57 protein-coding genes and 1 other RNA gene are annotated in these 41,679 nt (G+C 60.6%); 52 read left to right on the top strand and 6 right to left on the bottom strand.

All coding sequences use genetic code 11. The features are described 5' to 3' along the window. Positions 1–34: 34 nt before the first annotated feature. Entirely contained in the window at positions 35–481 is a 447-nt protein-coding gene (locus tag OCV64_RS04295; RefSeq protein WP_262669409.1) for a helix-turn-helix domain-containing protein, read from the bottom strand. A 149-nt stretch (positions 482–630) separates the two neighbouring features. Here OCV64_RS04295 and OCV64_RS04290 point away from each other — a divergent pair, with 149 nt between their 5' ends. The 5 genes from OCV64_RS04290 to OCV64_RS04270 all read left to right on the top strand — a co-directional run bounded on the left by OCV64_RS04290 (position 631) and on the right by OCV64_RS04270 (position 2,599). Further along, a complete protein-coding gene (locus tag OCV64_RS04290) occupies positions 631–795 on the top strand; it encodes a DUF6906 family protein (protein ID WP_227108726.1) in 165 nt (54 codons plus the stop codon). Positions 796–821: 26 nt separating this feature from the next. Further along, complete coding sequence (locus OCV64_RS04285) at positions 822–1,049, top strand: hypothetical protein (protein ID WP_148336538.1); 228 nt, start codon at positions 822–824, stop codon at positions 1,047–1,049. Then, positions 1,048–1,116: hammerhead ribozyme type II (locus OCV64_RS04280), an RNA gene on the top strand. Before OCV64_RS04285 ends, OCV64_RS04280 begins: the two co-directional genes overlap by 2 nt. Before the next feature lie 23 nt (positions 1,117–1,139). Continuing rightward, positions 1,140–2,273, top strand: a complete 1,134-nt coding sequence (locus OCV64_RS04275; protein WP_262669408.1) for a hypothetical protein — start codon at positions 1,140–1,142, stop codon at positions 2,271–2,273. Beyond that, positions 2,270–2,599: a hypothetical protein gene (locus OCV64_RS04270; protein ID WP_100932358.1), complete on the top strand. Its 330-nt coding sequence runs from the start codon at positions 2,270–2,272 to the stop codon at positions 2,597–2,599. Before OCV64_RS04275 ends, OCV64_RS04270 begins: the two co-directional genes overlap by 4 nt. On the opposite strand, the gene OCV64_RS04265 is transcribed toward OCV64_RS04270, so the two are convergent. Next, positions 2,559–2,819, bottom strand: a complete 261-nt coding sequence (locus OCV64_RS04265; protein WP_148336542.1) for a hypothetical protein — start codon at positions 2,817–2,819, stop codon at positions 2,559–2,561. The genes OCV64_RS04270 and OCV64_RS04265 overlap by 41 nt on opposite strands. A gap of 83 nt (positions 2,820–2,902) precedes the next feature. On the opposite strand from OCV64_RS04265, the gene OCV64_RS04260 reads away from it, so the two are divergent. The 46 genes from OCV64_RS04260 (at position 2,903) to OCV64_RS04035 (ending at position 36,096) form a co-directional block, all read left to right on the top strand. Further along, a complete protein-coding gene (locus tag OCV64_RS04260; RefSeq protein ID WP_148336544.1) occupies positions 2,903–3,301 on the top strand; it encodes a hypothetical protein in 399 nt (132 codons plus the stop codon). A 34-nt stretch (positions 3,302–3,335) separates the two neighbouring features. Continuing rightward, positions 3,336–3,557, top strand: coding sequence for a Cro/Cl family transcriptional regulator (locus OCV64_RS04255; RefSeq protein WP_008982039.1), 222 nt, complete (start codon positions 3,336–3,338; stop codon positions 3,555–3,557). Between the two features lie 22 nt (positions 3,558–3,579). Then, on the top strand, positions 3,580–5,652 hold the full coding sequence (locus OCV64_RS04250) for a Mu transposase C-terminal domain-containing protein (protein ID WP_262669407.1): 2,073 nt from the start codon (positions 3,580–3,582) through the stop codon (positions 5,650–5,652). A gap of 10 nt (positions 5,653–5,662) precedes the next feature. After that, positions 5,663–6,637 (top strand): AAA family ATPase, encoded by a 975-nt coding sequence (locus OCV64_RS04245; RefSeq protein ID WP_148336546.1) that lies wholly within the window; start codon positions 5,663–5,665, stop codon positions 6,635–6,637. A gap of 288 nt (positions 6,638–6,925) precedes the next feature. Continuing rightward, positions 6,926–7,447 carry a host-nuclease inhibitor Gam family protein gene (locus OCV64_RS04240; RefSeq protein WP_148336548.1) on the top strand — a complete coding sequence of 174 codons (522 nt, stop codon included), beginning with the start codon at positions 6,926–6,928 and terminating at the stop codon, positions 7,445–7,447. Between the two features lie 26 nt (positions 7,448–7,473). Beyond that, the gene (locus tag OCV64_RS04235; RefSeq protein WP_033118640.1) at positions 7,474–7,944 is read left to right on the top strand and encodes a regulatory protein GemA; all 471 of its coding nucleotides are present in this window, start codon (positions 7,474–7,476) and stop codon (positions 7,942–7,944) included. Next, positions 7,925–8,338: a hypothetical protein gene (locus OCV64_RS04230; RefSeq protein ID WP_148336550.1), complete on the top strand. Its 414-nt coding sequence runs from the start codon at positions 7,925–7,927 to the stop codon at positions 8,336–8,338. Before OCV64_RS04235 ends, OCV64_RS04230 begins: the two co-directional genes overlap by 20 nt. Then, a complete protein-coding gene (locus OCV64_RS04225; RefSeq protein ID WP_148336552.1) occupies positions 8,325–8,702 on the top strand; it encodes a translation initiation factor IF-2 in 378 nt (125 codons plus the stop codon). The genes OCV64_RS04230 and OCV64_RS04225 overlap by 14 nt, the downstream gene beginning before the upstream one ends. Further along, positions 8,699–8,992: a hypothetical protein gene (locus OCV64_RS04220; RefSeq protein WP_262669405.1), complete on the top strand. Its 294-nt coding sequence runs from the start codon at positions 8,699–8,701 to the stop codon at positions 8,990–8,992. Before OCV64_RS04225 ends, OCV64_RS04220 begins: the two co-directional genes overlap by 4 nt. 10 nt (positions 8,993–9,002) lie before the next feature. Beyond that, complete coding sequence (locus tag OCV64_RS04215; RefSeq protein ID WP_148336556.1) at positions 9,003–9,386, top strand: addiction module toxin RelE; 384 nt, start codon at positions 9,003–9,005, stop codon at positions 9,384–9,386. Positions 9,387–9,404: 18 nt separating this feature from the next. Next, positions 9,405–10,754, top strand: a complete 1,350-nt coding sequence (locus tag OCV64_RS04210) for an N-acetylmuramoyl-L-alanine amidase (RefSeq protein WP_148336558.1) — start codon at positions 9,405–9,407, stop codon at positions 10,752–10,754. 21 nt (positions 10,755–10,775) lie between these two features. Continuing rightward, positions 10,776–11,117, top strand: a complete 342-nt coding sequence (locus OCV64_RS04205; protein WP_262669404.1) for a Mor transcription activator family protein — start codon at positions 10,776–10,778, stop codon at positions 11,115–11,117. Positions 11,118–11,228: 111 nt separating this feature from the next. Continuing rightward, positions 11,229–11,738, top strand: a complete 510-nt coding sequence (locus OCV64_RS04200) for a hypothetical protein (protein ID WP_227108719.1) — start codon at positions 11,229–11,231, stop codon at positions 11,736–11,738. 12 nt (positions 11,739–11,750) lie between these two features. Next, positions 11,751–12,047: a hypothetical protein gene (locus OCV64_RS04195; protein WP_008982026.1), complete on the top strand. Its 297-nt coding sequence runs from the start codon at positions 11,751–11,753 to the stop codon at positions 12,045–12,047. 6 nt (positions 12,048–12,053) lie between these two features. Beyond that, positions 12,054–12,377, top strand: coding sequence for a hypothetical protein (locus OCV64_RS04190; protein WP_008982025.1), 324 nt, complete (start codon positions 12,054–12,056; stop codon positions 12,375–12,377). Continuing rightward, positions 12,370–12,942 carry a DUF3486 family protein gene (locus tag OCV64_RS04185; RefSeq protein WP_148336562.1) on the top strand — a complete coding sequence of 191 codons (573 nt, stop codon included), beginning with the start codon at positions 12,370–12,372 and terminating at the stop codon, positions 12,940–12,942. The genes OCV64_RS04190 and OCV64_RS04185 overlap by 8 nt, the downstream gene beginning before the upstream one ends. Then, the gene (gene terL / locus OCV64_RS04180; protein WP_262669403.1) at positions 12,929–14,701 is read left to right on the top strand and encodes a phage terminase large subunit; all 1,773 of its coding nucleotides are present in this window, start codon (positions 12,929–12,931) and stop codon (positions 14,699–14,701) included. Before OCV64_RS04185 ends, terL begins: the two co-directional genes overlap by 14 nt. A gap of 92 nt (positions 14,702–14,793) precedes the next feature. Beyond that, the gene (locus tag OCV64_RS04175) at positions 14,794–15,375 is read left to right on the top strand and encodes a DNA-methyltransferase (protein WP_227108717.1); all 582 of its coding nucleotides are present in this window, start codon (positions 14,794–14,796) and stop codon (positions 15,373–15,375) included. Further along, a complete protein-coding gene (locus OCV64_RS04170) occupies positions 15,372–16,970 on the top strand; it encodes a DUF935 domain-containing protein (RefSeq protein WP_227108716.1) in 1,599 nt (532 codons plus the stop codon). The genes OCV64_RS04175 and OCV64_RS04170 overlap by 4 nt, the downstream gene beginning before the upstream one ends. Further along, complete coding sequence (locus OCV64_RS04165) at positions 16,957–17,667, top strand: phage head morphogenesis protein (protein ID WP_148336567.1); 711 nt, start codon at positions 16,957–16,959, stop codon at positions 17,665–17,667. The genes OCV64_RS04170 and OCV64_RS04165 overlap by 14 nt, the downstream gene beginning before the upstream one ends. Positions 17,668–17,803: 136 nt before the next feature. Beyond that, complete coding sequence (locus tag OCV64_RS04160) at positions 17,804–18,847, top strand: phage protease (RefSeq protein ID WP_148336569.1); 1,044 nt, start codon at positions 17,804–17,806, stop codon at positions 18,845–18,847. A 4-nt stretch (positions 18,848–18,851) separates the two neighbouring features. Then, positions 18,852–19,283 carry a hypothetical protein gene (locus OCV64_RS04155; protein WP_148336570.1) on the top strand — a complete coding sequence of 144 codons (432 nt, stop codon included), beginning with the start codon at positions 18,852–18,854 and terminating at the stop codon, positions 19,281–19,283. Between the two features lie 21 nt (positions 19,284–19,304). Next, positions 19,305–20,195: a Mu-like prophage major head subunit gpT family protein gene (locus OCV64_RS04150; protein WP_148336572.1), complete on the top strand. Its 891-nt coding sequence runs from the start codon at positions 19,305–19,307 to the stop codon at positions 20,193–20,195. 32 nt (positions 20,196–20,227) lie between these two features. Continuing rightward, positions 20,228–20,683, top strand: coding sequence for a gp436 family protein (locus OCV64_RS04145; RefSeq protein WP_008982017.1), 456 nt, complete (start codon positions 20,228–20,230; stop codon positions 20,681–20,683). Between the two features lie 3 nt (positions 20,684–20,686). Beyond that, positions 20,687–21,178 carry a phage virion morphogenesis protein gene (locus OCV64_RS04140; RefSeq protein ID WP_148336573.1) on the top strand — a complete coding sequence of 164 codons (492 nt, stop codon included), beginning with the start codon at positions 20,687–20,689 and terminating at the stop codon, positions 21,176–21,178. Continuing rightward, positions 21,178–21,699, top strand: a complete 522-nt coding sequence (locus OCV64_RS04135) for a hypothetical protein (protein WP_008982015.1) — start codon at positions 21,178–21,180, stop codon at positions 21,697–21,699. Before OCV64_RS04140 ends, OCV64_RS04135 begins: the two co-directional genes overlap by 1 nt. Beyond that, a complete protein-coding gene (locus OCV64_RS04130) occupies positions 21,689–21,952 on the top strand; it encodes a hypothetical protein (RefSeq protein WP_008982014.1) in 264 nt (87 codons plus the stop codon). Before OCV64_RS04135 ends, OCV64_RS04130 begins: the two co-directional genes overlap by 11 nt. Further along, entirely contained in the window at positions 21,952–23,421 is a 1,470-nt protein-coding gene (locus OCV64_RS04125) for a DUF2586 domain-containing protein (RefSeq protein WP_148336575.1), read from the top strand. Before OCV64_RS04130 ends, OCV64_RS04125 begins: the two co-directional genes overlap by 1 nt. Positions 23,422–23,441: 20 nt before the next feature. Beyond that, positions 23,442–23,882 carry a hypothetical protein gene (locus OCV64_RS04120; protein ID WP_008982012.1) on the top strand — a complete coding sequence of 147 codons (441 nt, stop codon included), beginning with the start codon at positions 23,442–23,444 and terminating at the stop codon, positions 23,880–23,882. Between the two features lie 43 nt (positions 23,883–23,925). Then, on the top strand, positions 23,926–24,279 hold the full coding sequence (locus OCV64_RS04115) for a DUF6848 family protein (protein ID WP_317246500.1): 354 nt from the start codon (positions 23,926–23,928) through the stop codon (positions 24,277–24,279). Positions 24,280–24,308: 29 nt separating this feature from the next. Continuing rightward, a complete protein-coding gene (locus OCV64_RS04110; RefSeq protein WP_227108713.1) occupies positions 24,309–24,491 on the top strand; it encodes a hypothetical protein in 183 nt (60 codons plus the stop codon). A gap of 75 nt (positions 24,492–24,566) precedes the next feature. Further along, positions 24,567–26,960, top strand: coding sequence for a phage tail tape measure protein (locus OCV64_RS04105; protein WP_148336577.1), 2,394 nt, complete (start codon positions 24,567–24,569; stop codon positions 26,958–26,960). Between the two features lie 19 nt (positions 26,961–26,979). Continuing rightward, positions 26,980–27,579: a transcriptional regulator gene (locus OCV64_RS04100; protein WP_101692999.1), complete on the top strand. Its 600-nt coding sequence runs from the start codon at positions 26,980–26,982 to the stop codon at positions 27,577–27,579. An 18-nt stretch (positions 27,580–27,597) separates the two neighbouring features. Beyond that, the gene (locus tag OCV64_RS04095; protein ID WP_148336579.1) at positions 27,598–28,353 is read left to right on the top strand and encodes a serine/arginine repetitive matrix protein 2; all 756 of its coding nucleotides are present in this window, start codon (positions 27,598–27,600) and stop codon (positions 28,351–28,353) included. A gap of 17 nt (positions 28,354–28,370) precedes the next feature. Continuing rightward, positions 28,371–28,730: a hypothetical protein gene (locus tag OCV64_RS04090; RefSeq protein ID WP_021920645.1), complete on the top strand. Its 360-nt coding sequence runs from the start codon at positions 28,371–28,373 to the stop codon at positions 28,728–28,730. Continuing rightward, positions 28,727–29,137: a DUF2634 domain-containing protein gene (locus OCV64_RS04085; protein ID WP_148336581.1), complete on the top strand. Its 411-nt coding sequence runs from the start codon at positions 28,727–28,729 to the stop codon at positions 29,135–29,137. The genes OCV64_RS04090 and OCV64_RS04085 overlap by 4 nt, the downstream gene beginning before the upstream one ends. Continuing rightward, positions 29,134–30,267, top strand: coding sequence for a baseplate J/gp47 family protein (locus tag OCV64_RS04080; RefSeq protein WP_148336583.1), 1,134 nt, complete (start codon positions 29,134–29,136; stop codon positions 30,265–30,267). Before OCV64_RS04085 ends, OCV64_RS04080 begins: the two co-directional genes overlap by 4 nt. 4 nt (positions 30,268–30,271) lie before the next feature. Then, on the top strand, positions 30,272–31,165 hold the full coding sequence (locus tag OCV64_RS04075; RefSeq protein WP_148336585.1) for a serine/arginine repetitive matrix protein 2: 894 nt from the start codon (positions 30,272–30,274) through the stop codon (positions 31,163–31,165). Beyond that, positions 31,134–31,469, top strand: a complete 336-nt coding sequence (locus tag OCV64_RS04070; protein ID WP_148336587.1) for a hypothetical protein — start codon at positions 31,134–31,136, stop codon at positions 31,467–31,469. The genes OCV64_RS04075 and OCV64_RS04070 overlap by 32 nt, the downstream gene beginning before the upstream one ends. Then, positions 31,456–31,767, top strand: coding sequence for an inorganic polyphosphate kinase (locus OCV64_RS04065; protein ID WP_148336589.1), 312 nt, complete (start codon positions 31,456–31,458; stop codon positions 31,765–31,767). The genes OCV64_RS04070 and OCV64_RS04065 overlap by 14 nt, the downstream gene beginning before the upstream one ends. A 109-nt stretch (positions 31,768–31,876) precedes the next feature. Beyond that, on the top strand, positions 31,877–32,083 hold the full coding sequence (locus OCV64_RS04060) for a fold protein (protein ID WP_262669402.1): 207 nt from the start codon (positions 31,877–31,879) through the stop codon (positions 32,081–32,083). After that, entirely contained in the window at positions 32,052–32,405 is a 354-nt protein-coding gene (locus OCV64_RS04055; RefSeq protein WP_148336593.1) for a four helix bundle protein, read from the top strand. The genes OCV64_RS04060 and OCV64_RS04055 overlap by 32 nt, the downstream gene beginning before the upstream one ends. A 353-nt stretch (positions 32,406–32,758) precedes the next feature. Beyond that, positions 32,759–33,985 carry a reverse transcriptase/maturase family protein gene (locus OCV64_RS04050; protein ID WP_262669401.1) on the top strand — a complete coding sequence of 409 codons (1,227 nt, stop codon included), beginning with the start codon at positions 32,759–32,761 and terminating at the stop codon, positions 33,983–33,985. Continuing rightward, positions 33,897–35,753, top strand: a complete 1,857-nt coding sequence (locus OCV64_RS04045) for a hypothetical protein (RefSeq protein WP_262669400.1) — start codon at positions 33,897–33,899, stop codon at positions 35,751–35,753. The genes OCV64_RS04050 and OCV64_RS04045 overlap by 89 nt, the downstream gene beginning before the upstream one ends. Beyond that, positions 35,750–35,950 (top strand): hypothetical protein, encoded by a 201-nt coding sequence (locus tag OCV64_RS04040; RefSeq protein WP_021920635.1) that lies wholly within the window; start codon positions 35,750–35,752, stop codon positions 35,948–35,950. Before OCV64_RS04045 ends, OCV64_RS04040 begins: the two co-directional genes overlap by 4 nt. Next, complete coding sequence (locus tag OCV64_RS04035) at positions 35,947–36,096, top strand: CD1375 family protein (RefSeq protein ID WP_021920634.1); 150 nt, start codon at positions 35,947–35,949, stop codon at positions 36,094–36,096. The genes OCV64_RS04040 and OCV64_RS04035 overlap by 4 nt, the downstream gene beginning before the upstream one ends. Here the strand turns inward: OCV64_RS04035 and OCV64_RS04030 are convergent. After that, the gene (locus OCV64_RS04030) at positions 36,035–37,141 is read right to left on the bottom strand and encodes a cation:dicarboxylate symporter family transporter (protein WP_262669399.1); all 1,107 of its coding nucleotides are present in this window, start codon (positions 37,139–37,141) and stop codon (positions 36,035–36,037) included. The two genes, OCV64_RS04035 and OCV64_RS04030, sit on opposite strands and share 62 nt — an antisense overlap. Positions 37,142–37,388: 247 nt before the next feature. On the opposite strand from OCV64_RS04030, the gene OCV64_RS04025 reads away from it, so the two are divergent. Further along, entirely contained in the window at positions 37,389–38,363 is a 975-nt protein-coding gene (locus OCV64_RS04025) for a LysR family transcriptional regulator (RefSeq protein ID WP_186852302.1), read from the top strand. 225 nt (positions 38,364–38,588) lie between these two features. Here OCV64_RS04025 and OCV64_RS04020 read toward each other — a convergent pair whose 3' ends face one another. The 3 genes from OCV64_RS04020 to OCV64_RS04010 all read right to left on the bottom strand — a co-directional run bounded on the left by OCV64_RS04020 (position 38,589) and on the right by OCV64_RS04010 (position 41,583). Continuing rightward, a complete protein-coding gene (locus OCV64_RS04020; RefSeq protein WP_186852303.1) occupies positions 38,589–39,581 on the bottom strand; it encodes a biotin--[acetyl-CoA-carboxylase] ligase in 993 nt (330 codons plus the stop codon). A gap of 132 nt (positions 39,582–39,713) precedes the next feature. Next, entirely contained in the window at positions 39,714–40,265 is a 552-nt protein-coding gene (gene hpf / locus OCV64_RS04015; protein WP_147572720.1) for a ribosome hibernation-promoting factor, HPF/YfiA family, read from the bottom strand. Positions 40,266–40,422: 157 nt separating this feature from the next. Further along, positions 40,423–41,583, bottom strand: coding sequence for an amidohydrolase (locus OCV64_RS04010; RefSeq protein ID WP_186852304.1), 1,161 nt, complete (start codon positions 41,581–41,583; stop codon positions 40,423–40,425). Between the last annotated feature and the right edge of the window lie 96 nt (positions 41,584–41,679).

Genomic DNA, 41,679 nt, shown 5'->3' with positions numbered 1-41,679 from the left:
TTGATTTATTTTTTAATCATAGCAGGGCAAAAAATCAGGCGGTTCCGTCGCGGGTCTTACGGCCTTCGGCGGGGCCGCTTTTACCGTCGTCGCTCCCGTCGTTCTCGTCGAAATATGTCCAGAAGATAGACTCTTTTTTCTGTTCGACAATCCGCTTGTACTTGAAGTGAACCAGGTCGAAGATCTCCTCTCTGGCGTCCGGGGGCAGGAGGCGGAACATGGCAAGAAAATCGGACTCAAGCTGGGACAAGGGGACGCCGTCACAAGTGGGCGGGCTTGAGGGTAGCGGAGGCAATTCTAAGAGACGCCCGGCATCAATCTCGAAATAACGAGCGAGAGCGACCAGGGCCTCATAGCCTGGCTTGCTCCTCCCCCGTTCCCAGTCTCCGACATTTCCATTAGAAACGCCGATAGCCTTTGCAAGTTCTACTTGCGTTACGCCCTTTTTCGAGCGTAATTCTCGTAAAAGTTCACTAAACATAAAAAGCACCTCTCGAAAATCCGTGAATTTTTCTCGTAAATGTATTGACATTCTCGTAAATACGCAATATAATACTCATAGATTAAAAAATTAAGCAAAACAAGCATACCACACCGACCACAAAAAGGAAAGCGTAAAGGAGGCCGAACATGAGAAACGGCAGAAAGCCGACCAGGAAACAGAAGATCAGGCTCGGGCAAGCGGGCCTCGCGCCGGAGAACTGGCTCGTCGTGCGGCAGAAGCCGGACGGGGAACTCATCATCCTCCACAAGCGCACGAACATGATCCGGGTCGTCCCTTCGCTGGGACAATGACCCACACAACAGGAAGGAGCAGCAGCATGAGCGAGAAAAGAGAACGCATTTGCCCGGTCTGCGGGCGCAGTTATACCGACCCTCCCGCGCTTTCACGGCGGGACAACAAGACGGACATCTGCCCGGAGTGCGGGATGCGGGAAGCCCTGGCAGCAATTCCTCGGCGCGAGACCCCCGCCGAACGGACGCGGCGGGCCGTCTACGCTACCGGGAACAAGTGGGCGATCGAGAACTTCGAGGCCACACACTCATAGCCGAAACGCCCCTCGGGGCGTCATCGAGGGGGAGAGCCCGCCCTCGGTCTGATGATGGCAGGGCACGGAACAACAGGAAGGAGCAGCAGTATGAGAAAGATGAAGAAGATCAACGGCTACCTCGTCGTCAAGTTCAACGACCGGGAGCTTCGGGAATGGGAGGGCACGGCCCTCGGCAAGTACGGCGTCATCGACGCGGAGCTCTACACGGGGACGCTCGAGGTCGACCGGGGCGCGATGGAGTACGACAACGCGGACAGCATTGAGGAGGCCGTGGAGCTGGCCCGTGGGCTTGAGTCGGAGCTCGACACCGAGGAGCCCGAGGTCAAGGTCACGCTCATCAAGGAGACGGACGAGGCCACCGAGGAGGAGGAAGTGGACGCGCAGAAGATGATCGCCGGATGGGAGAACACCCTCCGGGGACAGGTCGCGAGCCCCCACTACAAGGACGTGGACGAGCGCACGGCGGCACATGAGCTTTACGGCTACAAGGCCGCGCTCCGCGACCTGGGCCTTCTGGATCGGGAAGACTGCTACGTCCTCCCGGACACCTTCGGGGAGGCCCCGGGGCCGCTCCCCAAGAAGCCGGAGGAGCTCCTCTCCTATGTGTGCGACGAGCTTTGCCGCCACCACCTCCCGGAGATGACGCAAGAGCAGCTCGACGCGGTTTGTGCGCGGTGCTCCCTTGAGCGGCTGGCGGACGAAGCGGACGAGGCGGAGCTCCGCATCCGCACAAAGGCGCACCGGGAGCTCAACGGCCTCATCGCGGATCTCCGGGACGCCCGGCCCGGCGCGGAGGCCGGACGGCTTGAGCACGAGGCCCGGGCCTATCTCCGGGCGCTGGCGGCGACGGGGACGGTCACAGAGGGCGAGAGCGCAGCCCTCACCGCCGCGATCGAGGAGGCCCGCACCGCCCAGGCCCACACGCCGGAGCGGACGACCTTCGAGCACCTCCACCCGGAGCTCAAGCGCCACCGGGAGACGGCGCAGATCTACACCCTGGGGCTGGCGCTGGCGGCGGATTGCCCGGACAACGATTGCCGGGTCTACCTCAACATCTTCAACGGGGCCCGGGAGCTGGATGCCGCCCTGGACAACCTGGACGCGGAAGGCGCTCCGGCGCTCGCCTTGCGGAAGGCGCTCCGAGAACGGGTCGGAGAGCTGGCGGAGATGTTCGACGGGAACTTCGCCGTCAAGCAGTATCGGAAGGAGGCGAGATCATGAACGGGTTAGACCTCTTTAGATCCCCGAAGACGGCGGCGGACGAGATCGCCGACATCGTCTCGGCACAATGTCCGCCCGTTGTCCCTGAGAACTGCGACGCCTTCTCATGCCGGGAGTGCTGGCTTGCGTGGCTGACTACAGGCGAACCGCCAAAAGAAAAGGGGCCGTCCGACAAGCAGACAGCCCCGGGCAGAGACTCCGCTCCATACTACCCGCCCACAGAAGCAATCAGAAAAGCAGCAGAAAGACTTAAGGACGGAAACATGGAGTACACGGCTATAGCTCTTATTCGGGCTCATGATGGCGAAGAACTTCCGCAGCCTTAAACGCATACGCCCGAGCGATGATCGAAGCTGCATAGTATGTTTCACGGCATACCGCTATAATTGCTTCCTTTTGGGCGTCGCTAAGGTTGGCTCCGGCGTGTTCATCGGAGTCGAGGATGGTTTTGCGAAGGCGCTCCCCAAGAATAGACCAGTCGGCGTCACGACAGGCATCTACCTCGTCATGAACTCGCTCCACAGCGTTGAGAACATCGTCACACATTTAGATCACCTCCTTCCCGGGCCGGAAGCCCTACTTCGATTATACCAGCGCCGGGGAGGGGCACACAAGGAGGAAACAGCAGCATGAAAGCAGAACTCAAACGAGCCGCCGACCTCGTCGCCTTCCAGCGGCGGGAGGCCCTGGCGCGGAAGCGGCTCTCGGGCGATCCCCGGAACCCCTTCCGGCCCCGCTACGGGGCGGAGCTGACCTTCACGGCGGCGGCGCAGGAGGCGGAGACCCTGGGCTATATTCTCAAATTACTTGAGAAGGAAGCGGCCCGGGAGTGTGCGCGGCGGGTCATCCCCACGCTGGACGCGATCCTTGACTTTGTCATCGGGTTCGGGTTTCTGGCCCTGGCGATGCTGGGCGTCGCCGCCGCGTGTGTGGCAGCGGGAGCGCCGGACGGCATCACCCGGACGGCGGCGCTTTTGGGCGTGGGTTTCATCACAGCCCTCTCGCTGCACCGCCTGGGGCGGAAGTAATTCTAAGAACGACTACACAGGAAGGAGGACAGCGATGAAAAGCAACGGCAAACTTTGCCCCCTGGGGAAGCTCGTCGTCAAGGCGCTCGCCGACCAGGAGAAGACAAAGTCGCAGCTCGCCGCCGAGATCGGGACGTCGCCGCAGTATCTAAGCTACATTCTCTACGGCGTCCGCTCGGGCGAGAAGTACCTCCCGGCGCTCATCGCGGCCCTCAAGCTCGACCCCCGGAAGGTCGAGAAGGCAACGGCAGCATGACAGCAGGAAGGGAGGGACAGGAGTGCCGGACGTATTCATCACCATGAAGGAGGCGGCGGAGTTCGAGGGCGTGAAGTATGGGACATTCGCCCAACGCATCGCCCGCAACCCCAAGCAGTACAAGACCAAGACGCAGCCCCAGGAGGGCGGAGGCAAGGAGCAAGTTTTGATTGCGGTCTCCTCGCTCTCCCCAAAAGGCCGGAAGGCGTGGCGGGCGGCGCAGAAAGTGGACGGGAGGGATGTCGTCATAGAGAAGCGAGCAGAGTCCGCGCCCTGGTATGTGGGCGTCGACCTCAACCACTACACCGAGCAGCATAAGAAGGAGTTCTACGAAGCCGTCGAGCTGGCGGCACGGGTTCAAGACTTCATAGAGTACGACGGCCCGGAAAACCGCACGGCCTACGCGGAACGCTACGCGCTGGGGCTGGGCGTGAGCCCGCAAACCCTCTACCGCTACATGAGCAACGTCCTCAAGGCGAACGCCTGGGCGCTCAAGCTGGAGAAGGAGGACGGGCAGAACCGGGACTACTTCCGGGCGCTGGCCTTGTGCCGGAAGCCGAAGGAGAAGGCAACCTTCCCAAGCCTCACGGACGAGCAAAAGGCGCTCATTGAAAACATCTGGTTCGACCACCGCTTCGCCGCCAACCTGGGGACGATTGAGATGCTCTATGAGAAGTTTGAGGAAGTCGCCGAGGGCCGGGGCTGGGAGAGCTACCCCAGCATCAAGACGGTCGCCCGGTACATCAAGCACCTCATGGACAGCCGGGGCGCAGAGTCGGCCCGCTACCTCGCGGCCAACGGCTCCCGGGAGTGGAAGAACAAGAAGATGCTCAAGGGCAAGCGGGACGCGACGAGCCTCAAGGTCATGGAGTACGTGGTCGGCGACGAGCACACCTTCGACTTTTGGGTTCAGTGGGTTGCCCCGAACGGGAAAGTCAAGGCCGTCCGCCCGAAGCTCGTCGCATGGATGGACATGCGGAGCCGGGCGATCGTGGGCGACGTGGCTTGTGTAGACGCCAACAACCAGACCCTCAAGGAGAGCCTTGTGAAGATGCTCTACTCCCACCCGGGCGGCGTCCCCCACATCCTGCACGTGGACAACGGCAAGGACTACACGGCGAAGACCATGACGGGCCAGAGCCGGAAGAAGCGGAACATCGAGTTCGAGTTCGACGCGGAGACGGTGGGTTTCTACCAGAGCATCGGCATCGAGGAGGTGGGGCGGTCGCTCCCCTATCAGCCGTGGGACAAGCCGATCGAGCGTTTCTTCTCGACCGTGTGCTCCAAGTTCTCAAAATGGTTTGAGAGCTACACGGGCACCCTCACGGGTTCCAAGACCTACGCCAAGCGGCAGAAGGACGTCGACGGGATGCTCGAGCGTGGGGAGCTGCTCACGATGGAGGAGTTCTTCGAGGCGTGGACGGAGTGGAAGGAAACGAAGTACCACACCCGGGAGCACCGGGGACTCAAGGACGCGGGCGAGAAGTGGGTCACGCCGATCTCGCTCTTTGAGAACGGCGAACGCTATGAGAAGGCAGCGCCGCCCCGGGAGTATGCGGCGATGCTGCTCATGAAGGCGGACACCGCCCTCGTGCGGAACCAGGGGATCACCAAGTTCGGGACGCTCTACACGGACTACGAGCTTTGTCACTACGTCGGCAAGCACGTCGGCATCAAGTGGGACATCGACGACGTCACGAAGCTCTACGTCTTCGACGAGGAGGGCCGGAAGATATGCGAGGCCGTCTCCGCCGAGCTCCTGGCCTTCGGGCCCCACTGTTCACAGGCGGCGCTTGAGCGCCACCTCCGCGACCAGAAGCGGCAGGAGAAGGAAATGCGCGAGATCCTGGAAGACATGCGGAGGCCCTACGAGCTCCGCGTCCAGGAGGGCGGACGCCCCTCGAGCGCGGTCGGCATGATCGACCTCACCATCAAGGCGGAGCGGAGCCCGAAGGTCATCGCCCTCCCGAACGACAAGGAATACCGGGCGGAAGCGGCGGCAAGCCGGAAGGCCAGGAAGAAGACATCCGGGGACGAGTTCCTCACCAACAAGGCAGACGACGCCCTCGCCCGTTTGAGGGCTATGAACGAATAGGAGGTACAACATGGAAGTCACAGCAGCAGCGGCCCAGGCCGCAACCTATACCAACAGCAAGAGTCTCGCGGAGCAGATCAACGACTACCTCGCGGCGACGAAGACCAGCATCGCGACCCTGGCAAGCGAGATCCCGGGCTATTCCCGCCCGACGATCTCCCGCTACCTCTCGGGCAAGTACGAGGGGGACATCGCAGCCATTGAGAAGCTGCTCGCGGACTGGCTGGCCGGGCGCACCGGGGAGGACGTGGCCCTCCCGGAGCCGGGCCGGAAGACCGGGACGAAGCCCGCCTTCTTTGAGAGCCGGGACGCCCTCAAGGTGCTGGGCGTGTGTCAGAGCTGTCAAGAGTACATCGGGCTCGGCATCGTGGTCGCCCGCAGCGGCTACGGCAAGACCTACTCCCTCCGGCAGTACGCCAAGCTCCCCCGGGTCGCCTATATCGAGTGTGACGACACCATGAGCAGCCGGGATCTTGTGGAGGCGATCGAACGGGCCCTCGGCATCCCCAGCGGCTACGGGACGATCTGGCGCAGGGTCAACGGCATCCGGGACTATTTCAACACGAACAAGGGCTACCTCCTCATCATCGACGAGGCGGACAAGCTCGTCTCGAAGTACACCCAAAAGAAGATGGAGATCCTCCGGGCGATCTTCGACCAGTCGGACGTGGGGCTCGTCATCGCCGGGGAGCCGAAGCTCGAGGCGCAGATCAAGACCTACCTCGTCCGCATGGCGAACCGGGTCGACTTCTACGTCAGCCTCAAGGGGCTTGACCCCTCGGAGGTGGAGGGCTACCTCGCGGGCTTCGAGGTCGCGCCGGACGCGATGGTCGAGCTCAAGGCCCGGGCCTGCAACATGCAGACGGGATGCTTCCGCCTCCTCGACCGCACCCTCTCCAATGTGTCCCGCATCCTTGAGGAGAGGGGCGAGAGGGTCGTCACGGTCAAGATCATTGAGCAAGCCTCGAGCCTCATGATGCTTTGACGCGGAGGAGGCCGGGACAATGAAAATGAGAAAGCAGCGGCTCATGGGGCTCGCTATGCTGGCGATCACCGCCCTCATCCTGGTTATGGCCCGAGGCGGGAGGACGCCGGAGGACAGCGACGCGACCGCCGCCTTCCTCACCGGGCCCCTGGGCTTGTATATGCTCCTCTCGAAGACCTACATCCTATACGACGGCGAGGAGCAGGAGGCGGGCGGGCAGAAGGAAAGCGTCGGGGAGGCAGCTCCCCGGGCACATAACAAAACTACAAGAAAGGAAGTTGTCAACACATGGCAAGAAAGAGAGTGGTCGAGCCCTCGGGCGTCAAGACCTGGGAGGACGCAAACGACGCCCTCCGTCAGATTGCGGAAGCGCAGCTCGCCCTCGCGGACATTGAGGGTGAGATGAACAAGCAGATCCTCGGGGCGAAGAAGGCCGCAGAGGAGCAGAGCAAGCCGTACAAGGACAGGGTCGCCAAGCTCGAGCGCGAGCTCAAGGATTTTGTCACCGAGCACCGGGCAGACATGGGGAAGACGAAGACCCGGGCCCTCACCTTCGGCGAGGTAGGGTTCCGGCTCTCGACCTCCGTGTCGCTCCCCCGGGCGAAGGAGAAGATCGAGGAGATCATCCGCCGCCTCAAGACCCGGCAGATGATGGACTGCATCGTCGTCAAGGAGGACGTCTCGAAGGAGGCCCTCAAGAAGTACGGCGAGGACACCGTCAACGCGGTCGGCGCTACCTGGAAGCAGCAAGACGTCTTTGGCTATGAGCTGAACTTCTCGAAGCTGGAACAGGTCAAGGCCGGGCAATAAGAGGGCCGAGAAACGAGGTGTAAATCATGGCAGCAGCAACAACACGCAGCGGGCGGAAGCTCCCCTCCATCCGCACCCTATGGGCGATCGCCAAGTCGCCGGAGCTGGGGCTCACGGACGAAGACCTCCACGGGGTCGTGTACCGGGAGACGGGCAAGGGGAGCATGAAGCAGCTCACCCAGGGCGAGATCACCGCCGTCGCCCGCGTCCTGCAAAACATGAAGGACAGCGCAGCCCGGGGAAGCCGGAGCAAGCGCACGGATGAGGGAGGCAACCCCACGACCGAACGGCAGCGCCGGAAGATCTACGCGCTGACCGAGGCCCTCGGCTGGAACAGCGACAAGCGCCGGATTGAGGGGTTCGTGAAGCGGATGACGGGCATCGACCGCCTTGAATGGCTGGACGCGGGCCAGTGTGAGAAGGTCATCGAGGGGCTCAAGGCAATCCTCGCCCGGGAGCAGCGGAAGGAGGGCGCGGATGGACGTCGGGACAAGTAAAGGGCTTGAGAGCTTCCTCGCCTTCCTCCGGGAGACCACGGAACGGCACAGGATGGCGGAGGCCGACCGCGCTGAGGCGGAGGCCGCGACGCAAGACCTCCTCCACGCGCTCGAGCTGGGAGACGACAAGGCCCCGGGCCGGGCGCGGCTGGGGCTCAAGATCCGGGAAGTGCGGCGGCAGCGCCGGACGGCGAAGGACATCGCGGAGCAGACCCGGCCCGTGGTGGATTGGGTAGAGCAGAACCGCACCGTCATCAAGGGCCTTGAGCGGCTTTTAGGCGATGTCCGCAAGCAGGAGCGCCGGAGCGAGGGGCGCAGCTATGCGCCCCGTACCCACATATTAGAGGACATACGGCGCGACGGAGAGAAGGAGGGGCAGCATGAACAACTTTGACGAGCCCGTCAAGAAGGCGGAGACCGACGCGGAGATCCTGGACGCGCTGCAAGGGGTCAAGCTGACACAGGACGAGATCCGGCGCGGGGCGTGTGGCGGGATGGGGCTCGCCTTTTTCCGGGCCTACTATGAGAAGCTCCCGGAGGAAGTCGCCCGCCGCCTCACGGAGATCGACACCGAGGCCGTGGAGCACATCACCCGGGCGACGGGTCTCAACCTGTCCGGCTCGCTCCTGGATCGGTTCGGGGAGAAGCTGGCAAGCGACGCCGCCTTCGCCCAGGTCATCCGGGCGGCGAACGTGTACCGGGGGCGGCTGGGCTACGCTCCCCTCGGGCCGGACGGCTGGCCGGAGGTGGAGACATGAGCGAAAGAGCGCGGAAGGCGGGGCAGTTTGCCGGAGCGGTGGAGCGGCTGGCCGTGGAGCTGGCGATGGTCGAGATCATCCAGGCGCGGCGGTTCCTGGGCAAGCCCACCAGCAAGAAAGACCGCGAGGAGCTGCTCAAGCTCACGACCCCCGAGCTTGCCTCGGCAGCCCAGGCACTCGGAGCCGCCGTACACCTTCGGCAACAGATGGAGATAGCGGAGTTCACTCGGGGCCTCATAGAACAGCAGAAAGCCGCGCAGGAGCCCCAGGGCGGGCCGCTTCCGTGTTGAGGGGGGAGTTATGCCAACGAAGAAGAAGCGCCTCACACAGCGCGAGAAGGCCGAGAGAGCAGCGATGAAGAAGCAGCTCCAAGCGGAGGGAGTCCTCCCGCCCGACAAGCCCAGGCTCAACCGCAAGAAGTTCGCCCGGGAGACCTGGGCGGAGTGGGAGGAGTTCCTCAAGGGCGACCCGATCCGGGCGGAGGTCTCCCTTTCCCGGGCGGTGGAGTTCATAGCGGGCCCGGAGCTTCCGGCAGTCACGCCGGAACAGGTGGGCGTCTATAAGGCCCTCAAGCTGGCGGTGGAGTACAACAAATTCCTCCGCAAGCTGGAAGCCGAAGGGCGCAGCAAGTACACAATCGGGGAGCTGGCCGACGAGGTCGTCCTCCCCATCTGGAAATTATAAGGAGGCAAACAACACATCATGAAGTACAGCAAAAGCAACCCGCCCATGACGTGCATGATGACACAGAGCACGTGCTACAAGGGCACCAAGAAGATGACGGTCAAGGGCGTCTTGTGGCACAGCACCGGGGCGAACAACCCGACCCTCAAGCGATATGTTCAGCCGGACGACGGCGCACCCGACCGAGCCGAGCTCCTGTCCAAGCTGGGCACCAACGCGAACAAGAACGACTGGAACCACATCGACACACAAGCGGGCCTGAACGCCTGGATCGGGAAGCTCGCGGACGGGAGCGTCGCGGCGGTTCAGACGATGCCCTGGGACTTTAGGCCGTGGGGATGTGGGAGCGGCAGCAAGGGGTCATGCAACAGCGGATGGATTCAGTTTGAAATCTGTGAGGACGCCTTGACGGACGCCGACTACTTCGCCGCCGTGTATCAAGAGGCGTGTGAGCTGACGGCGTACCTCTGCACCCTCTACGGCATCGACCCCAAAGGAACCGCCGATTGCTCCGGCGTCACCGTCCCGACCATTTTGTGCCACGCGGACAGCCACAAACTAAAGCTCGGCAGCAATCACGCCGACGTGACACACTGGTTCCCCAAGTTCGGGAAGTCGATGGAGACCGCCCGGGACGATGTCGCGGCCCTGATGAGCGGCTCCACCGCGCCGGGCACGGAAGACAAGACGGCGATCATGGGCAAGGCCCAGGCCACCGCGTCACAGATGGCGGCGTTCTGCTTGAGCAAGAACGCCTCGCCGCAGCTCCCGAGCTGCACCGTGGAGGAGCTGGCCCGCATGTTCATCGAGGAGGGCGAGGCCGAGGGCGTCCGGGGCGACGTGGCCTTCGCGCAGAGCCTCCACGAAACGGGCTATTTCAAATACGGCGGCATCGTGACGCCGGAGATGAACAACTTCGCGGGCATCGGGGCCCTCAACGGCAACGCCACGGGACAGGCGGCGAGCTTCCCCGACCCGCGCACGGGCGTCCGGGCGCAGATCCAGCACCTCAAGGCATACGCATCCACCGAGGCCCTCGTGAACGCTTGCGTCGACCCCCGCTTCTCCCTGGTCGCCCGTGGCGTGGCCCCCTATGTGGAATGGCTGGGCGCGGCGGACAACCCGCAGGGGCGCGGCTGGGCGGTTCCCGGCGCGGGCTATGGGGCGAACATCGTGAAGCTGCTCGGCCAGATCCTCGCCTTCCAAGACCCGGGGGACGGCTACCCGGCCAATACCCCGGAATGGCAAAAGGCGGGCTTTGAGGCCCTGGTAGAGCGCGGCATCATCAACTCCCCGGACGTGTGGAAGGCGAAGTTCGACCAACCGATCAAGGTCGGGGAAATCCTGGCGATCATCGGCAGGATGTAACAGGAAGGGAGGGCGCAGGACATGGATAAACTCGCCGAGGGTTTGACGCTGGAAATGCTCCCCGAAGGGCTCTACCGCATGATCGCCGAGGCGATCGGGACGGATAACTTCTATAAGCTCGCCGAGGTCGTCGGGGGTACGACGGTTTACATCCCGAAGCCCGAGAGCGTCACCCGGCCCGTCCGCGACGCCCGCATCAAAGAGGAGTTCAACGGCTACAATCACCCGGAGCTCGCCCGGAAGTACGGCGTCACAGAGCGATGGGTTCGCCGGATTTGCGGCCCAGGGCAGACGGAGGGGCAGATCGACATCTTCGACTGTTTCAACGACCCGGGGCAGGAGGACGACGAGCTCCTCCCGTGAGCGGCAGCTCTTAGAACTGCTTCGTATATAAGTTTCCGGGAACGGGATTTAAGATAAGAGTACAAGCTATAGCTTGTACTCTTATTTTTTGTCCAAAGGAGGCAGACACACATGAACATGGAACTCATCCAAAGCGCAGCGAGCGACGCTCTTGTCAACGTCGTTCTCGCGGTCATCGCCCTGGCCGGGGCCTACGCGGTGTACTACATCCGCCTGGGCGCGGCCAAGCTCAAGGAGCAGACGGCGCAGATCAAGGACGAGGCGGGCCGGAAGGTGCTCGAGGACGCCCTTGATGACGTCGTCAACCTTGCGACGGTCTCGGTGGGGGCGATGGAGCAGACCACGGCGAAGGCGCTCCGGGACGCGGTCAAGAGCGGCAAGGCAAGCCGGGAGGAGCTGCTCGCCCTGGGGAAACAGGTCTTCGACGAGGTAAAGGCGGCGATCAGCCCCCAGGCGCAGAAGGTCATCACCGACAACCTGGGCAGCTTCGACAAGTACCTCACCGCCGTCATCGAGGACGCCGTCCTCAAGGTCAAGCAGGAAGACCCCTATCTCACACTCTCCGGGGAACTGATTAAGGACGCCGCGCCGGAAGACAAGGCCGGAGCCGCCGCGCAGTAAGGAGGGGCCGACATGGACGGAGCGACAATCGCGATGTTCGTCTTTCAGACGGTCATCACGGCGATCATCGGGGTCGCCGCGTGGGGAGTGAAGAACGCGATCGGCGAGATGAAGGCGGCGGTCTCGGAGCTCAAGGCAGCGGACAAGAAGAACGCCGAGGAGATCGCCGCCGTGCGCGGAGAGCTGGGCGACCTCAAGGCCGACCTCCCCCTCATCTACACGACCCGGGAGGACTTCATCCGGGTCTCGAACAACATCGACCAGAAGCTCGACAAGCTCCTATACAGGGGCGCAGCAAAGGAGGGATAAAAGCGTATGGCATACTTTGACGACATGACGGAGCAGGAGATCCGGCAGAACAAGGCGATCCGGGGCTACATCGTCCGGGCCCTGGCGAAAGGCAATCAGAACTCGCTGCTTGTGCGGCAGATCACGAACGCCCTCCTCGCCGACAACCTCATCACCGTCCCGGACATCTCGAAGCAGCTCTCCTATTTGGAGGACGGCGGCTACATCGAGTTCACGGACAAGCGGGCCACGGCCTACAACGCCTACCGCCGCGACGCCGTCATCCAGCTCACGAAGGCGGGCGTCGACCTTGTGGAAGGCACGAGGGACGACCCGGGCGTCGATGTCTAAGAAAGAGCGCCGGAGGACGCGGATCAGCTCGACGATCGACAAGCTCCCGGACGACATCAAGACGGAGCTCGACGTCCGGCTCGCGGACACGGCCAACACCTACGAGGAGCTCTCCGCGTGGCTCAAGGCGGAGGGCTACGAAATCAGCAAGAGCGCGATCGGGCGCTACGCGATCCGCAGCACCCAGGCGGCGCAGCGGGTCGCCGAGACCCTACAGCGCACCCAGGCGATCGCCCAGGCGGTAGAGGCGCACCCCGACCTCGACTACACGAAAGCGGCGTCGATGGTTCTCATGGACGGCCTCATGCAGCGCGTGAGCACGGCGGAGGGCGACTTCCAGGAGATGCCGCTTGACAAGGCGGGGCGGCTCATCGCAAGCCTCGCCCGGAACGCCACCTATGAGAAGCGCGTCCGGCAGGACATGAAGAAGAAGGCCGAGCTTGCCTTCGACCAGCTTGAGGCGGAGCTCATGGCGGCGATCAAGCAGCACCCGGAACTCGCCGGGGAGCTGCACGACGTCCTCTCAAGGGCGAGGGAGAAGGTGCTCGACGATGGCGAAGATTGACCTCAAGGACTACCTGGAACGGCTCGAGGAGCCGGAAGACCGGGAAGCGGTCGCGAGCCGGGAGTACCAGCGGGAACTATTTGAGCAGTATGTCCAGAAGGGGACGAACTTCCCCGAGCTCCGGGCGCAGCTCCTCGAGGAGTACCGGGCCGGGGCAGAGCTCACGGGCCCCCAGGGGCTACGCCGGAAGCTCGGGGCGGTTGACCTGGGCTACTTCGGGCGGGCCTACCTCCCCCACTACTTTGTGAGGCCGTCGCCCCCGTTTCACGAGGAGCTCGACCGCATCTTCCGCGAGGGCGTCATGAAGGGGCTGAACCCCGCCACCGACGCGAAGGAAATCAGCCGGGCGGACGGATGCCGGAGGGCGGTCGAGGCCCCGCGTGGACACGCCAAGAGCACGAACTTCACCTTCAAGGACTCCATCCACTCGGCGGTGTACGCCTACAAGCACTACGAGATCATCCTCTCGGACAGCTCGGAACAGGCCGAGGGCTTCCTCTCCGACATCAAAACGGAGCTTGAGGAGAACGCGGCGCTCCGGGAGGACTTCGGGGAGCTTGTGGGCCGCGTCTGGAAGGCGTCGGTCATCCTCCTCTCGAACGGGGTCAAGATCGAGGCGCTGGGCGCGGGCAAGAAGATCCGCGGACGGCGGCACAAACAATGGAGGCCCGACCTCATCTTGTGCGACGACCTCGAGAACGACGAGAACGTCAACACAGCCGAGCAAAGAAAGAAGCTCCGGGACTGGTTCTATAAGGCCGTGAGCAAGGCGGGCGACACCTACACGGACATCGTCTACATCGGAACGCTGCTCCACTACGACGCCCTCCTCGCCAATGTCGCCAAGAACCCCGAGTATGAGGCCGTCCGCTACAAGGGCGTCATCTCCTTCGCGGCAAACACGGCCTTGTGGGACGCCTGGGAGCGCATCTTCACCGACCTTGAGAACCCCAGGCACAAGGAAGACGCCGAGGACTTCTTCAAGGCGAACGAGGCCGCGATGCTGGAAGGAACCGCCGTCTTGTGGGAGGAGAAGCTCCCCTACTACGCCCTCATGGTTATGAGGGTATCGGAGGGCGAGGCGTCCTTCAGCAGCGAGATCCAGAACGAGCCCATCGACCCGGAGAGCTGCGCGTTTGCCGAGGAGTGGATCGACTACTACGACGACGGGCAGCTTCCCCCGGACTTCTCCGAGGCGCGGTTCCTGTTCGTCGCGGCGAACGACCCCTCCCTCGGCAAGAACCGCAAGAGCGACACCTCGGCGATCATCGCCGTGGCGAAGGACACCTCGACGGGCTACATGTACGTCGTGATTGCCGACATCGCCAAGCGCAAGCCGGACAAAATCATTGAGGACGCGATCGAGGCGTCCCGCCGTTTGAAGCGGGAGTACAAGAAGCCCCTCTACAAGTTCGGCGTCGAGACGGTTCAGTTTCAATACTACTTTGCCGAGATCATGCGGCAGAAGTCCGCCGAAATCGGCGAGTACCTCCCCATCGAGGAGATCAACAGCGTCCAGAACAAGGACGCCCGCATCCAGTCCTTGCAGCCCTTCGTGAAGAACGGCTACCTCAAGTTCTCCAAGCGGCACAAGGCCCTCCTCGACCAGATGCTCAAGTACCCTATGGGGAAGAACGACGACGGGCCGGACGCGCTGCAAATGGCCGTCTCCCTGGCCCTCTCGGTCAAGGTGGGGCAGCACACGGATTATAAATCAGTTTTGGGCCGCGCTATCAAGTTTCGGCGCGGGGCCTACTAAGGAGGTGAGGCATTATTAGTACAGTTATTCATGAGAACACAATCATTCACGGAGATAGCCTCACTGTGCTCCGGCAAATGCCGGACGAGAGTGTGAACGCAATTATCACCGATCCGCCCTATGGCATCAACTACGTCTCACAGACCGGGGCAAGGATTAAAAACGACAAAGCCCCATTCATCTGGTTCCTTTATGACGCTTTCCGCGTACTCAAGTCGGGAGGAACGCTCCTATGCTTCACGCGCTGGGATGTAGAGCAGACCTTCATCGACGCGATTGAACTGGCCGGCTTCCGGGTCAAAAGTGAGGTTATTTGGGACAAGGTCTATCACGGTATGGGGGACACGAAAGCAGCCTTTGCCCCGGCGCATGAGAACATCGTCTTCGCGATTAAGGGGAAGTACAGCTTCCCCGGGGGCAGGCCGAAAGATCTCGTCACCTTCAGCAAGCTCGGCAGCGCCCAGATGATCCACCCGACAGAGAAGCCAGTGGGCTTGATTGCAAACCTTATTACGGCAGTTACAAAGCCAGACGACCTCATCCTTGACCCGTTTGCCGGAAGCGGCTCTACTCTTGTCGCCGCAAAGAAGTCGGGGCGGCGGTTCATCGGCGTGGAGCTTGACGACGAGTATTATGAAAAAGCACGGCGGCGCATTGAGGAGGTGGTCGAGTGAGCAGCAAGGGAAAGCGGTGGAGCCTTAGAGGTTTGTTCCAGCGCCGCCCCGAGACGCGGGAGGTCGCAGCCGCCCAGGTAACAGACAAGTACAGCGAGTACCCCTCGGACGGGCTCACCCCCGTCCGGCTGGCGGAGATCTTCAAGGAGGCGGACGCCGGGGACGTGCTCCGGCAAGCCGAGCTCTTTGAGGAGATGGAGGAGAAAGACCCGCACCTCTTTTCCCAGCTCCAAACGAGGAAGAACGCGGTCACGGGCCTCGACTATGAGATCATCCCCTTTGACAGCGACGACCCCAGGGACAAGGAGATCGCCGAGTTTGTGGAAGCGCAGCTCGGCGGCATCGAGGGCTTTGAGGACATCATGCTCGACCTCCTGGACGCGATCGGGAAGGGCTTCGCGGTCTCGGAAATCATGTGGAGCTACGACGAGGGGCACGTTGTCGTCGGCGACATCCGTTCCCGTCATCAAAAGCGGTTCTTTTGGGACAGCGTCGACGACTCCTTCAAGGTGAGAACCCAGGAGGCCCCGGAGGGCATCGAGCTCCCGAAGAACAAGTTCATCGTACACAAATACAAGGCCCGCAGCGGCCACCCCTCCCGGGCTGGCGTTTTGCGCGTGGTCGCCTGGATGTACCTCTTTAAGAACTACACCCTCAAGGATTGGGTCGCGTTTTGCGAGGTCTTCGGGATGCCGCTCCGCCTGGGGAAGTATCAGCCAGGCGCAAGCGAGGACGACAAGCGGGCGCTCATGCAAGCCCTCGTCGCAATCGGGGCGGACGCGGCGGGCATCTTCCCGGACGGCACGGCGATCGAGTTCGTGAACACCGAGAAGACCAGCTCGACCGACCTCTATGAACGGCTGGCCCGCTATTGCGACGAACAGGTCTCGAAGGCAATCCTCGGGCAGACCTTGACCTCGGACTCGGGCGGCGGCAGCTACGCACAGAGCAAGACGCACAACGACGTCCGCCACGACCTCACCGTCGCGGACTGCAAGGCAATCGCGGCCACCCTCCGGCGCGACCTCATCCGCCCCCTGGTGCTCTACAACTTTGGGGAGGACAAGCGCATCCCGTACCTCCGCTTCGACGCGGAGGAGTCGGAGGATCTCACGCAGACGGCGACCGTCATCGGGACGCTCATCCGGGAGGCGGGGCTCAAGGTTCCGACAAGCTACATCTACAAGAAGTTCTCCATCCCGAAGCCCGAGGGCGACGAGGAGGTCGCCACCCCGCCCGGGCAGACGGCGCAGGGGGCGGGGTTCGGCCCCTTCTCCTTCAAGGCGCAGCCCGGCGAGCCGATCGCGCTCAAGGCCGGGGACGGAGCGGGGCACGGGACGCAAGAGCGCGTCGACCGTCTGGCGGCAGCGGCCACCCGGAAAAGCGCCGGGGCCTTCAAGAAAGCGTTCGGCCCGGTTCTCAAAAAGATTGAGAACGCGGAGAGCCTTGAGGAGCTCCGGGACATGATGGAGGACGAGAAGGCCGTCGCCGAGCTGTTCGGCGAGATGGATGTCTCGGAGGTGGAGGAGCTGCTTCAAAAGGTCATGCTCTACGCCAACCTCGAAGGGAGGGCGGCGGAAGATGGACGACATTGAGGCCGTATTCAACCGAAAGGACATGACCTTCGAGGAGGCCGTCCAGTATTTCAAGGAGCGCGTCCCGGTCACGGCGTCGGTCTTCTACGGTATCGCGGAGAAGTACCGGGGGCTCGCCTTCACAGTGGGCGGCTACACGAAGGCGCAGATCCTCAAGCGGTTCTATGAGGAGATCCTCGCGGCGCTGGAACAGGGGAACCCCCTCTCGGAGTTCCGGCGCAATATGAACGAGTTCCTCGAGGCCGAGGGCTATGAGGGGCTCGACCCGCTGCAAGCCGACCTCATCTTCCGCACCAACATCCAAACGGCCTACAATGTGGGCCACTATGAGCAGATGACAGACCCGGGCGTCATGAAGCTCCGCCCCTACTGGCAGTATGACGCCGTCAACGACGCCCACACCCGCCCGAGTCACCTCGCGATGGACGGGCGGGTCTTCCCAGCAGACAGCGAGGTATGGAATACATGGTTCCCGCCGAACGGGTTCCGATGCCGCTGCACGGTCAAGACGCTCTCAAAGAGACAGGTCGAGGCCCGGGGGCTCAAGGTGGAACAGACAGCGCCGGAGGGCCTCATGCCCGACCCGCACTTCTCGACCAACCCGGCAAAGGTACGCTTCGAGCCCGACCTCAAGGACTACCCCGCGCCGCTTGTGAAGGCGTACCAAAACCGGGAAAAAGAGAACCCGGGCAAATAAGGCCCACAGAGGCCCCAGGAAGGGCCGAGGGGCCGGGGAGTGTAATTCCCGGGGCGCGGCAGGTTCACCCTGTTATAACGCGGAATAACGGCGTTTCCGGGGGCTTCAAGCACCAAGCAAAGGAGACAGGCAGAAAATGAGCGATTTTCTCACCCTAAAGGGGGGCGAAGTGGATGTCGGAGGAGCGCCGGAGGTCATCTCCGTTTTGCCCTTCGGCCATGTCGTGAGCCAGAAGGGAGAGTTCGACGTCGACGAGGAAAGCCTCGCCGCGATGAAGGCGCAGATCGCCGAGCGCGGCGTCGACCTTGTCGTCGACTACGAGCACCAGACCCTAACAGGAGACCGGGCCCCCGCCGCCGGATGGGTCAAGGAGCTGTTCGCCGAGGACGGGCACATCAAGGCCCGGGTCGAGTGGACGCTCCCGGCGAAGCAGTACCTTGAGAACAAGGAATACCGCTACCTCTCCCCGGTCATCACCGTCCGCAAGTCGGACAACAAGGCGACGGGCCTCCACTCCCTCGCCCTCACCAACACCCCAGCGATCGCGGGCATGACCCCGATTGTAAATTCATCCACATTTGAAGGAGGCAAAACCAACATGAACGAACTCATCAAGAAGCTCGCGGCGGCGCTCGGCCTGGGCGAAGACGCGGGCGAGGAGCAGATCCTCGAGGCGCTCTCCGCTTGCATCGAGGAGAACAAAGCCCTCAAGGAAGCCGCCGAGGGCAAGAAGCCCGGGGACGGCAAGCAGCCGCCCGAGGAGGACACCGTCGTCGCGAACAAGGCCGTCTGTGAGCTCCTGGGGCTCAAGGCCGGGGCTCCCGCCGCCGAGGTCGCCGCCGTCATCATGTCCCTCAAGGGCGGCATCGACGGACGCGTCAAGGCCCTTGAGGAGCAGCTCGCCGACCGGGATGCCGAGGAAGCCGTTGAGCTGGCGCTCAAGAGCGGCAAGATCACCCCGGCACAGAAGGAATGGGCCAAGGGCTACGCCCTCAAGAGCCCGGACGGGTTCAAGTCGTTCCTTGAGAAAGCGCCCCAGGTCGTCCCCATGAGCGAGGTCGCGGGCGGCGAGACCCTGGCACTCAAGGGCAAAAAGCCCGACGAGGCGACGATGCTCATTTGCAAGCAGCTCGGCGTGAGCGCCGAGGATCTGGAAAAGTACGGCACGAAGGAGGAGTAACATCATGGCAGCATTGACCAATGTGAGAGACACGTCCGAGCTCGGCGGGAAGTACATCGCCCTCCCTGTCAAGGGCGCGACCACCATCTATCAGGGGGCGATCGTGGCGGTTGACGCCAACGGCTACGCGATCCCCGGCAAGAAGGCCGCAGACCTCAAGGCAGCGGGCCGGGCCGAGGAGACCGTCGAGAACAAGGGCGGGGACGGCGACGCCGTCATCCGCGTCAGCCGGGGAACCTTCGTTTTTGAGAACTCCACCAGCGGCAAGATCACCGCCGCCGACGTGCTGGGCCTCTGCTACATGGAGGACGACCAGACCGTCACCAAGACCGGGACGGGCGCGTCCGTGGCGGGCCTCGTCATCCGCGTGGACGATGAAGGCGTCGCCGTGGAGATGGGCTTCGGCCTCACCGCCCCCGCAGCCGCCGCAAAGTAAAACAGAAGGAGGACAAAGAACATGATTGTAAACCAGCAGACTTTGAGGGGGATTTACGTCGGCTTCAACACCTTGTTCAACAAGGCGCTTGAGGGCGTGACCCCGCTCTACACCGAGATCGCCACCGTCACCCCCTCGACCACGGAGTCCGAGACCTACGCATGGCTCGGCGACATCCCGGGGATGAGGGAATGGATCGGCGACCGCGAGATCCAGAACATCAGCGCGAGCGACTACACCATCAAGAACAAGGACTTCGAGCTGACGATCGGCATTGACCGCAACGCGATCGAGGATGACAAGATCGGCCTCTATAACCCGTCTGTCCAGATGCTCGGCCAGTCCGCAGCAGCCCACCCCGACGATCTCATCTTCAAGCTGCTCGCGGAGGGCTTCTCCGAAAAGTGCTACGACGGGCAGCCCTTTTTCTCCGACGCCCACAAGGTCGGCAAGAAGGCCGTCTCCAACAAGACCACGGCCAAGCTCTCGATGGAGTCCTACATCGCCGCCCGCGCCGCTATGATGAGCCTCACCAACTCGAAGGGCCGGGCGCTGAACCTCATCCCGAATGTGCTCGCCGTCCCGCCCGCCCTGGAAGCGACCGCCCGGGACATCCTGGTCGCCGACTACATCAACGGCACCAAGAACACCATGCAGGGTACCGCGAAGCCCCTCGTCATCCCGCAGCTCGCCGGGCATGACTCCAAGTGGTTCTTGCTTTGCACCTCCCGGCCCATCAAGCCCCTCATCTGGCAGCAGCGCAAGAAGCCGAAGTTCGTCTCCAAGACCCAGGAGACCGACGACAACGTCTTCATGAAGAAGACCTTCCTCTATGGCGTCGACTCCCGAGGGAACGCGGGCTTCGGGTTCTGGCAGATGGCATACGCCGGAGACGGCACCGCCGAAGCCTAAGCCCGGCCAAGCAGACGAAGGGAGGGAACGGCGTGAGCTACAGCACGAAAGAGGAAGTCCGGGAGATGCTCAAGGACGACGCCCTCAACGCGATCATCGGGGACACCTTCATCGAAGACCCCGTCGAGCGTGAGGAGCTCGTCGCGCCGATTATTGAAGGCGCGATCGCCGACGCCGACGCGGAGATCGACGGCTACCTCGCCAAGAGGTACGCCGTCCCGCTCTCCCCGGCCCCGAAGGTTATCAACAAGTTTTCAAAGGACATCGCGGTCTATAACCTGTTTTCCCGGATCGGCATCGACGAGAGCACCGACCAAAAGACCTACCTCAACCGCTACAACGCGGCGATCAAGTTCTTTGAGCTTGTGGCCGACGGGAAGGTCTCCATCGGCACGGAAGCCGACGACCCGGCAAGCGCAGCCGCGACCGGGTTCTCGGCGAAGTCAAACACCCGGCTTTTCACCCGGGGCAGCATGAGGGGGATGTAGGGCGTGTATAGCATCCGACTGCAAGGAGACACCGCCGCCCTCCTCCGAAAAATGCGGCGTTATTCGGAGCTTGACAGGAAGGGCCTCAACATCGCCCTCGCCGAAGGCGTCCGGGAGTCTACCCTCGAACGGTTCAAGCAAGGCCGGGGGCCGGACGGCAAGCGGTGGAAGACCTCCATCCGGGCGGCAGAGACCGGGGGCAAGACCCTCATCGACTCCTCCCAGCTCCGCAACTCCATCAAGACGACGGCGGACGCCTCCGGGTTTGCGGTCGGCACAAATGTCAAGCACGCGGCAACCCACCAATTCGGCGACAAGGGCCGCACCATCCGGGCAAAGCGGGCGAAGAACCTCCGCTTCCAGGTGGGCGGACAATGGATCAGCAAGAAGAAGGTCAAGGTCAACATCCCCGCCCGGCCCTTCCTCGGCCTCTCGGACGAGGACATGCAGGAGATCAAGGCCACGACCGAGGAGTTCATCGGGAGGGATGACTAATGCTCTACAAGGAAAGCAAGGAATACCTCCTCGACAAGCTCAAGGCGGCGGGCCTCAAGTCCAAGCCGTACACGACGCAAAAGGCCCTCGAAAAGAGTCAAGAGAGTCACATCGGCGCGGTGCTTTTTGAGTCGGAGACCCTCCTCCGAAACGGCTCCAAAACACGATATAGAGACCAAGAGGGAGCGCAGAAAAAGAGGAGGAAGGTCTTCGACCGGGCCCTCGCCTTTACCGTGATAATCGGCGACTATACCGACGAGGCGGTCGAGAGCATGTTCGGGGCGTTCCTCTCAAGCCTCGACCGGGGCATCTACGTCAACGGGGACTTTGTTCCGATCGAGGTCGAGGGGGCGGACTGGGTCGACAAGGACGACTCTATTCTAAAGGCACAGGTCGCCGTGCAAATCAAGATAAGGTTTGACGGCGGGGTTTACAGGGACACAGACTTCGCGAAGGTCTCCGACGTCGCGGTTGAGTCCATCACCAAAAACGAGGGAAAGGAGTTTATAGATGGCGAATAAAGCAACATCGGCCCCCGCAGCTACACAGGCAGCGGGGCCGCAGGAACCGAAAGCTCCGGGGCTCTTTGAGATCGGGGAGCTCCGCAAGAAGCACAAGGTCGGGCGGGCCGTCTTCGCGGGCGTATGCAGCGCCCAGGGCTGGAAGCCCGGCAGGGCCGTCACCGAGGAGGAGTTCCTCGCAGCGGTCAAGAATTTTGAGAACGCCCCCATGAACGGGGCACACACCACAAAGGAAAGCGAGGCGAGACGATAATGCTCCGAGATGTCAAGCACACTGTCACGGACGGCCTCCTCGGGTTTGCCACCGCGACGGGGGACGGAAAGAGCCTCAAGATCGGGGTCTCTCCGATCGTTTCGGACACGCCGATCATCATCACCGGGGATATGGACGCGGCGAAAATCAAGGCCCGCCTCGGCCTGTCCCCTCTGGCGGATGCCGTCATGAGCTCCGTGCAGTTCGGCGCGTCGCGGATCTACTGTCTCCCGGTCTCCGCTACCACGGCGGGCAAGCTGGGAAGCGTTTCTAAGGACGGCGACGGAGGGGGCTCCGTCACCGTGGACGGCTCTCCGACGAACGCCTTCTCGGTGGTCGTCAAGATCACGGCGCAAGGCGGGCTCAACTCCGCCGCCTTTATCTGCTCCATTGACGGCGGGAACAGCTACACCGACGAGATCACCGTCCCCGTCACCGGGGAATATGAAATCGAGGGGACGGGCCTCAAGCTCAAGTTTACGGAGGCGACGGAGTCGGAACAGAAGCCGAGCTCTTTCCTCGTGAACGATGTCTACAGCTTCACGACCACCGCCCCCACCATGACGAACGGCGACGTCCTGGCGGCGTTCACCAAGCTCCAGAAGTTCGCCGAGGAGTATGAGTTCATCCACGTCGTCGGCGAGAGCGACCTCCCTCTCTGGCAGGCCGTGAGCGAGGCGCAAATTGAGCTCCGGGACACCTACCACAAGCCCGTGTTCGTGGTCTTCGAGGCGGCGTTCCCCCAGACGGGGGACGAGGACGAGCTCGACTTGCGCGGCAGCGGGGATCTCACCGATTGGGCCCTCGAGATGGAGGCCAAGCGCAAGAAGGTCAAAAACTACGACATCCAGGTCGTCACCGCCTGGGGGCGGCTCGTCATGCTGGACGGCACGACGCAGATCGTCAACCTCGCGGGCCTTGTGTGCGGCCTCTACGCAAAGGCAGCGGTGCAGGAGTCCATCGGCAAAACCAGGGCGGAGGCCGGGTTCGGCATCCCGAAGACGAAGCTCCTCGAGCTGCTCCCCGCCGGGATGGACAACTCCATCATCGAACTTTTGGACGTGGCGGGCTACCTCACGTTCCGGGAGTACGACGGGCTCGACGACTTCTTCGTCTACCACACAAAGATGATGAGCCCGGACGGGAGTGACTTCCGCTATGCCGAGGATGTCCGGGTCAAGAACAAAATCATCCGGGAGACCCGGAAGGAAGGGCTCCTTCTGCTCAACGACGACATCGACCTCGAGGACGTCCAGGGCGAGCTTGAGACCCGGGCGAAGTTCATGTTCGTCCCCTTGCAGCGCATGATCGACGCGAAGGAGATCAGCTCCGCTGAGATCACCGTACCCGAGGGGCAGGAGGAGACCATCCTCGAGGACGAGACAATGCGGGTCAAGATCCGCTATGTGTCCCGGGGCTACATCCGGGAGGTCGAGGTAGACCTCGGCAGGGCGCAGCCCAGCGACTAAGGGAAGGAGGTTAAAGAGCTATGTCCCTAAAAGTAAACGGCCAGACCTACGGATGGGGCGACGTGGACGTCAAGATCCCCGGCCTCGTGCTCGTGGTGCAGGAAATCAGCTACGACGACGAGCAGGAGATGGAAGAAAGCTACGGCAAGGGCTACCGCCCCCGGGGGTATGGCAAGGGCAATTATAAGGCGTCCGGCAAGATGTCCATGCTCCGGGACGACTACGACGACGTCCTCGCCTACTGCAAGGCGAAGGGCATCCCGTTCTATGGCATTGAGTGGCCCTCCGTGGTCGTCTCCTACGCCAACGAAGGGGAGCGCACCCGGATCGACGAGCTCAAGAAGGTCATCCCCACCAAGCGCAGCCACAAGGCCGCGCAGGGCGACAAGTCCCTCACGGTGGACATTGACCTCATGATCGTCGGCGGCATCGTGGAGGACGGCGTCGAGCCCACAAAATAAAGGCGTTATCTCAAGATAATCGAGAACAGGAGGACAAAACACTATGGAAGACATGAAGAAGGAAGTCGCGGGCAAGAGCCGCGCCGAGGAAATGAAAGAGAAATACGGCAAGGTCTACCGCGTCGGCGCGACGATTGAGGTCGATGACGAGACCGAGAAGAATGTCGAGTTCTTCTTCAAGCGCCCCTCCACGGCGAGCTATGACAGATATGTTAAGACCACCGCCCAGGGCGCGACGAAGGCGCTCAAGGTGTTCCTCTTTGACAACGTGGTCGAGGAGAGCCGGGCGTCTCTCGAGGCGAACCTTGAGGAGTTCCCGGCCCTGGCGCTCTCCATCGGTGAGAAGCTACTCGGGATGCTGGGCCTCTCCAAACAGACAAATTTGAAGATGCTCTAAAAGAGCAGCTCTCGGAGGTGAGGGGGAACGTGGTGGAGTCCGGTCTCCTGGAAATCTACCGCTTCCTCCCTCCGGCTCTTTTAGAGGACTTCGACATTGAGGAGATCGGCCTCGACGAGTTCCTCCGGTACGTCGCGAAAGCGAGGTACATCCAGGAGCTCGAGGAGAGGATCGTCGCCCAGGCGATCGCGGACGTGTTCGCGTCGGATTAGCCGGGCGGCATCGGTCGCCTCTTTTAAGAGCACAAGGTCGCCTCCATCGTTTTGTTAGGAGGTGAAAGGCAAAGCATGAGCTTAGAGTCCGTGTTCCGGCTGTCCCTCATAATGAACATGATCGACAACCTCACCGGGCCTATGGCCGGAGTCACATCAAGCGTCAACGGCACCGTCTCAAAGCTGCAAAAGGCAAACGCAGCGCTCGGCAATATGGCAAAGACGGGGGCCGTCATGCAGGAGGTCGGCTCGCAGATCACGGGGGCGGTGCTGTCCCCGGTCGAGGCTACATTTGAAACCCGGAGAGCGATCGGCGAGCTCGCCTCCCTGGGTGTGAAGGATCTCGGCGTCGTGGAAGACGCCGCCCGGCAGTTCTCCGACCAATGGGCCGGAACGACGAAGGCCGACTTCATCGCGGCAGCCTACGACATCAAGAGCGGCATCGCGACGCTCTCGGACGAGGGCGTCGCGGAGTTCACCAGTCTCGCGGGCCTAACGGCAAAGGCCACAAAGTCGACGGTCGGCGAGATGACGTCATTGTTTGCCACGGGCTACGGCATCTATAAGAACTACTACGACGACATGAGCGACATCGAGTTCGGCGAGATGTTCTCGGCGGGTATCGCGAAGTCGGTGCAGCAGTTCAAGACGACGGGCTCGGAAATGGCCTCGAGCATCGAGAGCCTGGGCGCGTCGGCAACAAACGCGAACGTCCCCCTCGAGGAGCAGCTCACCATCCTCGGTATGCTGCAAGGCACCATGAGCGGCTCGGAGGCGGGCACGAAGTACGCGGCGTTCCTGGGCGCGGCAGCGAAGGGCGGCGACGCCCTGGGCTTGTCGTTCCTGGACGCCAACAACCAACTAAAGAGTATGCCGGAGATCCTCGACCAGCTCCGGGGCAAATACGGCGAGACCATCGACGCGATGGAGAAGCAGGAGATCGCCGAAGCCTTCGGAACGGACGAGGCCGTCGACCTCATCGACCTGCTCTACAACAAGTGCGGAGACCTGCAAGGGAACATCCTCACCATGTACGACGCCCTCGGCTCCGGCACCGGCGTCGCCACGGAGATGGCGAACGCAATCAACGAAACGGAGCCCGAACGGTTTGAACGGCTCACGCAGCGCATCCAGAACGTGAAGGAGTCGATCGGGAATAGCTTACTCCCGACAATCAACGATCTCATGTCGACCGGCGAGCAGGTGCTCACGAAGGTCGGTTCGTGGGTCGAGGAGAACCAGGAGCTCGTCCGGGTCATCATGCTCGTCGTCCTGGCGATCGGCGGCTTCCTCACCATAGCGGGCACGGTCATCGCCGTCGTCTCCGGCGTGGGCTTGATTATCACGAAGGTAATCTCCGGGTTCAAGCTCCTCAAGGCCGGGTTCCTATTAGCGAAGGGAGCGCTCACGCCGCTCATATCGAGCGTGTGGAGCTTTACAGCGGCACTCCTGGCGAACCCTGTCACCTGGATCGTGATCGGCATCGTGGCCCTCATCGCGGCCCTGGTGCTGCTCTACAACAAGTGCGAGTGGTTCCGAAACGCGGTCAACGCAATCATCGACTTTTTCAAGGAGAAGCTCGGCGCAGCTCTTGAGGTCGCGTCGGCGATCTTCTCCGGCATCGGCAACGTCATCGGCTCCGTCATGAACGCAGCGAAGGCGACGGTCTCCCAGAACCTCGACAACATGCGATCCGCATACGAGGCGCACGGCGGGGGAATCCGCGGTGCAGCAGCGGCAGCGGTCGAGGGCGTCAAGGGCATCTATACGGCGGGCTTTACCTTCCTGGATAATCTCACCGGCGGGCGGCTCTCGGCGATCCGTGACAAGTTTGTCGGCTTCGTGACGAGCATAGCCTCGGGCGTGTCCGAACGGTTCACAGCCGTCAAAACGGCGTTCTCGAATGGAATCACCGCGATCAAGAACACGGTCACGGGAGCCGTGACGTGGTTCTTTGAGTCGGGCAAGCGCGTCGTCACCACATTCGCGAACGGTATCAAATCGGCGTTCACGGGCGCGGTCGACGCGGTAAAGGGCGGCTTGCAGCGCATCCGAAATATGCTCCCCTTCTCCGACGCGAAAGAAGGCCCTCTCTCGACGCTGACCCTCTCGGGACAACGCACGATGACAACCTACGCCCACGGCCTCGAGCTGGCGCAGGATGCACCCGCCCAGGCAATCGAGAAGGGGCTCGACGGCGCGAAGGCTACGCTCGAACGCGAGCCCGTCCAGAAGGTCGACCTCACAAGCGGAGGCGGCAAGAAGGAAGGCTCCGAGAGCGGAGGCTCCGGCGAGGGCAGCTCCGGCAAGCAAGTCATCATTCAAAAGCTGCTCATTCCGGTCGACCTCAAGAAGATCAAAGACCTCGAGCAGCTCCTCGCGATGCTCAAGGAGGTCGAGGACTACGCCGAGGCCAACGGCAGCGAGGAACCCGCAGACGATCAAGACGCCGAACCGGCACCGGCATAACAAGGAGGGAGAGACGACAATGATTTACACCGAAGACCAGATCGTCAAGGTGAACGGGGTCGTCCTCCCTGGCCTTGTTAAGAGTATCGAGGTCAAGGAGTCGGCCCAGATCGACGAGCAAGAGGTCGAGGGCAGCGCCACAAAGCCCAAACAGGCGACGGGCTACGAGGACGCGAAGGTCAATATCGAACTCATTCTCGACGACACACCAACGCAAACGAAGTACCAGCGGCTCGAGACGCTTCGGGCGATCTTCCGAACGCCCGGCCAGTCAGTCCCGAAGCCGCTCTCTATTGTCAGCGAAGACACGGCAGCGCACGGCGTCGACAAGGTTCTATTCAAGGGGCTCACTCACAAAATGGAGAACAAGAAGGAGCAGCTCACCGTCTCCCTTGAGTTCTGGGAGTACGTCCCGCAGACCATACAGACGACGAGCAGCTCGTCGGGATCTTCGTCCGGCGGTGGCTCCTCTGGCGGGAGCTCCGGCGGAACCCAGCAGCAAACGACCTTGTCTTCTGACTATCAAAAATACTTGCAGACGAGCCGAGGGAAGTCCCCAGCCGTCGACGATGCAAGCACGGCGGCAGCTCTCGACAAGGTCTCACAGATGCCATACTAACCCGAGAGGAGGAACAGGATGGAAACGCTCGAATTATTCTACCCTCAAATCGCGGCCCGCGCTGGCCCCTATACCTTCGACAAGGGCATAGAGATCGAGGTCTACTCCTCGAAGTCTTCTTATTTTGATTGGGCGAAGATCCGCTTCACGGAGCAGTTTCAACCGAAGATCTCACTCGCCCGGAAAGACCCGGCGGCGATTGAGCTCGGGTATAACAATGTCTTTGAGGAGGTCTTCACCGGCTACGTCTCCAAGCCGTACAACGGAGGAGGCTTCACCGACGAAGTGACTCTCAAGGACGAGATGCTTCTCCTCGAGGAGACGCAGATCAACAACACATTCCTCGACACAACTCCGCAGGAGATGATCGCCTACTTTCTCGGGAAGGCCGGGCTCTCGAAGATGAAGCTCTCCTCCAAGGGATACCCGGAACGGAAACGGCTTCCCATTCGGCAGATGAACGTCATCGAGGCGATCAATGCCGTACATGCAGCATGGAACATCAAACAGCCGTTTTTCTTCTCTGGGGGCGTGTTCTATTGGGGAGAGAAGCCGGAGCAGAACAAGACCTACATCTTCGAGTATGGCGTCAACATCATCGCCCTCACCAGGAGCGGCGGCTCGTGGGAGCTCGAGACGGTCTCGGCCCCCTTTGTCCGACACTCCCACAAAATCAGTGTGAAGCACCCTAAAGTGAGCGGAGAGTTCGAGGTCTCGAAGGTCGTCTCGTCTACCAGCGAGAACGGCTTCATCCGCACGAAGATTTATTTCTAAGAAAGGAGGGGCGGGAAATGCTTGAGCAGATGATGAGGGCGGTCGCGAGGAAGATCATCGCGCAGGAGTACCCCCACGCAAAGAGCCCCGCCGTGGTCTACGCCACCGTCAGCAAGGCGACACAGCTCGGCGAGACGTTCGATCTCGAGGATCTTGTCATTCATAACGACGAGACCGGGAGCAGCTTCAAGGGCCACATAACGGCGCATTGGAACGAATACACCCTCACCGTCGTCGATCGCTGGGGGAACGAGGACGAGAGCTTCCCTCCTCTCCCTGGCGTCAGATCCAAAGGACAATATAAGGCCGGGGCCTTCGTGGCCGTTGCGATGGCATACGGGGACAGCCCGGCGATCATTGGGGAGGTGCAGCTATGACAGGGTTACACGACACCGACATCCGACTCAATGATGAATGGGCCCTCACGCAAGCGGCAGACGGAGACGCGCCCCTCTGTTCGGGGCTTGAATGTCTATATCAGAACATCATCCTCGAAGCGCTCACACAGCCCGGGGATCTCTTTTATGACGTTTCGTTCGGCTGGGGGCTATACGACTTCATTCAATCCGAAGACGACGATCTTGTGCGGCTTGAAATCGCGCAGCGGGCGCGGCTGGGCCTTCAAAAGCGGGAGGTCATCGTGCCCGAGAGCATAGAGATCGACGTCGGGTTTTCGGACGACACCTTCCGGCTCCGCTGCTCCTTCCAGTTTGCGGACGAGGAGGAGCCCCGGGAGCTCAATGTCGTCATTAGTGCGGTCGGCGTGGAGGTGATAACAACATGATCGACAAAGCAATACTCGACGAAGTTCTCCCGGTTCCCGAGCTTGAAACGCTCAAAGAGGAGAAGATCGCCGAGCTAAAAGAAGAAGGCTTCGCAATCACGAACTTCCATTCGGGCGGCGTCTTCTATACGCTGCTCTTGATAGTCCTCCGCATTAAGATCGAGTTCACGGAGTTACTACGGGCCATTCTGAACAATATGACCCTCACACACTCCACCGGCGCATGGCTCGACATTAAGGCGGCAGACTACGGGAAGAAGCGCAAGAAGGCCCAGAAGACGCAGGGCCTCGTCACACTGTCCAGGACGAACGACCAGGGCGAGGCCGTGAAGATCGAGAAGGGCCACATCTTCAAGACGCAAAAGGACATCAACGGAGAGGAGCTTCGCTTCTTTGCCATAGAGGCGGCGGTTCTGCAAAAAGGGAGCCGGTCGGTGGATGTCCTGGTAGAAGCGGAGAAAGAGGGCTCTCGGTACAATGTGCCGGAAGGACAGATCACCCGGAGCCTCACGTTCCTCAATGGGATCGACGGCATCTCAAACGGCGAGGACTGGATCGTCCGGGAAGGAAGCGACACCGAGGACGACGAGGGACTCCGAACGCGGGCGCTCCGATCCTGGTCGGAGCTCGCGGCCCGGTCTATTGAGGACACATTCATCAATGCAGCGGAGGCCGTCCAGGGCGTCCTATTTGCACAGGCTGACTGTGACCACCCGAGGGGGCAAGGGACGGTCGATGTGATTGTAACAGGGACAGCCGGAGAGGCGACGGAAGGACTTCTCGACGAGGTTCGTGAGGCCGTTGACAAGATTGCCGGGCCATACGATAATATTCTTGTGAAGTCGTCCGAGACCGTTCCCCAGGACATCGCGGTCACGGTATCGACTTCCGACGTCTCCTCGGAGGAGGAAATCAAGGAGAGGATCTCCTCGATCCTCTCGGAACTGCTCGCGGTCAGAAAGGGCCGGAGGTTCAACGAACTCCGGCGCTCCGACATCAACTTCGCGATCCGCAGCAGCTACAGCGCGGCCACCAATGCGGAGATCACAGCTCCCGCCGAAGACGTTGTCCTGGGGAAGGACAAGGTCATCACCCTCGGGGCCGTCTCTGTAACCGTCAGAAGGGAGTGAGCGGATGAAGCGCTTCGACACCTTCGGCGAGTATATGTTCGACCTGCTTTTTGCCCCGCTGAAACGAGGCAAACGGACGGCGAACCAGCTCTTTATCTTCTTCAAAGTCGTCGGGCGTGTGTTTGATGGGATGAAGAAGGACGCCTTCCGAGTCCGGGACGAGGCAAACGTCGCAACCGCGAGCCCGGTCATGCTTCCGGTACATGGACAGGATCGAGACATGCCAAGGCTCGAGGGTGAGGATATAGAGAGCTACCGGACACGCCTCTCCATGAAGGGAGTAATCTCCGAAGCGGGGGGCATCAAAAGCGGCATCCTCTATGCCCTGGCGTCGCTGGGGTATGAGCAAAGCACGATCGAGCCGTTCTCCTATCAAGATCCCGAACGCTGGGCCGAGTTCATTGTATTCCTCAAAGGCTCAAAGCAAAGCGGCGTCAACAATCTCGCAGTTATCGACGCCGAAGTTCGGAAGGTCAAGGAGGGCAGCTCGAAGCCCTCTTACGGGGCCGAGTCTGGCGGGGTCATCGAGATCCACTCCGAGACGATTTCCGGGTTCTCGCGGTATCCCCGTTGCGGGGAAATAGTTTGCGGCGTGTGGCCTCATGTTGTCAGCATCGGCCACCTGTTGAGCTCCGAAGTCCAGGCCGTCAGCACCCACGACTCCGGCGAGGTAGAGTTCCCCAAGGTGGGAACGATCGCGGCCTCCGAAAAATTCTATCAGCCGTGCGCGTTCGTCATGTATGAGGCCCTGTCCTCCGAAATTGAGGCGGGCTCCGCATTTGACCACGGCGCGAAGATCTACCCTGTTTGCTCTCCGGGGCTCCGGTGCTCCGGCGTGACACTTATGACGGAAGGAGGGGAAAAACATGCCGAAGACGATCACATCACTCGGGATTGAGAAAATCGGGCGTCGCTTTGCCGACTCGGTCGACCATGCGGCCTATACGCTGAACGGAGCGCCGAAGACGGTCGCGCCGTTCCGAAAAATCGTTGAAGCGGAGTCCGTGAAGATCTACATCTACTTCGACGACACAATCTCCGGCAATGTGGCGAACGTGCAGCTCGTCGACGCAGACGGCGACGTCGTCGCACAGTCTGACCGGGAGTTTGAAAAACCGCCGAGCAAGGGACTCTATGTAGCCTTCAAGTACACAATCATCGAAAAAGAAACGGAGGTACAGATCGAAAGTGAACAGTTATGAAAAAATCGGATGGCTTGACCACGTCGAGGATGTCGCGACGGGCGAGGTCATCCAGGAAGGAACGCCGGTCAGTCAGACGAACATGAACCACATGGACGAGGGCATCTATCAGAACCGAGAAGCTGTCATTCTCCATGAGGCCCAGATCGCCGACGCGCAGAAAGAGATCAAAGTGCTGAAAGACGCCACCCTCAACAACATGACGAACAACGTCTTTCTCATCAATTTTGACTCCGTGAACTCGGTCGCGATCACCTCTGGTATCTATGACCCCGTCGCGCGGAAACTCTATGTATAGGGCGGCTTGCACCCTAAAAGAAACAAGCTGCATACTCGGGAATTTTTTCGGTGAGCTTTGCCCGATATGCGAAAAGTGCCGAGACCTCTCGGAGGACGAGCTCGTTATTATGACCGCGAGCGGCCTCACCCTCGAAGGGGAGTCCGTCCTTGTTATCGAGGGGCACAGCTCCATCACGGGGAAGCCCGCGAAGGTAAAGCTCACCGAATTCGGCTTCGAGTTCTTCGGGGATGACGTCACCGAGGAGGAGGTCGCTCGCGTTAGAAATGCGAGGTGCTGCTACATTGGAACCGTCGATACTTCAAAAGAAAGCTGAAATCTTTCTTGAGAGAGATGTCTACCCCTTGCTCAAGAATTTCCCCCAGGCCGAAAAGTTTAGTTTGTCGCAAGAGATCAAGCAATCGTGCTTCCGGCTGATCCGCGCGGCGGTCATGGCGAACAACCTCACCGTCGTCAAGAAGCGGCTCGAATGGCTGGACGAGGCGGACGCCGAGAAGACGCTCCTCCTTGTGCTGTTTGGAGTCGCCCGGACGCAGAAGTACATCACCGAGAAGAAAGTCCACGAGCTGCAAACCAAACTCAACGAACTGGGGCGCATAATTGGAGGCTTGCAAAAGCACTTCATCAACAACCGATAAAAAAGTAAACCGCACCTACTTAGGGTTATCTCTGTATGGCGTCGAACCGCGCGAACCGTGGGTACAATTCGGCCCGCAACTGGAACAACAACTCGTCCGGCAATCGGAACGTGAACGTCGGTTTCCGCCCCGCCTTGTAGGTTATTACGTCATTCGCGGCTACGGCTTCGAGTGCGTGTCCTTGTTATACTTCAAGGGAGAGGTAATCCTTCGCCTTGTCTCTGACGGCGTAAAAACAGTGACGAGCGCCCGGCCCGCCCTCTCGTATTGGGAGGCTGGGGGTGAGTCTGCAATGTGGGTAAAAACCCGCGTCATAGGTGCCAAGCCGTTTCTGAAAAGGAAAGGATGCCACGATGACGAAATTCCCCTTTTTTGTAAAGACCATTCACAATATAAAGCGCCCGGTCGTCCCTCCTCCACTTCCGGCCTCTCCGTATGAGAAAGTAATCGACTACGAGAACCTCAAGGAAGGCTACAGGAAAGCGACGCGCGGGCAAAGGAAGTACACCCGGGAGGCCGTCAAGTATGACCTCCTACGAGAGAAGAACAATGTCGACCTATGGCGAGAGCTCAAGAACTCGAAGTACACCCCGGGGCCGTATCATTCTACGGTCATAACGGAGCCCAAACGGAGAGAGCTCTCAATCCCTGGACTCCGCGACAAGGTGGTGCAGCTCGTCATCCATGAGGAGCTGCAAAACATCTTCCGGCCCGTGTTCATCGACGGATCGTTCGCTTGTCAGTACGGGAGAGGCCCGATCCGCGCCGCCCTCAAGGTGCAGCACGACATGAGGGTCGCCCGCATGAAGTGGGGCGACGATGTGGCCGTCATTAAAATAGACGCCCGGAAGTTCTTCTACTCCATCGACCGCGACCTGCTCAAGAAAATCCTTGCGAAGCGGTTCAAGAAGCTCAAGAAGAAGCGCCCCGACATGTACGGGGATCTCCTTCGGTTTTACCGGCTTCTTTGCAAAGTGATTGATAGCTCGCCGGAGGGAGAGCGAGGCATCCCACTCGGGAATGTCAGCTCCCAGGACTTCGCGAACATCTACCTCAACGAGCTCGATCAATTTTGTGTCCGCTTCCTCGGGGCGAAGCTCTACACCCGGTACATGGACGACGTCGTCATCGTTGCGCCGAGCAAAGAGATCGCCCGGGAGTGGCTGGCAAAGATCAAGGAGTTCCTCCAAGTGAGGCTACACCTTGACACCAACAAGAAGACAAAGGTTTTCTACATGCGGCAGGGCGTGAACGCCTACGGCTTCAAAATCCGAGCTACCCACATGATGCTCCGCACCGAGTCCAAACGGCGAGAGAAGCGGCGTATCAAAGCGATGGTTCGGAAGATGAGGGAAGGCAAGATCACGCGGGCGGCGGTCGTCCAGGCGGTCAACTCGTGGATCGGGTTCGCCCGGTGGGCCAGTTCCTACAATCTCGCGAAGAAGATATTCGCGCCCTACCGCTTTATCAAAACGGAAGGAGAGATCCCTTATGGCGCAATATCTCGGAACCGTCAAGCTCGGCGGATTCTACAACAACGGCGCAATTCTCAAGCGGCCCACAAAGCCGTGGCGGCCTGACGACTCCGCAGGTGGGAACAGCGGCTACGGAGACATCCCGCAGATGTCCGGCAGCATGGCGAACTACACCTTCGGAGACACTCCCAGCGCGGACGCGAACAAGCTCCAATGGGTCAAGATCAAGGACGGGGACAAAACCCTCCTCATTTGCGACCGCGTCATTCTGGTCAGCGTCTCGTGGGATGACTTGAACGGGCAGGGCTATGTCACCGGCAAGACCATCACCATCGACGGGACAAAGTACAAGTGCCGCCTCCTCACCGGAGGCAGCAACCGGCGGAATAACGACTGGTATGCCGGAGGAACACCTACCAATAACGAGTGGGACAGGTTCATCACCCGCGAGGAAGTCATCACCGGACTCCCTGCCCCGGTTTCCTCTGACCTGGACACCAACCTCAACACGACCGATCACAACAGTACCCATAATCAGCTTTGGCATTGGGTGGGCGTGTATTCCTGGTGTCAAGAGACCTGGGCGGAGAACGCGTCGACCCGCGCGTCCCGTGGGTGCGGTTCGGCCCGCCTCTGGAACAGCTACTCGTCCGGCGATCGGCGCGTGAGCGTCGGTTTCCGCCCCGTCCTTGAAGTCCTGAACACTGACCCTCTGATCTCTGACAGTGACCGCAACCTCGGAGATAAGAACCAGGACTTCACGATCGAGTACACCGTCAACGACTCCGACTCCGGCGACGTCTTGACGGCGACGGAGTCGATTGATGGGCGAACGACGAAGTCGTTCGCCCCGACGCGAAATTTCAAAAACACGATCACGGTCAACGTCCGCGAACTGTCCCTCGGCCCCCACACGGTCAAGGTCGTCGTCACTGACGGACAGGGCGGAACGGCGACTCGGACGTGGACTTTCAACCGCGTCAACTCCGCCCCGACCATCTCCGGCACGGACACCAACCTCGGGGACAAGAACATCGGCTTCACCTACAACTACACCGTCAACGACGCGGACGGGGACGCCGTGACGGTCGTCGAGATGCTGAACGACGAAACGCTCCGCACCATCAACAACGCCCCGAAGGGAGAGCAGCTCTCGGTCTCTATCACCTCGGAAAAGCTCTACGCCCTGGGCCTCAATACGGTCAACAACCTCGTCATCACCGCCACCGATGGGCAGGGCGGCACAACCTACCGCCGCCTCACCTTTAAGCGGACGAACTCGGCTCCGGCTATCTCTGGGCAGGACGAAGACCTCGGCCAGCAGACGGGCAGCTTCGCCGAGAAGTACACCGTCACCGACGTCGAGGGCGACAACGTGGTCGTCACCGAGTTCGTCGACGACAAGCAGATCCGCAGCTATCAAGCTACGCTCGGCCAGGAGGAGACGATCGAGCTCTCCCGTGAGAATTGGCTCGTCCTCGCAAATGGGGATCACCAGCTCCGCGTCGAGGCCGTTGATGGCAACTTCGCGACGAGTGTGAGGGTCTGGAACTTCTCCAAGAAGGAGACCGTCATCGCCTTCCAGTTCGCGCAGCCGGAGGAGACGGACGCCCGGGCGACGAAGATCCTCATCACGCCTACATGGCATATTGAGGGATCGGTCGCCAAGGTCGAAGCGTGTAACAATGCCTTCGACGACTCCCCGGCCTGGGAGGACATCACGGCGCAGGTCGCGATCAATCGGGTCTACAACTTCCTCAACGAGTCCAAGACCGCCGAAAAGTGGGGCGTGAATGTCCGCTTCACTATCACGAAGAACGAGGGCTATGAGGAGGAGGTTTCGATCTCTGGGTTTGGAGGTGCTTACGAATGAACCAGAGCATGAAGTATCTGACCCCTAAGATGCCGATCACCGAGATCGAGCGTCAGAGGGCGGAAGAAGCGGAGGAGCAGAACATCGACCTCTATGAGGCGATCGCCGGTCTCTTCGAGGAGGTCATGGGGCTCACGGAGAAGGTCTCGAGCCTCGAAAGTAAGATCAAGCAGATTGAAGGAGGACAAGCAAAATGAAAGTGAAAGAGTACATGATTTCCGTCTATGCCGTTCTGGTGAAGAACAGCAAGCGCGATATTGAGTCCCTGCCCGAGGAGTACATCATCCCCGTCGCCGAGTATCTGGCGGCGCAGGAGGAAGGCACTCTCGAGCCGGAGGAGTAACGCCCCAGGGACACCCACCGAAGGGCCGTAGAGGCCCGCAAAACGGCCCGTAAAGGGCCGGTAGTAACCTAACCCACAAGAGGGCAAAAAGCACGGGAGGGGCGGCTATTCGTCGCTCCTCCCGTATGCTTTGAGCCCGCCCTCTTGCGTGTGCCGCTCCCGTGCTTCTGGGGGGCGGTTGACGCAAGCGAGCAGGCTCGGAAATGCTTCTAAGATTGGCCCGTTTTTTCTCAAGTATGCTGTCCCAATTTCTCAAAAAACTTGTCGCGCTACAGGTAGAGGCGGCTACGATGATGGCCGGCGCGATCTTCTTGAACAGGCGCATAGGATTGACCCGGCCCAGGACAGCGGCGATAATGGGCTCCATCAGGAACATGACCAGCAGGCAGCACACCCAGTCAGTAGTGATGAAAACGATGACCTGCTTCATCATGTTGGCGCTGATCGTAGTGACCATGTCGGCAATCAGGGCCATGATGCCGATGGGAGAGAAGGCCATGACATACTCGGTCATCTTCAGCATAGCCTCGGCCCCCTGGTCGACGAGGTCCACCAGGCGCTTCACCCGGTCGCCCAGTACCAGTAAGACGCAGCCCATAAAGATGGCGAAGAAGATGATCTGAAGGGTATTGCCCTCGGATAGGGAAGTAAAGATATTTTCCGGGATCCACGACACCATGTTGTCGATGAAGTTGTACTCAACAGCCTCACCAGCCTCGGAGGTCAGCAGGTCGGTAACTCCCTTGCCGGGCTGGGTGATCACGCCTCCAATCACGCCCACAGCGGACGCCAGGGTAGAGGTAATCATGTAATAGATCACGATACGGACGCCCACCTTGCGGAGCATTCCCACATCGCCCATCTTACACACGCCATTGATCAGGGTAAGCAGAACCAGGGGCGCTATGAGCATCTTCAGCAGACGCAGGAAGATATCGCCGAGGAAGCTGATGTAGGGTACGATATCTGGCACTGCCACACCAATAATAGCGCCTATGGCAATGCCTATCAGGATCTGGACCCAAAGGGGTATTTTTTTTAGCATTTCTCTCTTCTCCTTTTTCATATGATGGGTACTCGCCCCTGACCAGCCGCCGCTCAATTTTCCGCTCTTTTGCCGGCCTGGGGTCCGGCTCTCTCTGACACCACCGTCCAGAGGCGGAGACGGAAAGAGCAGTTCCACTATGCACATAATAGATGAGAGTTTCGTTCTATTTCAAATATTTTTTGTATTATTACTCTATAATTTTAAAGTTATATATGCTATAATATTTAGTGTGGAGGTGACCCCAATGGAAAAAAACATGGAGTATATCTACCAGATCTATTTGGACGGCAGCTTCAGCCAAGCCGCCAAGAATCTATATATTTCCCAGCCAGCTCTCAGCGCGATCGTAGCTCGGACCGAGCGCAGCCTGCACGCCACTCTGTTTGACCGCTCTCAGAAGCCCATCCGCCCCACTCAGGCTGGGGAATACTATATCAGCTGCATCAAGCGATTTCAGGCCATCGAGCAGGAGATGTCAGAGTATTTCGATAATTTAAGCCAGGGAGAGCACGGCTCCCTGGCGATTGGGAGCGGCACGTTTTACTGCACCTATGTACTGCCTGAACTAATCCAGCAGTTCCAATCCCTGCACCCTGCCGTCCAGGTCAATCCTGTGGAAACCAGCAGTAACCGGGGCCTGCAGATGTTGACCCGGGGCCAGTTGGACTTTAGTTTAGATGTAAATGAAATTCACGACTGTGCTTTGGAGAGCACAGTCGTGGCCCAGGAGCATATGGTCCTGGCTGTCCCGGCCCAGCTGCCCTGCAACGAAAAGCTTCGGCGCTACCGGCTCACCTTTGACGAGGTGCGCCGGCGGCTCCATTTAGATGATCATGTCCCCCCTGTGGATATGGCCGCCTTTCGGGACGAACCTTTTATCTCTCTCAAACCGGGCAATCACAGCCACGACCTGCTGCAAAAGCTGTGTGAGTCAGCCGGTTTTACTCCCAAAGTAATCCACTACATGGACCAGTTGCTCACAGCCTACTATCTGTCTAATGAGGGGTCTGGCATCACCGTTATTCGGGATTCGTCCCTCTACCGGGTCGCTCCCTCTTCTAACCACTTTTTTTACCGCCTCCCGCCGGAGCTGTCTACCAGAAACATCTATCTCACTTACCGCAAACAGGAAGGCAGTCGGGCTCTGATTCAGCTGTTTGTGGACTACATGATTACTCAGTCAGACCGCTTTTTCCCCTCAGAACGCGACAGCGGATGAATTTTCTTTTCCTTATAAATTTCATATTATAGGAATATAACATAATTAGTATTATTTTTGTGGGAATTATCCAGCTGCTCCTTCTTCATTTTTGTAATTTCTTAACGATAAGGATTCACTTTTAACTTGACTCCGCTTTTCTTTGTATTGAACTCTCCGATTGGGCGGACACCGTCAAAATAAAGGGCGGGGGACTGTCAAAGTCCTCCGCCCTTTATTGCTTAATCACACATATCCATACATTCCCCGGACGGACACCTCCCCGGAGGAAAATGCCTCCTCTGTTCCGTCCGGAAACTGGACCAGAAGGTCAAAGCCGTCGTCCACCGCGACGGCGAATCCCTCTCGCCGGGAGATGGGCGTGATGACCTGGACCTGCCTGCCAATGGTGATGCAGTCGGCCCTGTACTTCTCCAAATATTCGCCCTGGTTTTGCGGAAAACCGGCATAGGCTCGGTCCAGGGCCCGGATAATCTGAACCGCCAGCTCCGACCGGCGTACCGGCCGCCCCAGAGCCAGGGCCAAAGAAGTGGCCATATCCCGGATCTCCGGGTCAAAGTCCCCGGCGCTCTGGTTCACATTGACCCCGATTCCGGTAACCAGATAGTCCAAATCGTTGCTCTCACTAACCAGCCCCAGCTCCGTGAGGATCCCCACCAGCTTTTTCCCGTTGAGGATGATGTCGTTGGTCCACTTGATCTGGGGACGGAGCCCGCAGGCAGCCTGGATGCCATCGCACACTGCCACCGCCACCCAGGCGGTAAAATTAGCCACCTGGGCGGGCTCCAGCCGGGGCCGCAGCAAGGCGGAGAGGTACAGCCCCTTCCCCCGGGGCGACTGGAAAGAGCGGCCCCTGCGGCCCCGGCCTCCGGTCTGTTCCTCCGCCGTCACTACCAGTCCCTCGGCCGCGCCGGCCATAGCCTGACGCTTGCACTCTGTGTTGGTGGAGTCGATGACATCCAGGCACAGCAGGCTGCCGCCCACCAGAGAGCCGGACAGGGGGCCGGACAACTCCCCCGCCCGCAGGCGGTCAGGGCCCGCCTCCAGCCGATAGCCCCGGTTTGGGGCGGAGGAGATAGTGTACCCCTCCTGCCGCAAGCCCTCAATGGCCTTCCATACACCCGCTCGGCTGATGCCCAGCTCCCGGCTCATCGCCTCCCCGGACAAATAGTCTCCCTGCCGCTCCCGCAGCAGGGATAGAACCTTTTCACGGCTCATGCCCCGCCCTCCAAACAAAGTTTTCTTTCATTATACGGCCCAGGACACCAGTCGTCAACCGGCCTCTCCTCTTGGAAACAGAATCAGCCATAAAAAACCGGGGAGCGGAATCCCGCTCCCCGGACAACTATCTTACTGCTCGTCTTCAATAATACCATAGTCCCCATCATACCGGCGGTAGACCACGGCGAAGGCCCCACCGGCCTCCTCGTCCTTAAAGGCGAAGAAGCTGTGCCCCAGCAGATTCATCTGCAAAATAGCCTCGTCCCGGCTCATAGGCTTGATAGGGAAGGTCTTGCTCCGGACGATGCGGTACTCGCCCTCCTCCGGCTCCTCTGGGGCGAAGGAGGAGACCTCCGCCGCGTCCACCGCCCGCTCGAAGGCCCCTTGGCGCAGCCGCTTCTCCAGCCGGGTCTTGTTCTTCCGAATCTGACGCTCCAGGGTGGTTACCGCGGCGTCGATGGACGCCTGCATATCAGAGGTACTCTCAGATACCCGGAAAATAGTGCCGCTGGAGCGGATGGTGATCTCCACCCTGTTCAGCCGCTCCTTCTCCACACTGAACGTGATCGAGGCGGTGGCATCCTCCTTAAAAAAACGGTCCAGCTTTCCCACCTTTTTCTCCGCGTACTTGTGGATGAAGTTGGGCAGGGTCACCTTTTTGTCCGTGAACACAAATTTCATAACTTTCGCTCCTTTCGCCCTATCAGGCAAGGTATAGCGACGGGAGGGACTCACCTCTCCAGCGGAGAGGGAGTTCCCTCCCACCGTTAATCTATTATACCACAAGCACGAAAAATATCCATAGGCTTTTGTTAATTTTTTCTAAATTTTCCTGGACCTATCCCTTTATCCGCTGTCCGCCGATCAGCACCGTCTGGACCCGGCTGAACAGATTGATGGGGTGGCCGGAGGTGATGACGATATCCGCGTCCTTCCCCGGCGTCAGGGAGCCCACCCGGTTATCGATCCCGGCAATCTGAGCGGGGTTGATGGTGATGGCGGCCAGGGCGGCCTCCGGGTTCATGCCACCTTTCACCGCCATGGCGGCGCACAGGGCCAGGTGCTGGACCGGCACCTCTGGGTGGTCGGTACAGATGGCCGTCTTGACTCCGTGGAGCGCGAGGACCGCCGGGGATTCGATGGTCATATTGGCCAACTCCGGCTTGGACCGGTCCCCCAGGCAGGGCCCGGTAATGACAGGCACCCCCTCCTGGACCAGCAGTTCGGGGATCAGATGGGCTTCCGTGCCGTGGACGATGACGCACTTCAGTCCGAACTCCTTGGAGATACGGATGGCGGTGGCAATGTCGTCCGCCCGGTGGGCGTGAATGTGGACGGGCAGCTCCCCTCGGACCACGGGCAGCAGGGCCTCCAGCTTGGCGTCATAGTCGGGCTTGTCCTCCTCCTCGTCCTCCGCGGCTCGTTCCAGCTTCTCTCCATACTCCAGGGCCTTGGCCAGGTTTTCCCGGATGATGGCGGCGGTAGCCATACGGGTGACCGGGGTTTCATGCCGCTCGTTGTAAACGCATTTTGGATTTTCTCCCAGAGCCAGCTTCATGGCCGCCGGTGCCTGGACCACCATGGCGTCCACCCACTTTCCGGTGGTCTTAATGGCGGCGAACTGACCGGAGATGGGGTTGGCGGAGCCCGGCCCGGTGAGTACGGTGGTGACACCGGCCTGACGGGCCTCCTCAAAACACCGGTCCAGCGGATTGACCGCGTCTATGGCCCGGAGGTGGGGGGTACAGGGGTCGGTAGCCTCGTTCCCGTCGTCGGCCTCAAAGCCCAGGGCGTCACCGAACATCCCCAGATGACAATGGGCGTCAATAAAGCCGGGCAGGATATGGCCCTGGCGTGCGTCCAGGGTCTCTCCCTCCCAGTGGTCGGGGCACTCCTCCATAGGCCCCACCTTGGCAATCTTGTCCCCAGACACGGCCACATATCCGTTGGGGATGGTTAGGCCATCCATGGTGTGGACGGTCCCATTGATAATAAGCATATTTTCCTCCACTGACAGGAAGCGACAAAGGCTCCCATTGACTCTTTTGAGATATTTTGTTACAGTTAAAACGGCTCGACCAATATGCTTCCCCAC

Origin of the sequence: Muriventricola aceti, assembly GCF_025567565.1 — a bacterium.
GTDB lineage: Bacteria > Bacillota > Clostridia > Oscillospirales > Oscillospiraceae > Lawsonibacter > Lawsonibacter aceti.
The sequence above is the reverse complement of the archived record's forward strand: the minus strand, read 5'-3'. Positions and strand labels throughout refer to the sequence as shown.

What these genes read in the sequence shown, in the direction of transcription:
- OCV64_RS04295 (WP_262669409.1), bottom strand. Translation starts at nt 481, where the DNA reads ATGTTTAGTGAACTTTTACGAGAATTACGCTCGAAAAAGGGCGTAACG.
- OCV64_RS04290 (WP_227108726.1), top strand. Translation starts at nt 631, where the DNA reads ATGAGAAACGGCAGAAAGCCGACCAGGAAACAGAAGATCAGGCTCGGG.
- OCV64_RS04285 (WP_148336538.1), top strand. Translation starts at nt 822, where the DNA reads ATGAGCGAGAAAAGAGAACGCATTTGCCCGGTCTGCGGGCGCAGTTAT.
- OCV64_RS04275 (WP_262669408.1), top strand. Translation starts at nt 1,140, where the DNA reads ATGAGAAAGATGAAGAAGATCAACGGCTACCTCGTCGTCAAGTTCAAC.
- OCV64_RS04270 (WP_100932358.1), top strand. Translation starts at nt 2,270, where the DNA reads ATGAACGGGTTAGACCTCTTTAGATCCCCGAAGACGGCGGCGGACGAG.
- OCV64_RS04265 (WP_148336542.1), bottom strand. Translation starts at nt 2,819, where the DNA reads ATGTGTGACGATGTTCTCAACGCTGTGGAGCGAGTTCATGACGAGGTA.
- OCV64_RS04260 (WP_148336544.1), top strand. Translation starts at nt 2,903, where the DNA reads ATGAAAGCAGAACTCAAACGAGCCGCCGACCTCGTCGCCTTCCAGCGG.
- OCV64_RS04255 (WP_008982039.1), top strand. Translation starts at nt 3,336, where the DNA reads ATGAAAAGCAACGGCAAACTTTGCCCCCTGGGGAAGCTCGTCGTCAAG.
- OCV64_RS04245 (WP_148336546.1), top strand. Translation starts at nt 5,663, where the DNA reads ATGGAAGTCACAGCAGCAGCGGCCCAGGCCGCAACCTATACCAACAGC.
- OCV64_RS04240 (WP_148336548.1), top strand. Translation starts at nt 6,926, where the DNA reads ATGGCAAGAAAGAGAGTGGTCGAGCCCTCGGGCGTCAAGACCTGGGAG.
- OCV64_RS04235 (WP_033118640.1), top strand. Translation starts at nt 7,474, where the DNA reads ATGGCAGCAGCAACAACACGCAGCGGGCGGAAGCTCCCCTCCATCCGC.
- OCV64_RS04230 (WP_148336550.1), top strand. Translation starts at nt 7,925, where the DNA reads ATGGACGTCGGGACAAGTAAAGGGCTTGAGAGCTTCCTCGCCTTCCTC.
- OCV64_RS04225 (WP_148336552.1), top strand. Translation starts at nt 8,325, where the DNA reads ATGAACAACTTTGACGAGCCCGTCAAGAAGGCGGAGACCGACGCGGAG.
- OCV64_RS04220 (WP_262669405.1), top strand. Translation starts at nt 8,699, where the DNA reads ATGAGCGAAAGAGCGCGGAAGGCGGGGCAGTTTGCCGGAGCGGTGGAG.
- OCV64_RS04215 (WP_148336556.1), top strand. Translation starts at nt 9,003, where the DNA reads ATGCCAACGAAGAAGAAGCGCCTCACACAGCGCGAGAAGGCCGAGAGA.
- OCV64_RS04210 (WP_148336558.1), top strand. Translation starts at nt 9,405, where the DNA reads ATGAAGTACAGCAAAAGCAACCCGCCCATGACGTGCATGATGACACAG.
- OCV64_RS04205 (WP_262669404.1), top strand. Translation starts at nt 10,776, where the DNA reads ATGGATAAACTCGCCGAGGGTTTGACGCTGGAAATGCTCCCCGAAGGG.
- OCV64_RS04200 (WP_227108719.1), top strand. Translation starts at nt 11,229, where the DNA reads ATGAACATGGAACTCATCCAAAGCGCAGCGAGCGACGCTCTTGTCAAC.
- OCV64_RS04195 (WP_008982026.1), top strand. Translation starts at nt 11,751, where the DNA reads ATGGACGGAGCGACAATCGCGATGTTCGTCTTTCAGACGGTCATCACG.
- OCV64_RS04190 (WP_008982025.1), top strand. Translation starts at nt 12,054, where the DNA reads ATGGCATACTTTGACGACATGACGGAGCAGGAGATCCGGCAGAACAAG.
- OCV64_RS04185 (WP_148336562.1), top strand. Translation starts at nt 12,370, where the DNA reads ATGTCTAAGAAAGAGCGCCGGAGGACGCGGATCAGCTCGACGATCGAC.
- terL (WP_262669403.1), top strand. Translation starts at nt 12,929, where the DNA reads ATGGCGAAGATTGACCTCAAGGACTACCTGGAACGGCTCGAGGAGCCG.
- OCV64_RS04165 (WP_148336567.1), top strand. Translation starts at nt 16,957, where the DNA reads ATGGACGACATTGAGGCCGTATTCAACCGAAAGGACATGACCTTCGAG.
- OCV64_RS04160 (WP_148336569.1), top strand. Translation starts at nt 17,804, where the DNA reads ATGAGCGATTTTCTCACCCTAAAGGGGGGCGAAGTGGATGTCGGAGGA.
- OCV64_RS04155 (WP_148336570.1), top strand. Translation starts at nt 18,852, where the DNA reads ATGGCAGCATTGACCAATGTGAGAGACACGTCCGAGCTCGGCGGGAAG.
- OCV64_RS04150 (WP_148336572.1), top strand. Translation starts at nt 19,305, where the DNA reads ATGATTGTAAACCAGCAGACTTTGAGGGGGATTTACGTCGGCTTCAAC.
- OCV64_RS04135 (WP_008982015.1), top strand. Translation starts at nt 21,178, where the DNA reads ATGCTCTACAAGGAAAGCAAGGAATACCTCCTCGACAAGCTCAAGGCG.
- OCV64_RS04130 (WP_008982014.1), top strand. Translation starts at nt 21,689, where the DNA reads ATGGCGAATAAAGCAACATCGGCCCCCGCAGCTACACAGGCAGCGGGG.
- OCV64_RS04125 (WP_148336575.1), top strand. Translation starts at nt 21,952, where the DNA reads ATGCTCCGAGATGTCAAGCACACTGTCACGGACGGCCTCCTCGGGTTT.
- OCV64_RS04120 (WP_008982012.1), top strand. Translation starts at nt 23,442, where the DNA reads ATGTCCCTAAAAGTAAACGGCCAGACCTACGGATGGGGCGACGTGGAC.
- OCV64_RS04115 (WP_317246500.1), top strand. Translation starts at nt 23,926, where the DNA reads ATGGAAGACATGAAGAAGGAAGTCGCGGGCAAGAGCCGCGCCGAGGAA.
- OCV64_RS04105 (WP_148336577.1), top strand. Translation starts at nt 24,567, where the DNA reads ATGAGCTTAGAGTCCGTGTTCCGGCTGTCCCTCATAATGAACATGATC.
- OCV64_RS04100 (WP_101692999.1), top strand. Translation starts at nt 26,980, where the DNA reads ATGATTTACACCGAAGACCAGATCGTCAAGGTGAACGGGGTCGTCCTC.
- OCV64_RS04095 (WP_148336579.1), top strand. Translation starts at nt 27,598, where the DNA reads ATGGAAACGCTCGAATTATTCTACCCTCAAATCGCGGCCCGCGCTGGC.
- OCV64_RS04090 (WP_021920645.1), top strand. Translation starts at nt 28,371, where the DNA reads ATGCTTGAGCAGATGATGAGGGCGGTCGCGAGGAAGATCATCGCGCAG.
- OCV64_RS04085 (WP_148336581.1), top strand. Translation starts at nt 28,727, where the DNA reads ATGACAGGGTTACACGACACCGACATCCGACTCAATGATGAATGGGCC.
- OCV64_RS04080 (WP_148336583.1), top strand. Translation starts at nt 29,134, where the DNA reads ATGATCGACAAAGCAATACTCGACGAAGTTCTCCCGGTTCCCGAGCTT.
- OCV64_RS04075 (WP_148336585.1), top strand. Translation starts at nt 30,272, where the DNA reads ATGAAGCGCTTCGACACCTTCGGCGAGTATATGTTCGACCTGCTTTTT.
- OCV64_RS04070 (WP_148336587.1), top strand. Translation starts at nt 31,134, where the DNA reads ATGCCGAAGACGATCACATCACTCGGGATTGAGAAAATCGGGCGTCGC.
- OCV64_RS04060 (WP_262669402.1), top strand. Translation starts at nt 31,877, where the DNA reads ATGACCGCGAGCGGCCTCACCCTCGAAGGGGAGTCCGTCCTTGTTATC.
- OCV64_RS04050 (WP_262669401.1), top strand. Translation starts at nt 32,759, where the DNA reads ATGACGAAATTCCCCTTTTTTGTAAAGACCATTCACAATATAAAGCGC.
- OCV64_RS04045 (WP_262669400.1), top strand. Translation starts at nt 33,897, where the DNA reads ATGGCGCAATATCTCGGAACCGTCAAGCTCGGCGGATTCTACAACAAC.
- OCV64_RS04040 (WP_021920635.1), top strand. Translation starts at nt 35,750, where the DNA reads ATGAACCAGAGCATGAAGTATCTGACCCCTAAGATGCCGATCACCGAG.
- OCV64_RS04035 (WP_021920634.1), top strand. Translation starts at nt 35,947, where the DNA reads ATGAAAGTGAAAGAGTACATGATTTCCGTCTATGCCGTTCTGGTGAAG.
- OCV64_RS04030 (WP_262669399.1), bottom strand. Translation starts at nt 37,141, where the DNA reads ATGCTAAAAAAAATACCCCTTTGGGTCCAGATCCTGATAGGCATTGCC.
- OCV64_RS04025 (WP_186852302.1), top strand. Translation starts at nt 37,389, where the DNA reads ATGGAAAAAAACATGGAGTATATCTACCAGATCTATTTGGACGGCAGC.
- OCV64_RS04020 (WP_186852303.1), bottom strand. Translation starts at nt 39,581, where the DNA reads ATGAGCCGTGAAAAGGTTCTATCCCTGCTGCGGGAGCGGCAGGGAGAC.
- hpf (WP_147572720.1), bottom strand. Translation starts at nt 40,265, where the DNA reads ATGAAATTTGTGTTCACGGACAAAAAGGTGACCCTGCCCAACTTCATC.
- OCV64_RS04010 (WP_186852304.1), bottom strand. Translation starts at nt 41,583, where the DNA reads ATGCTTATTATCAATGGGACCGTCCACACCATGGATGGCCTAACCATC.